This is a genomic window from Sphaerotilus uruguayifluvii, assembly GCF_013294065.1.
Taxonomy (GTDB): domain Bacteria; phylum Pseudomonadota; class Gammaproteobacteria; order Burkholderiales; family Burkholderiaceae_C; genus Sphaerotilus; species Sphaerotilus uruguayifluvii.
Genome location: NZ_JABSNM010000014.1, coordinates 56,141 through 110,963, shown reverse-complemented (window position 1 = coordinate 110,963; position 54,823 = coordinate 56,141). Strand labels below are relative to the sequence as shown.

55 protein-coding genes (1 of these 55 only partly in view) are annotated in these 54,823 nt (G+C 68.6%); 8 read left to right on the top strand and 47 right to left on the bottom strand.

The genetic code is table 11. The features are described from left to right. Positions 1 to 741, top strand: the 3' portion of a protein-coding gene (locus tag HNQ01_RS15495) for a S1C family serine protease (protein WP_173806312.1). Its footprint begins 411 nt before the window's first position; 741 of the gene's 1,152 nt are visible here — the last part of the coding sequence; its start codon lies beyond the left edge, outside the window; its stop codon occupies positions 739 to 741. A gap of 18 nt (positions 742 to 759) precedes the next feature. Here HNQ01_RS15495 and HNQ01_RS15490 read toward each other — a convergent pair whose 3' ends face one another. From HNQ01_RS15490 to traN, 6 genes are all read right to left on the bottom strand, one after another. Further along, the gene (locus HNQ01_RS15490; RefSeq protein WP_240189582.1) at positions 760 to 1,164 is read right to left on the bottom strand and encodes a lysozyme; all 405 of its coding nucleotides are present in this window, start codon (positions 1,162 to 1,164) and stop codon (positions 760 to 762) included. Positions 1,165 to 1,180: 16 nt separating this feature from the next. Continuing rightward, the gene (locus HNQ01_RS15485; protein ID WP_240668587.1) at positions 1,181 to 1,561 is read right to left on the bottom strand and encodes a conjugal transfer protein TraG N-terminal domain-containing protein; all 381 of its coding nucleotides are present in this window, start codon (positions 1,559 to 1,561) and stop codon (positions 1,181 to 1,183) included. A gap of 76 nt (positions 1,562 to 1,637) precedes the next feature. Beyond that, a complete protein-coding gene (locus HNQ01_RS15480; protein WP_173806311.1) occupies positions 1,638 to 3,092 on the bottom strand; it encodes a conjugal transfer protein TraH in 1,455 nt (484 codons plus the stop codon). 47 nt (positions 3,093 to 3,139) lie between these two features. Beyond that, positions 3,140 to 4,051, bottom strand: coding sequence for a conjugal transfer protein TraF (gene traF, locus HNQ01_RS15475; RefSeq protein ID WP_217427565.1), 912 nt, complete (start codon positions 4,049 to 4,051; stop codon positions 3,140 to 3,142). Positions 4,052 to 4,061: 10 nt separating this feature from the next. Next, positions 4,062 to 4,451: a hypothetical protein gene (locus HNQ01_RS15470; RefSeq protein WP_173806310.1), complete on the bottom strand. Its 390-nt coding sequence runs from the start codon at positions 4,449 to 4,451 to the stop codon at positions 4,062 to 4,064. Further along, a complete protein-coding gene (traN, locus tag HNQ01_RS15465) occupies positions 4,448 to 6,919 on the bottom strand; it encodes a type-F conjugative transfer system mating-pair stabilization protein TraN (protein ID WP_173806309.1) in 2,472 nt (823 codons plus the stop codon). Before traN ends, HNQ01_RS15470 begins: the two co-directional genes overlap by 4 nt. 414 nt (positions 6,920 to 7,333) lie before the next feature. Here traN and HNQ01_RS15460 point away from each other — a divergent pair, with 414 nt between their 5' ends. Together HNQ01_RS15460 and HNQ01_RS15455 are read left to right on the top strand one after the other, a co-directional pair. Beyond that, positions 7,334 to 9,106 carry an SIR2 family protein gene (locus tag HNQ01_RS15460; RefSeq protein ID WP_286180859.1) on the top strand — a complete coding sequence of 591 codons (1,773 nt, stop codon included), beginning with the start codon at positions 7,334 to 7,336 and terminating at the stop codon, positions 9,104 to 9,106. Next, a complete protein-coding gene (locus HNQ01_RS15455) occupies positions 9,103 to 10,530 on the top strand; it encodes an argonaute/piwi family protein (RefSeq protein ID WP_173806308.1) in 1,428 nt (475 codons plus the stop codon). Before HNQ01_RS15460 ends, HNQ01_RS15455 begins: the two co-directional genes overlap by 4 nt. A gap of 97 nt (positions 10,531 to 10,627) precedes the next feature. On the opposite strand, the gene trbC is transcribed toward HNQ01_RS15455, so the two are convergent. From trbC to mobH, 21 genes are all read right to left on the bottom strand, one after another. After that, a complete protein-coding gene (trbC, locus tag HNQ01_RS22610; RefSeq protein WP_173806307.1) occupies positions 10,628 to 11,329 on the bottom strand; it encodes a type-F conjugative transfer system pilin assembly protein TrbC in 702 nt (233 codons plus the stop codon). Continuing rightward, positions 11,316 to 12,350, bottom strand: a complete 1,035-nt coding sequence (locus HNQ01_RS15445; protein ID WP_173806336.1) for a TraU family protein — start codon at positions 12,348 to 12,350, stop codon at positions 11,316 to 11,318. The genes trbC and HNQ01_RS15445 overlap by 14 nt, the downstream gene beginning before the upstream one ends. Positions 12,351 to 12,391: 41 nt before the next feature. Then, complete coding sequence (gene traW, locus HNQ01_RS15440) at positions 12,392 to 13,066, bottom strand: type-F conjugative transfer system protein TraW (protein WP_353621715.1); 675 nt, start codon at positions 13,064 to 13,066, stop codon at positions 12,392 to 12,394. Further along, positions 13,063 to 13,473 carry a hypothetical protein gene (locus HNQ01_RS15435; protein ID WP_286180857.1) on the bottom strand — a complete coding sequence of 137 codons (411 nt, stop codon included), beginning with the start codon at positions 13,471 to 13,473 and terminating at the stop codon, positions 13,063 to 13,065. The genes traW and HNQ01_RS15435 overlap by 4 nt, the downstream gene beginning before the upstream one ends. A 9-nt stretch (positions 13,474 to 13,482) precedes the next feature. Continuing rightward, entirely contained in the window at positions 13,483 to 14,025 is a 543-nt protein-coding gene (gene traF / locus HNQ01_RS15430; RefSeq protein WP_173806306.1) for a conjugative transfer signal peptidase TraF, read from the bottom strand. Next, positions 14,022 to 14,468 (bottom strand): hypothetical protein, encoded by a 447-nt coding sequence (locus tag HNQ01_RS15425; protein WP_286180856.1) that lies wholly within the window; start codon positions 14,466 to 14,468, stop codon positions 14,022 to 14,024. Before HNQ01_RS15425 ends, traF (HNQ01_RS15430) begins: the two co-directional genes overlap by 4 nt. Positions 14,469 to 14,484: 16 nt before the next feature. Then, positions 14,485 to 17,085 (bottom strand): type IV secretion system protein TraC, encoded by a 2,601-nt coding sequence (gene traC / locus HNQ01_RS15420; protein WP_173806305.1) that lies wholly within the window; start codon positions 17,083 to 17,085, stop codon positions 14,485 to 14,487. 39 nt (positions 17,086 to 17,124) lie between these two features. Then, positions 17,125 to 17,847, bottom strand: a complete 723-nt coding sequence (gene traV / locus HNQ01_RS15415; protein WP_217427563.1) for a type IV conjugative transfer system lipoprotein TraV — start codon at positions 17,845 to 17,847, stop codon at positions 17,125 to 17,127. After that, entirely contained in the window at positions 17,844 to 18,764 is a 921-nt protein-coding gene (locus HNQ01_RS15410; protein ID WP_173806304.1) for a DsbC family protein, read from the bottom strand. The genes traV and HNQ01_RS15410 overlap by 4 nt, the downstream gene beginning before the upstream one ends. Further along, complete coding sequence (locus HNQ01_RS15405) at positions 18,751 to 20,196, bottom strand: TraB/TrbI/VirB10 family type IV secretion system protein (RefSeq protein ID WP_173806303.1); 1,446 nt, start codon at positions 20,194 to 20,196, stop codon at positions 18,751 to 18,753. Before HNQ01_RS15405 ends, HNQ01_RS15410 begins: the two co-directional genes overlap by 14 nt. Then, entirely contained in the window at positions 20,196 to 21,131 is a 936-nt protein-coding gene (locus HNQ01_RS15400) for a type-F conjugative transfer system secretin TraK (RefSeq protein ID WP_173806302.1), read from the bottom strand. The genes HNQ01_RS15405 and HNQ01_RS15400 overlap by 1 nt, the downstream gene beginning before the upstream one ends. Further along, complete coding sequence (traE, locus tag HNQ01_RS15395) at positions 21,118 to 21,684, bottom strand: type IV conjugative transfer system protein TraE (protein WP_173806301.1); 567 nt, start codon at positions 21,682 to 21,684, stop codon at positions 21,118 to 21,120. Before traE ends, HNQ01_RS15400 begins: the two co-directional genes overlap by 14 nt. A gap of 16 nt (positions 21,685 to 21,700) precedes the next feature. Next, positions 21,701 to 22,000 carry a type IV conjugative transfer system protein TraL gene (traL, locus tag HNQ01_RS15390; protein ID WP_173806300.1) on the bottom strand — a complete coding sequence of 100 codons (300 nt, stop codon included), beginning with the start codon at positions 21,998 to 22,000 and terminating at the stop codon, positions 21,701 to 21,703. A gap of 31 nt (positions 22,001 to 22,031) precedes the next feature. Then, entirely contained in the window at positions 22,032 to 22,448 is a 417-nt protein-coding gene (locus HNQ01_RS15385) for a hypothetical protein (protein WP_286180855.1), read from the bottom strand. Positions 22,449 to 22,599: 151 nt separating this feature from the next. Then, positions 22,600 to 23,370, bottom strand: coding sequence for an OmpA family protein (locus tag HNQ01_RS15380; protein ID WP_173806299.1), 771 nt, complete (start codon positions 23,368 to 23,370; stop codon positions 22,600 to 22,602). Then, positions 23,367 to 23,960 carry a lytic transglycosylase domain-containing protein gene (locus HNQ01_RS15375; protein ID WP_286180854.1) on the bottom strand — a complete coding sequence of 198 codons (594 nt, stop codon included), beginning with the start codon at positions 23,958 to 23,960 and terminating at the stop codon, positions 23,367 to 23,369. Before HNQ01_RS15375 ends, HNQ01_RS15380 begins: the two co-directional genes overlap by 4 nt. Positions 23,961 to 24,184: 224 nt before the next feature. Further along, positions 24,185 to 25,354, bottom strand: coding sequence for a DGQHR domain-containing protein (locus HNQ01_RS22465; protein ID WP_286180853.1), 1,170 nt, complete (start codon positions 25,352 to 25,354; stop codon positions 24,185 to 24,187). Between the two features lie 2 nt (positions 25,355 to 25,356). Beyond that, the gene (locus HNQ01_RS15360; protein ID WP_173806298.1) at positions 25,357 to 26,121 is read right to left on the bottom strand and encodes a hypothetical protein; all 765 of its coding nucleotides are present in this window, start codon (positions 26,119 to 26,121) and stop codon (positions 25,357 to 25,359) included. Positions 26,122 to 26,506: 385 nt separating this feature from the next. Further along, on the bottom strand, positions 26,507 to 27,130 hold the full coding sequence (locus HNQ01_RS15355) for an IncC plasmid conjugative DNA transfer DtrJ family protein (RefSeq protein WP_173806297.1): 624 nt from the start codon (positions 27,128 to 27,130) through the stop codon (positions 26,507 to 26,509). Then, positions 27,127 to 29,076 carry a conjugative transfer system coupling protein TraD gene (traD, locus tag HNQ01_RS15350; protein ID WP_173806296.1) on the bottom strand — a complete coding sequence of 650 codons (1,950 nt, stop codon included), beginning with the start codon at positions 29,074 to 29,076 and terminating at the stop codon, positions 27,127 to 27,129. Before traD ends, HNQ01_RS15355 begins: the two co-directional genes overlap by 4 nt. Before the next feature lies 1 nt (position 29,077). Continuing rightward, a complete protein-coding gene (gene mobH / locus HNQ01_RS15345) occupies positions 29,078 to 30,793 on the bottom strand; it encodes a MobH family relaxase (RefSeq protein WP_173806328.1) in 1,716 nt (571 codons plus the stop codon). Between the two features lie 248 nt (positions 30,794 to 31,041). On the opposite strand from mobH, the gene HNQ01_RS15340 reads away from it, so the two are divergent. Continuing rightward, positions 31,042 to 31,752 (top strand): helix-turn-helix domain-containing protein, encoded by a 711-nt coding sequence (locus HNQ01_RS15340; RefSeq protein WP_173806295.1) that lies wholly within the window; start codon positions 31,042 to 31,044, stop codon positions 31,750 to 31,752. A gap of 100 nt (positions 31,753 to 31,852) precedes the next feature. On the opposite strand, the gene HNQ01_RS15335 is transcribed toward HNQ01_RS15340, so the two are convergent. The 8 genes from HNQ01_RS15335 to HNQ01_RS22460 form a co-directional block, all read right to left on the bottom strand. Then, entirely contained in the window at positions 31,853 to 32,512 is a 660-nt protein-coding gene (locus HNQ01_RS15335) for a FlhC family transcriptional regulator (protein ID WP_173806294.1), read from the bottom strand. 24 nt (positions 32,513 to 32,536) lie between these two features. Next, complete coding sequence (locus HNQ01_RS15330; RefSeq protein WP_173806293.1) at positions 32,537 to 32,842, bottom strand: hypothetical protein; 306 nt, start codon at positions 32,840 to 32,842, stop codon at positions 32,537 to 32,539. Between the two features lie 352 nt (positions 32,843 to 33,194). Continuing rightward, complete coding sequence (locus HNQ01_RS15325) at positions 33,195 to 34,259, bottom strand: DUF932 domain-containing protein (protein ID WP_173806292.1); 1,065 nt, start codon at positions 34,257 to 34,259, stop codon at positions 33,195 to 33,197. A 415-nt stretch (positions 34,260 to 34,674) separates the two neighbouring features. Further along, positions 34,675 to 35,751 carry a DUF7146 domain-containing protein gene (locus tag HNQ01_RS15320; RefSeq protein WP_173806291.1) on the bottom strand — a complete coding sequence of 359 codons (1,077 nt, stop codon included), beginning with the start codon at positions 35,749 to 35,751 and terminating at the stop codon, positions 34,675 to 34,677. Continuing rightward, positions 35,738 to 37,372 carry an ATP-binding protein gene (locus HNQ01_RS15315; RefSeq protein ID WP_173806290.1) on the bottom strand — a complete coding sequence of 545 codons (1,635 nt, stop codon included), beginning with the start codon at positions 37,370 to 37,372 and terminating at the stop codon, positions 35,738 to 35,740. Before HNQ01_RS15315 ends, HNQ01_RS15320 begins: the two co-directional genes overlap by 14 nt. A 108-nt stretch (positions 37,373 to 37,480) precedes the next feature. Further along, positions 37,481 to 37,822 (bottom strand): hypothetical protein, encoded by a 342-nt coding sequence (locus HNQ01_RS15310; protein WP_173806289.1) that lies wholly within the window; start codon positions 37,820 to 37,822, stop codon positions 37,481 to 37,483. Positions 37,823 to 37,833: 11 nt separating this feature from the next. After that, positions 37,834 to 38,109 carry a hypothetical protein gene (locus HNQ01_RS15305; protein WP_173806288.1) on the bottom strand — a complete coding sequence of 92 codons (276 nt, stop codon included), beginning with the start codon at positions 38,107 to 38,109 and terminating at the stop codon, positions 37,834 to 37,836. 92 nt (positions 38,110 to 38,201) lie between these two features. Then, complete coding sequence (locus HNQ01_RS22460; protein ID WP_286180850.1) at positions 38,202 to 38,840, bottom strand: hypothetical protein; 639 nt, start codon at positions 38,838 to 38,840, stop codon at positions 38,202 to 38,204. Positions 38,841 to 39,408: 568 nt separating this feature from the next. Here HNQ01_RS22460 and HNQ01_RS15295 point away from each other — a divergent pair. The 4 genes from HNQ01_RS15295 to HNQ01_RS15280 all read left to right on the top strand — a co-directional run bounded on the left by HNQ01_RS15295 (position 39,409) and on the right by HNQ01_RS15280 (position 43,702). Then, positions 39,409 to 40,302, top strand: a complete 894-nt coding sequence (locus HNQ01_RS15295; protein WP_286180848.1) for a DUF1845 domain-containing protein — start codon at positions 39,409 to 39,411, stop codon at positions 40,300 to 40,302. 595 nt (positions 40,303 to 40,897) lie between these two features. After that, positions 40,898 to 41,149: a helix-turn-helix transcriptional regulator gene (locus HNQ01_RS15290; protein WP_211286872.1), complete on the top strand. Its 252-nt coding sequence runs from the start codon at positions 40,898 to 40,900 to the stop codon at positions 41,147 to 41,149. A gap of 334 nt (positions 41,150 to 41,483) precedes the next feature. Next, on the top strand, positions 41,484 to 42,425 hold the full coding sequence (locus HNQ01_RS15285) for a site-specific integrase (protein ID WP_104301945.1): 942 nt from the start codon (positions 41,484 to 41,486) through the stop codon (positions 42,423 to 42,425). Positions 42,426 to 42,481: 56 nt separating this feature from the next. Continuing rightward, on the top strand, positions 42,482 to 43,702 hold the full coding sequence (locus HNQ01_RS15280; RefSeq protein ID WP_104302015.1) for a DUF1173 family protein: 1,221 nt from the start codon (positions 42,482 to 42,484) through the stop codon (positions 43,700 to 43,702). Positions 43,703 to 43,838: 136 nt separating this feature from the next. On the opposite strand, the gene HNQ01_RS15275 is transcribed toward HNQ01_RS15280, so the two are convergent. The 12 genes from HNQ01_RS15275 to cadR form a co-directional block, all read right to left on the bottom strand. Further along, positions 43,839 to 44,156 (bottom strand): YnfA family protein, encoded by a 318-nt coding sequence (locus HNQ01_RS15275; protein WP_104301946.1) that lies wholly within the window; start codon positions 44,154 to 44,156, stop codon positions 43,839 to 43,841. A 22-nt stretch (positions 44,157 to 44,178) separates the two neighbouring features. After that, complete coding sequence (locus HNQ01_RS15270) at positions 44,179 to 45,195, bottom strand: DMT family transporter (RefSeq protein ID WP_353621714.1); 1,017 nt, start codon at positions 45,193 to 45,195, stop codon at positions 44,179 to 44,181. A 73-nt stretch (positions 45,196 to 45,268) separates the two neighbouring features. Then, positions 45,269 to 45,805, bottom strand: a complete 537-nt coding sequence (locus tag HNQ01_RS15265; protein ID WP_104301948.1) for a hypothetical protein — start codon at positions 45,803 to 45,805, stop codon at positions 45,269 to 45,271. A 5-nt stretch (positions 45,806 to 45,810) separates the two neighbouring features. Then, complete coding sequence (locus HNQ01_RS15260; protein ID WP_104301949.1) at positions 45,811 to 46,197, bottom strand: hypothetical protein; 387 nt, start codon at positions 46,195 to 46,197, stop codon at positions 45,811 to 45,813. Between the two features lie 46 nt (positions 46,198 to 46,243). Further along, entirely contained in the window at positions 46,244 to 49,363 is a 3,120-nt protein-coding gene (locus HNQ01_RS15255) for an efflux RND transporter permease subunit (RefSeq protein WP_104301950.1), read from the bottom strand. Positions 49,364 to 49,374: 11 nt separating this feature from the next. After that, positions 49,375 to 50,502: an efflux RND transporter periplasmic adaptor subunit gene (locus tag HNQ01_RS15250; protein WP_104301951.1), complete on the bottom strand. Its 1,128-nt coding sequence runs from the start codon at positions 50,500 to 50,502 to the stop codon at positions 49,375 to 49,377. Then, complete coding sequence (locus HNQ01_RS15245) at positions 50,499 to 51,092, bottom strand: hypothetical protein (protein WP_434801515.1); 594 nt, start codon at positions 51,090 to 51,092, stop codon at positions 50,499 to 50,501. Before HNQ01_RS15245 ends, HNQ01_RS15250 begins: the two co-directional genes overlap by 4 nt. Then, on the bottom strand, positions 51,089 to 52,312 hold the full coding sequence (locus tag HNQ01_RS15240) for a TolC family protein (RefSeq protein WP_245876405.1): 1,224 nt from the start codon (positions 52,310 to 52,312) through the stop codon (positions 51,089 to 51,091). The genes HNQ01_RS15245 and HNQ01_RS15240 overlap by 4 nt, the downstream gene beginning before the upstream one ends. A 208-nt stretch (positions 52,313 to 52,520) precedes the next feature. Beyond that, on the bottom strand, positions 52,521 to 52,883 hold the full coding sequence (locus HNQ01_RS15235; protein ID WP_104301953.1) for a DUF2946 family protein: 363 nt from the start codon (positions 52,881 to 52,883) through the stop codon (positions 52,521 to 52,523). A gap of 68 nt (positions 52,884 to 52,951) precedes the next feature. Next, positions 52,952 to 53,665, bottom strand: coding sequence for a transglutaminase-like domain-containing protein (locus HNQ01_RS15230; RefSeq protein WP_104301954.1), 714 nt, complete (start codon positions 53,663 to 53,665; stop codon positions 52,952 to 52,954). A gap of 121 nt (positions 53,666 to 53,786) precedes the next feature. Continuing rightward, on the bottom strand, positions 53,787 to 54,131 hold the full coding sequence (locus HNQ01_RS15225; RefSeq protein ID WP_104301955.1) for a CzcE family metal-binding protein: 345 nt from the start codon (positions 54,129 to 54,131) through the stop codon (positions 53,787 to 53,789). 139 nt (positions 54,132 to 54,270) lie between these two features. Continuing rightward, positions 54,271 to 54,714 carry a Cd(II)/Pb(II)-responsive transcriptional regulator gene (gene cadR, locus HNQ01_RS15220; RefSeq protein ID WP_104301956.1) on the bottom strand — a complete coding sequence of 148 codons (444 nt, stop codon included), beginning with the start codon at positions 54,712 to 54,714 and terminating at the stop codon, positions 54,271 to 54,273. Between the last annotated feature and the right edge of the window lie 109 nt (positions 54,715 to 54,823).

Here is a 54,823-nt window from a genome sequence, read left to right as displayed (position 1 = left end):
GCCGCGCTGGTGGGGGCCAGCCCAGCACACGACATCGCCGTACTCAAGATCGGCGTCGGCTTCAAACGCCCGCCTGCCGTGCCGGTCGGCACCAGCGCCGACCTCAAGGTGGGACAGAAGGTGTTTGCTATCGGCAACCCCTTTGGCCTGGACTGGACGCTCACCACCGGCATCGTCTCCGCGCTCGACCGCTCGTTACCGGGAGAAGCGGGCGGCCCGGCCATTGATCACCTGGTTCAGACCGACGCCGCCATTAACCCCGGCAACTCGGGCGGCCCCCTGCTCGATTCGGCCGGTCGGCTTATCGGCATCAACACGGCGATCTACAGCCCCTCCGGCGCCTCGGCCGGGATCGGTTTTGCCGTGCCGGTGGACACCGTCATGCGGGTAGTGCCGCAACTCATCAAGACCGGCAAATACATCCGCCCGGCGCTTGGCATCGAGGTGGACGAACAGCTCAATCAGCGCCTGCTTGCGCTGACGGGAAGCAAGGGCGTGTTCGTGCTGCGTGTCACCCCCGGCTCGGCAGCGCACAAAGCCGGGCTCGCTGGGGTCGAGATTACCCCACAAGGCATCGTGCCCGGCGACCGCATCGTTCGCATCGACGGCACGGCGATCGACGATGTGGCCAAGCTGCTCGCCCGGCTCGACGACAGGAAGGTCGGCGATGTCGTAGTCTTGTCCGTGGAGCGGGCCGGCAAATCGCGAGAGGTGCAGGTGGAGTTGCAGCCCGGGATTTGATTCAGTTGAATCTCTGGTTCATGCGGCGTTGAGCAGCCAAGCGGCTTCAGCCTCACGCCGTGTGACCAGTCCCGGCAGTACTTTTCCACCGCTATAGACCCATCGCCGCAGTTCCTGCCCAGCAGAAGACCAGTCCCGCTGGTTAATGCGCCGTCGCAGCGTCGACGTCTGCAACCGCCCCGCGCCAAGGTTGAACGTGAAGTCAACGATGGCCGCGAGCCGCGCCTCCGGCTCAGTGGCCAGTACCGGGCAGTAGCGCAGCGTCGCCGTCAGTGCCGTCTGCAGATCGCGCGCCAGATAGACCTCGGCTTCTGCCTCCGTGATCGGCGGATGCTTGGGGTCGCAGAGATGGCCGTACCCAATCGTCCAGAACCCTGCCGGGCAGATGTAGGGGACGGCAGTGATCTCGATTCCGCGTTTCACCTTACGCTCGAATCCCTCAAAGCGCTTGGCCAGCTCGATAGCTCTCGAACAGGCCCGTGAGCGTGTGCCCGACCGTGCTGGTGACGCTGCCGAGGAAGGCCACGCCGAACGGGACGTTGGCCACCACCTTCACGGCGGATCCGCCCGTCTTGTCGACGACGCCCACGGTCACCCGCGGCACGATGAGGACGGAGAACACCAGCAGCACGGTGGCCAGCCACTTCCAGCCCTGCAGCTTCTCGGGCGCGAAGGCGTAGGCCACCAGCGCCGCGATGAACCCGCAGAAGGCCACGGCGGCGACCGCCGCCATGTAGTCGCCAGAGCCGTGGATGGCTGCCGCAGCGTTGAAGATGCCGAACAGGCTGTCGGCGTTCTGGTAGGCGTAGATCTCCCACATGCGTCGCTCCTGGGGATTGGCCCGCCTCCGGGTTGCTGGCGTGGTGCCCGCGGAATCGGTCCTGCCGACCGATGTGTCAGCGAGCCTGGAAGGCCGCCTGCTGCCCCAGCATGTCCATCACGTGCTGGGGCATGCTCGACCGCAGCTGCCGCTCGAGCTGCTCCAGGTGGCTGGACACGGCCCGGAACGAGCCGACCTTCTGGTACAGCAGGTTCTTCTCCTGCGACAACTGCAGCAGCATGGCCTGGGCCCGCTGCCTCACCAGGTTGGCGCGATCCCGCTGGGTCTGCTGCAGCGTGTAGTCCTTGTCGAGGGCTGCCATGCCCACGCGCAGGTTGCGCTCCAGGAAGACGTAGGCGTAGTCGGCCGCGATCACGTCGCGGTACTGCGCGATCAGGCTGTCGGACAGCCCCGAGCCGGGAATCGTCGCGCCGATCGAGAGCATCTTGTAGACCGGCTCGGTGGTCTGGTTGACGAAGCCGACCTCGGCCGAGTTGTTAGGGATCGCCGTGCGCGTGGCGATCTTGTCTGCGATCGAGCGCATCATGGTCTCGACACGGGCGGTGAAGGGCGTGTGGGTGTAGCTGGTGTTCAGCGTCACCACGTCGCAGTCGGTGTAGTTGTTGCACCGGAGCAGGTGCTGCGTGACGTTGGTGCCGGTGCCCGCCGCCTGGCCGTACAGCAGCTGGCTGATCGAGGTGATCGTCGGCGCCACAGGTTCGGGATCGCGCGCCGCATCCTCGGGATAGAAGATCACCGTGCCGACGATGCTCATGATGAGCTCACGCTCCTGGTCGTCGAGGTAGGTGCCGGTGCGCTGCAGCGCCTTCCAGGTCAGGTTGCCGACGAACGGTGCCTTGTTGCGGATGTTGGCGTCGCCCGAGGATCGGGCCGAGGCCAGGATGCCGGGGCGGTCGGTTGCGCAGCGGCGGCGCGCGGCATCCCGATCGGTCTCCAGGCCCATCTCGATGGCCAGATCGGAGCAGGCCTCCTGCGAGCTGAAGCCCGCCGCCTCGGCGGCCGTGCTGACGATGGCCTTTGCGGTCTCGCAGGAGTTGATGCGCGCGTTGTTGATCCAGGTCTCCAGGCCCTTGGCCCACTTGGTCAGCCCGCCCAGCAGCGGCGAGACCGACTCCAGCGCCAGCTGGAAGGCGATGCCCGGCAGCGCGGCCGTGATGTTGCGCAGCATGTTCTTGAACTCGGCCGCCGAGATGTGCGAGAAGGAGCCGCCGAACACGTCGATGCCGCCGCAGCCGGCGCGGGCGCTCGGAAACTGGATCGCCGCGAGCTGGTAGACCTTGTTCGGCGCCCGCATGAACAGGCTGCCCCCGGTGTAGGTGTTGAAGGTCTGCCCCCGGAACGCTCCCGGTGCGGTGTAGTTGCCGATGGCGCCCAGGCTGTTGAACATGTTGTTCACCTCGGCGTTCAGGTCACCGGCCCGCAGTGGCGCGGGGCCCACGGCGAGCGCGGCGCAACACAGGGCGACCACCACAGCGCGGTGCGGGGACCGGTTGGCGCAGGTACGCTTCATCGGAGGCTCCTTTAGATTTCTGTCTGCGCAGGTGCGGGCTCGCGGCCTCAGCGCGGATGCGTCAAGCGGGCCTGGGCCTGCAGGCCGCCAGTCGCGCCCAGGAAAGGTGTTGCGGCGCTGTCAGGTGAGGCCGCGACCATCGAGATGCGCTCCACCAGTTGCGCCTCGGACAACACGCCGAAGCCGATCGGGGTGATCTTTCCGGTGAAGGGTTGGGCGAGGTAGATGGCGGGAACCTGGCTCACCCGCAGCGTGGTAGCGATGCCGTTGTCCCGCCGGGCGTCTGCGAAGCCGGGGATCGGGCCACCGTCGACGCTGATCGCGACCACCTTGATGCCGTGCCGGGCCTGGAAGGCCTCGAGCGTCGGCGCGAAGGCATGGCAGTAGGGGCAGTCGCTGCGGAAGAAGAAGAACAGCACGTGGTCGCGTCCCAGGGCGCTGATGGACTGGCTGCGCTGGGCCGTCTGAAGCTGGTCGAACACCTCCAGCGCCTTCGCGTTCACCGGGCGTCCCTGGAGCGTGGGGTCGAGCTCGGGGCTGGCCCAAGCGATGCGCTGCGCCACGTCAGCGAAGGTGGATGCGCGCGACACCACCTGGGCCTCAAGCTCCATGTAGCGGCGTACGTTGGCTTCGGTCGGCCGCATGATGGCGATGTGCCGGCGCTCCTCGAGGGCCTTCTGCAGGCGCTCGAACTCGACGATCTCGGGGGGCTTGGGGGGCGAACGCCGGGGTCCAGTGGCGGCGCTCGATGCCGTTGCGGCCTGCCGCGGTGCGGAAGCCGGTGGGTCGGGCGGAGGGATCTCCGGCTCCTCGTAGAAGTGCCAGCCGCGCCAGTTGTCGGACCAGTACGGCCGTCCGGGGTCCTGCGGCTGCGCAAGGACGATCGTCCCGCTGCCGACCATGACAACGAGGCAGACTGCGAGCCGAGCTTGGCGCGGGGCAGGGCGGCGCAGCATCATGGGAGCTACCTCACGACAGCGACCGCGGCGGCTGGCCGTCGCGGCAGTAGTTGATGCCGAAGTCGATGGTCTGCCGCCGCGGTGCCTGCACGCCGCCAGCGCCGTAGTTCGGCAGCTGCACGCCGTCTTGCCAGAAACGCACGTTCAGGCGACTGCAGCCGGGCTGGGCGTAGCGCTTCTCGGTGCTCACGTCGATGTAGATCGGCGTCGTGGCGTTGAAGCGTTTCGAGATCGCGTCGGCGACCTCGCCGACCAGGACCCCGTGGGCCTTGCCGTCGGGTGCGTCCAGGGCCGACAGCATCAGCTGCTTGGCATCGCGGACCGGCAGTCGTTCCTGAGCCATGGCAGCGCTGACGAACAAGGCGCATGCGGCGCCGACCAGAACGGTGATGGCCCTCATTGGCACTTCCCCTGGCCGTAGTAGCAGGTGGGTACGCGGCTGGCGCTGCCGGCCTGCAGCGCGTTGACGTTCGGCAGGGTCGGTACCAGCGACGCGTAGAACTCCGACAGGTCCATCGCCGCGAAGTTGAGCGTCTGAAGCTGCGCGACGGTGAAGCCGGAGCAGTCGGCGTTCTGCGCGCCGCCCCAGCCCTTGCCGATCTGCGCGCGGCCCTGTTCATTGACGATGCGCGCCAGCATCGAGTTGAAGCAGCACTTCGAGGTGGTGTGCTCGACACACGACACACACACGCCCAGGACCCGGAAGCAGGATGAGCACCAGGTGCCGATCGTGTGGCACAGCCTGGCGCCTTCCTTCATCGCCAGCTTCCCCTCGTCCTCGTTGCAGGACATCATCGAGAGGACGATGTAGATGATTACCGCGATGGCCAGCGTCCACGGGTCGAAGGCCACGACCAGGCTGTCGCCGGCATACACGGCCACCGATCCGGCGGGCAGGGCGGCGCCGTTGACCGCCACCGTCACGCCATAGGTCGTGAACGTGCCGCTGAAGCCGCCACCCATCAGCAGCGCCGAGATGCCCTGGTAGATGAACTGCTGATTCTGCGAATTCATCAGCACGTCGAAGACAAGACGCGAGCCACCACCGAAGATGCTCTGGTTCGTCATGCCGGCGCCGGCGCCGTCGGCGTAGCAGCAGTTCTTCAGCAGGCGGTCGCGGCAGCGGTTCTCCTCGCCCTTGAAGACCTGCATGCGGTCGGCGTCCAGGTAGATGCCCGCCTCGCGCCCGGCCTCGAGCATCGACATGCTGCGAGCAAAGTCGGGGTCGTTCGGCGCGCCGATGTCGAAGCAGTTGCCGCTCAGGCAGAAGACGTTCGTCGGGCAGTTGCTGGTGGTGGTGACGGTCTCGGCCGGCACCGGGCAGCTGTAGCCGTCCTCGAACACCTCGCACACGCCGGTGACGGCGTTGGTCTGCCGACAGGTCGACGACTGCGGCGTGCAGCCTGCTGCCACCAGCGGTGCGCACTGGTCGGCTGACGCGCCGCCGCTGCACGACATGGTGCTCCGGTACTCCCAGCAGTCGCGGGTGACGGCCACGCCGTCGACGACCTTGGTCGCCGGGCCATCGGTGCAGACGGCGGGCGTGGTCGTGGTGCAGCGACCACCGGCGTCCAGGGTCGGGCAGTGGTCGTCCCAGCGGTCGGTCTCGGTGACGGTGGTGGCTGGCCGCGTGTAGGACAGCCGCATCGTCGGAATCGGGCCAAAGGCGGGGTTGGGCGCCCAGCCGATCACGGCCCGGTCCGCGTCGATGTTCCAGTAGGTACCGGCCACGGTGCCCGTAACGTCGATGCCGGCGTAGGGCGTCCAGCCGGGCGCGGGCGCGTAGCACTTGGTCCCGTCCAGAGCGGTGGTGGTGCAGCCGCTGTCGCCCTGGCAGACGGTGTCCTGGATGTTGTCGCCGCTCTGCGTGCCGGCGCGGCAGGCGGCGTAGGCCTTGAGGAAAGGCTCGACGCTGGTGCAGCTGTAGCCCGAGTCGCCGCCACCGGTACAGACTTCGGCGCGCTCCGGGGCCACCATCGCCGTCAGGCTGCAGGTCGATCCGCTGCAGCTCTTGTCAGCCACCCAGACGGCTGTGCGGATGGGCTGGCCGTCGATCATCGAGTAGGTGGTGTCAAGGACCGACACGATCTGCGGGAAGACGACCGGCGTCGTCATGTCTACGTCAAAGAAGCTGAGCGGATTGCCGTCCTGGGTGACGCGGAAGTGCTGCGCGGTGACGGCGCGGTCAGGCAGGCATTGCACATCCAGACCCGTGCGGCCGGAGGCGGTGTGGGCGAACCAGTCGCCCGGGTTGCAGCTGGTGGTCCGCGTCGTGCTGACGGTCAGGCTTCGGCTGCAGCTGTAGTTGCCGACGCCGAAGTAGCGCAGGCAACTGCGTGGCTGCATGCCGGCGGGCACCGGCGTGACCGTGGTGGTGCAACCGCTGTAGTAGGCGGCCAGGCTGCCCAGCTCGGCCGACGGCGTCCGGCCGATTGCACGCGCAGCAGCCACGGCAGGGTCATCGGCGCCGATCGTCGGGCGCGGCGTGTTTGCCGACGAGAAGGCGCCACGCTGCGCCTGGCAGAGAGGGTCGGTGGGGGTCAGTGCACAGGCAGACAGCCTCGCGCTGCCCTGCGACGACAGGTTGGGCTGGCGGTAGTAGCTGCGCTCCGGTGGCGTGGTCGTGTAGCCCGGGACCACGGCGGTGGCGCCCGGTGTGGTGATGTTGCCGCGTGCCACCGGGTTCGCGGCCTCGCCGGCGGCGACACCTTCCGCGTGCGGGTCGGCGACGGCTGCCGTCTGCGTTGTCAGGAAGCAGGCGGTGGTGATGCAGGCGACGAGGCGGCGCCACGGCGAGGCGTGGCTCGCCGTGGAAGGCGGCGAGGCAGTGAGGTGGCTATCGGGGCCTGGCGGGGTCGGTGGAAGCACGCCCCATGGTCAGGGGCGGTCCGGTCGGTGTCGCGGTGAAACGGCGGCTGAGAGAGAGGGGTTTCGAGGCTGGACACGCGGTTGGCCGGAGAGCTGGTCAGCAGCGGTAGTCAAGACTCGTGACTACTCGCTAGGGTGTTCAGTTCTACTGCACTGGGCATCTTCGAAATCCGAGGGCGAGTAGTCGCCCAAGACTGATCCGAGTCAATCGGGAATCGAAAGGCAACGACCGCCGGTCGCTTAGAAGCTGCAGTAACACATCATCTACCGGCGACCTGGTTCTGAGCGTGAGTTCGCTGCTGGTGGCGATGACGCCGGTGGACATCGAAGCCGAGTGGTCGCGCGAGAATTGGGGCCTAGGCGAGGTGGTGAAGCTCGCGTTGCGTCGCTGAGTCCCCAAGAGGTCCATCAGGCATGGAAGAACAAGACTTCGAATCTGGCCAAAACGAACAGCAGGCCTTCGCGCCTGCTATCGATGCGGATGACTTTGCCAGGCGGCTGTCAATGCGCGCGCCGAACGTCATGTGGCTCCTGGGCGCGGGAGTGTCAGCGGCGGCCGGTATCCCAACTGCTGGCGACATGATCTGGGAGTTCAAGCAGCGCCTGTTTGTCAGTCAACGCAGGATGCCGCCGGACATCGTGGCAGACCTTTCAGCTCCAGGCGTCCGTCAGCGTCTGCAAGAGCACATCGACTCGATGGAGAGCCTGCCAAAAGTCGGTGATCCGACTGAGTACTCGGCCCTCTTCGAGGAGGTCTTCCGTTCGGAGGCCGACCGCCGCACTTACCTGGACTCCAAGATGACGGGTGCCAAGCCCTCGTACGGTCACCTCGTACTGGCCACCCTGATGCGCGGCCAGCAAGCACGCCTGGTCTGGACCACGAACTTCGATCCCTTGGTGGCAGACGCATGCGCCAAGGTGTTCGACGGAACTGGCGCACTTACCACCGTTGCGCTCAACGCTCCAGAGGTGGCTGCCCATGCGATCTCCGAAGGCCGGTGGCCGGTTGAGATCAAACTGCACGGCGACTTCAGGCATCGCAAGCTCAAGAACACAGATGACGAGCTTCGCCACCAAGACGAGCAGCTGAGGCAAGTACTCGTTGACTCGTGCGGGCGCTTTGGAATGGTTGTGGCAGGATACAGCGGCCGCGATGACTCGGTGATGAAGGCCTTGGACTCGGCGTTGGACAAGAAGGGGGCGTTTCCTTCAGGCCTTTTCTGGTTGCACAGAGGGGAGGAGCCTCCGTATGGGCGGGTGATAGAGCTCCTCGTAAAGGCCCAGGCTGGCGGAGTCGAAGCGGCACTCGTGCGCATCGAGAACTTCGACGAGACCATGAGGGACATCGTCAGGTTGATGAAGGGCCTGGACACCAAGTTCCTGGATGAGTTCGGAAAGCAACGTGCACGGTGGAGCGCGGCTCCGATCCTCGGCGGTAAGGGCGGCTGGCCTATCGTAAGGCTAAACGCGCTACGCATCTCACAGATCCCGTCGGTCTGCCGGCGTGTCGTGTGTGATGTAGGCGGATACGCCGACGTACGCGCTGCCGTTGAGAAGGCGGGAGTCAACCTGCTCGTCGCAAGGAGCCGCCGAGGTGTTCTTCTATTTGGAGAGGACTCGGCAGTTCGCGCAGCGTTCGAGGACCACCGTATCTCCGAGTTCGACCTAGCCGCGATCGAGCCTCACAAGCTGCGATATGAGTCTGCGGATCGGGGCCTGTTGAAGGAAGCGGTTAGCCGAGCCATCTCCAGGCATCGGGGCTTGACGCTGCTGCGCAAGCGGAAGATGGATCTGCTGTACCCGGCGACGCCATCCGCGGAGGCCTTTGGCGCCCTGCGTCGCGTAGTCGGTGTACTGACAGGAACACTGCCCGGGTTTCCGGATGTCCGCTGGCACGAAGGGGTAGGCCTGCGTCTGGATTGGGCGGCCGACAAGCTCTGGTTGCTGCTCGAACCGACAACGGTGTTCTCGGGCATGACCGAAGACACAAAGGGTGTTGCCGCGGACTTCGCTCGTGAGCGCACGGTCAAGCGATATAACCCGAAGCTGGATGCGCTAATTGACTTCTGGGCCGGGTTCCTTGTCGGAGACGGTGAGCCACTGCGCGCACTGGACATTTCCAGTGGTGTCGATGCGGTGTTTCAACTTGCCCCTCGCACGGGCTTCTCGAAGAGGGCCAACGCATGAGTGCCAGCGAGCTTGCGCATCACCTCTGCCTGACAGAGCCGAAGCTCTCGTTCCATCCCGACAGGCGCAGCGACAGAGACATTCATCCGCTGAGTGGTCTCTTGCGGTTCGGTCCTTACTCAAAAGGGCTTCTGGTGCCTGACCCGATCCGGGTCGCAACCATCGCTCCGGCTGGAGAGGGCGGCCGACTGTATGCGTTCATGAAAGAGCTGAATTCGTTCTACAAGCCTAGCGAGCGCAAGGACTACCTGCCGGAGTGGCCGGGGTTTCAGCGCGTCTTCAACGTTCGAATGACAGGCGCCGGCGGCGACTGTCACTTCGAACTGGATGCAGGGCTGGAGGCCCGGTTGAAGGAGTCGCCGACACCTCACGTTGTGCTTGCGGACGCCATCACTCGAGCCGCACAACGTCTGCACGCGCGGCGATCTGCTTTCGATGTGCTGTTCATCTATTTGCCGGAACGGTGGAGCATGGGCTTCGTTGGTGGATTGAACGAGGACTTTGATCTGCACGACCACATCAAGGCAGTCTCGGCTTCGCGAGGTGTGCCCGTGCAGATCGTCCGCGAGGACAAGGCGTTGGCTTATGCAGACCGGGCCAGCGTTATGTGGCGCATCGGGCTCGCGTTGTACGCCAAGGCAGGGGGCATTCCGTGGAAACTCGCCGACACGGATCCGGAGACAGCGTTCATCGGCATCTCGTACTCTGTGCGACCGGTCGAATCGGGCGAGCCGAGGTTCGTGACGTGCTGCAGCCAGGTGTTTGATGCGGACGGGTCAGGCTTGGAGTTCATTGCCTACAACACCCACGAGTTCGAGGTACAAAGGGACAACCCATTCCTGTCTCGAACCGAGATGTTTAGGGTGATGACGCGCGCTATGGATCTATATCGCCGGCGCCATGCCGGACGGATTCCTCGGCGCGTCATGGTTCACAAGACGACCGAATTCAAGCCGCAGGAGGTCGACGGCTGCATGGAGGCCTTCAATCTATGCGAGGCGGTCGATCTGGTGCAAGTTGTTGAGGACGTCGGATGGCGCGGAGTCCTCGTGAACGGTCCGTTCAACGACCGTCCGGCGCAGGCAGCAATGTTTCCCGTGCCCAGGGGAACAGTGCTGGGTATAGCGCCCGCCGAAGCGCTGGTTTGGACGCATGGAAGCGTCAAGAAGATCAGCGACAAGGGCTCATACTTTCAGGGCTCGCGAAGCACTCCTCGACCGCTTCGCATTATTCGACATGCCGGCCACGGACCGTGGGATGACACGGCTTGGGCGATCTTGGCGTTAACTAAGATGGACTGGAACAACGATGCGCTATACGACCCACTCCCGGTGACGCTTGCTTATGCGAAGGTGCTGTCGCGCGTCGTCAAGCGCATCAGCCGACTTGGGTCCAGGCCGTATCAGTTCCGGTTCTTCATGTGAAGTCGTCTTGGCTCCATGCCTCGGGCGCCCACTGCCGCCATAAGGGCTTCCGCGGTCAGTTGTGGTCCTTGTGCGCGAGGCGCGGAGACAGCGGTAACTACCGCCTTTTACGAACTGAAGCTCTAGAGTCCTGATTCAGGTACTGCATTGCATGGTCGAGGGTCACGTCTCCAGCGACCTTCGCGAACTGCTGCGACGAGCCACACACGCGGGAGGCGCAAACTTCGGTCCCGGCAACTTCCATGACCAGGACGAATGTCGGAGTCCTCGCGATCCCGTAGCGATCGAACGCTTCCGGATCGATCTGGACTGCAACGCGGCGGCTGCCGATCAGCGCCTGCATGCGAGTAACCGTCTCGCGGATTGAGCCGTTGACCAACCCCCGCAGCACGAGGGTAGCGCCTGCACGCGCTGCCTGGTCGACCAAGCGCTGAAGCGTTGGCTCCGGCATCGCGAAGCTCACGAAGATCAGCACCTTCGGCCCTGCCTTGCCCGGAGCCATCGCCGCTGCCTGAGCTCCGTTCTGCACGTCGAAGCCCTTGGAGATGGCCTCGAGGTCGATGGGCATGCGGGTCACCGTCTGGGGCAGGTTCTCGATGCGAGGCGCGCCAGGAATCGGCACCCGCGCCAGCTCAGCATCGGTCGGCATCCGATTCTGCTGGCGTGCGCGCTCGATGTCGGCCTCGGTCACGGCCGGTGGCGTCGCCGGGGCACCCAGCACGCTGCCGGCAAGAAGGAGCGCGGAGACCCCCGCGCCGAGCGCCGGGCCGATGAGCGTGGCCGTTTCAGTAGCCCACACAGCAGTTCCTCTTCCTGAACAGCATGAACGCGAAGTCCTCGCCGCGCACCGGGTACTCCTTGCCTGCGCCCCAGACGATGGTGCTGCGGCCAAAGGGTTGGCAGCAGCGCCCGCCGTCCTTGGCGGTGTTGGCCACCGGATAGGTCAGCTGGGTCTTGTAGGCGGTCTTGTCCATGGCCGGCAGGAAGTAGGGTCCGCACAGGCCTGGCCGGCCATGCCAGCCCCAGGCCAGCAGTTCACGGTGCATCTTGGCGGTCAGCCGCTGCGCGATGAGGGCCGCCGTTCGCACCCCGCCCATGTGGTACGGGACGTGGCCATCGAAGGGGTAGATGCCGCCCTGGCAGCCGGCGCACCAGAACATCTCGGCGATGCCGAAGCCCGCGGTCGCGGCCACGCAATCGGCCGCGCAGGCCGCCACCGCCACCGGGTTGGCGAACAGCACGGCCTCGGGGTTGAGGATGAGGGTCAGCTCGTCGTCGTTCCACAGCGGGTCCACCTCAGTCAGGTAGGCCAGGTCGAACGAGCCCCGCTCCAGGCACGGGAAGTCGGTCACCACCTCCAGCCAGTACAGAACTGGGTTCACGTAGAAGTGCGCCTGGTAAAAGCTGCCGCCGTCGCCATCGCCTTCGGGGCGTGTGAACCTTGCCGCCGCCGGCGCCGGGATGCCGGGGTCGAGGTCGATGCCGCCCAGCGACGCCAGGCAGAACGGCTTGCGCACGGCCTCCACGTGCCGGGCCGGCTCCCAGAACCCGATCGACAGGCCGATGGTGGGATTCACGCCGCAGCTGCAGACCGGGTTGGACGGGTTTGGGATGTCCTCCTGCCCATCGAAATTGGCGATCGTGGCGCTGCCGATGCTGATCGGCAGGATGCAGCTCCAGCAGATGTCGGTGATCGGGTTGGGGAAGCGGCCGGTACAGGTCAGGCTGTCGGCGGCCTGCGCGGGCGCCACCCAGGGCAGGGCGGCGAGCAGCACCGAGCGGGCAAGCACCTGGCCGGCCCATCGGCGAAGCGCGGGCATCCTCGGTGCGGCAAGCCAGCGGATCAGGGAGGGCAGAGTGGTCATTGCACGAGCACCTCGTCGACGCGCAGGCGCATGCCTTCCTGCGAGACCAGGGCGGGCACCTGCCTGATGCCGAAACGGCGGGTCAGCGTCCCCTGCTGGTCGTAGTACACCGGCACGCGCCAGGCCTTCATCAGGTCCAGGTACGAGCCACCGGTCAGGATGGGCTTCACCTTGCCGTCGTAGCGCGCGATCAGCTCGCGGGCCCGAGCGACCTGTCGTCCGTCGCGGGCATCGAAGAACAGCAGCCGCTTGGACAGCGACACCACCTCCAGCGGGTTCTTGCGCGTCCCGGCCGGGAACAGCAGCCGGCCCTGCGCATCGACGATGTTGCGGTCGAGCGTGAAGGTCGGATCGATGGTCCAGGACCGTGCAGTCTCGGTGCCTCGTACGCCCTCGACCGGAGCCGGCTGGCGCACTGCGGCCACACCACGGTTGCGCGCCTCGTCGATCAGACGCTGCAGTTCACCCGTGCGTTCCTTGTCGCGCAGGCGCTGCTGGATGAACTCCAGCAGGTGGGGCTCGGCAATGCCGTAGATCGGGCCGATGGTCCCCAGGTCCACGGCGTGGGCGGCCGTGCTCAGGATCGTTGCGACGACCGCCAGCAGGCACTGAATGACGCGCGCCGCCGGGCTGGTGCAACGTGCCCGAGGCATTGGCAGGTCGAACTTCACCTTGCCGCCTTCCGGGTGCATGAGACCTGCTCACCCAGCCGGGTCAGGCCCGGCCCGTCCTGGAGGTGGCTGGCCCGGATCATCGCCATCAGCAGCGGATTGCCGTCTCCTTCCGCCATCGCCTGTCGCAGCTCGCGGCTCGAAAGACTCCGGCGGCACCGGCGCTCGTGGGCCTGCAGATAGGCCTGCGCCCCTTGGTGTGCCGCAGGGGAGATTTGCTGGAGCAGCGCAAGGTAGTCGGGCATCGGCACGTCGCCCGTGACAGCCAGCTCGGACGGTGTCTGCGCCGGCGCCGGTAAGGCTGTGGCAAGCGCGGTCATAGCGACAAGGGAAGCCAGCGAGGCCAGGGAGATCGACTGGGCCACGTGACGGGAAGCCGGCCAACGCAGCATCGAATGCGGATCCATGGCAGCCCCTCAGAACAGCGGCACCACGGTGCCCAGCACCTGCTCGGCCCGCACGAGCCCGCTGCTGCGGTAGCGCGAGTCGAACGAGTCCGGGCCGGTGCCCTGCACGTAGTAGTGGCCCGGCGGGATCACCGTCGGCGCGATCGGCTCCAGGGGGCGCCGGTCGAAGGCCTGGGCCTTGGCCGTGCCGACGACGACTCCGTTGACCGACACCGTGCGGCCGGACACCGTCACCACGTCGCCCGGCAGGCCGCGCACGACCTTGAAGAATGGCTGACCGTCCAGTCCGGGGTACGCGGTTCGCGCCTCGCCCGCAAACGAGAAGATGACGAACTCCCCGCGCTGCAGCGGATGTTCGCCGTGCTGCAGCCAGGCCACCCGGTACGGCAGGCTGCCCGTCCAGTTGAAGAGGACCGGCACCCGCGGCGTCGGGTCGATGAAGAGCCGCGTGTAGGCGAAGGCCCAGATCGCGAACACGGGCAGGTAGAGGTACCAGCGTCGCCGCATGTGCGCCGCAAAGTCGATGGCCTGGGTGCGAAGGCTGCGCTTCATCGGGCCTCCTCGGGGTCGTTCCTGTGGGGTGTCTGGGGATGGCCCAGCTTCTGCTGCAGCAGTGCCGTCAGATCGACGGTCCGCGGTGTCCGGCCGGCCACGGCGCTCTTCAGCACCACCAGGCAGGCGCAGTCGCGCGGCAGTTCCTCCAGAGCGGCCGGCAGCCGCTGCGAGAAGCTCCGGGCCAGCGCAAATGCCTTCTCGCGGTCGGCATCGGTGGTGGCACGGGTCAGGATCTGGGTGAACTCGGCCTCCTTCTGCCGGTACACCTCGCCGACATCGACGACGCCCACCCGCTGGGCCGGGCGCACCACCACGCGGTCGTAGGCGACAAGCGTGCCCAGCACGATCAGCAGCGCGAAGGCCGCGTGCAGGAGGATGGGCACCATGCCCACGGGCCCGGCAACGGGTTGGCGAGGGCTGGCGCTGGCGTCGACGTCCATGGGAGCCTCGCCAAAGTCACACCGCGTGCCCGCGCCGCCGCAGCAGCTCGGTGATCGCGTCGTCGATGCTCAGGCCCTGCGTCCGCAGCTCGTCGATCGGGGCGTTGTCCTCCAGCTTGTTGGAGAACAGCAAATGGGTCGCCGGATCGAGGATGTTGCGAGCCACGCCTTCGCCCACCGGCGAGGAGATGTAGACCTCCGAGAACACGCCCGGCTCCGTGCGCAGCGAGTTGAGCAGCCGCTTCTTGGGCTCGTCCATCGACAGCCGCCCCTTGCGGTCGAGCATCTCGATGGACTCGGGCTTCTGCCGCAGCAGGAACACCCAGTCCGAGCAGTTGAAGGCCGCCTCCATCTGGGCCGAGCCGTAGTAGTCGTCGGCGCTCTGCGTGGCCGTGCCGAGCGATCCGCCGTACTTGCGGGCGCGACGTGCGGCTTCCTCGACCACGGCCGCCTTCACGGGGTCGTCGGCGCCGATGTCGCCCAACTGCTGCTTGAGCTCGTCGATGAAGAGCACCTTGCGCCGGTTGCGCGTCAGGTACATCTCGCCGGTGATCTGGTGCAGCAGCAGGATGTTGACGACCGCATGCAGGTCGGGCCGGCGCTTCAGCTCCTCGTTCTCGATGACGACGAAGTCGTTGCCGAAGTCGATGTTGTTGCGCCCCTCGAAGAAGCGCTCGTACTGGCCGCCGCGGGCGTAGGGGTTCAGCATCACGGCCAGGTCGCGGATGCGCGGGTCCTCGCGCACGCCCAGCTCCTCGATGGTGCCGGCCTTGAAGGCGTCGCGCAGCGCGGTCACCGTGAGCGCGTTGCCGTGCTCGCGGAACAGCTTGATGACCATCGCCGAGATGGCCTTGTACTGGACCTCGTCCAGCGGCCGGGACATCGAGGCCATCTTGGAGATGGCCGGCACCAGCATGTCGATGTCCTCGTTGATGTCGACGATGTGCGTGAAGGGGTTGAGGCAGATGTCGACGTCGGGCCGGAACTCGATGTACGTGCCCTTGGCCTTGCGGCACAGCTTCTCGAACGACCGGCCGAGGTCGAGCATCCACACCTTGGCATCGATGGCCCGATAGGACCAGGCCATCTCGTTCATCAGCACCGACTTGCCGGAGCCGGGCGCGCCGATGATCGCGAAGTTGTAGTTGCCCAGGTCGTTGTCGAAGATGTCCAGGGTCATCAGCTGGCCGCGCCGGCCACCGAAGACCAGGGCCGGCGTGCGCGTGCCGCGCCACTCGGCGATCAGCGGTGCCAGGTGGATGGCATTGGCCATCGTCTTGCGCGAGACGCGGCGCATCTTGGCCAGGTCCTTGTGGAAGGCCTCCGAGAGCGTCATCGGCAGGCTGGCCAGCAGCGCCTGCCGGTGCATGTAGACATCTGCGTTGAGCTGGAAGCCCCGTCCGCGCCAGATCGCGTTGGCGGTCTCCTGGGCGGACACGGCCTTCTCGGGCGGCGAGAAGATCGCCAGCTGGTGGTACAGGCTCACCAGGCTGCTGCCCACGTCGATGGCGTTGGCCGCTGCCGTCCAGTCCTGCAGCTTCTTGCCCACATCGGGCATCACCTCGGCCATCTTGCTGCGCGCGTTCTGGGTCGCGCGCACGTGGTTGGCGGTGACCACGGACTTCATGACGTTGGGGTCGAGCACGTGCACGCCCATGGTCAGCAGGAAGGGCGCGCTGTACTGCAGCGCCGGCTGCATCAGGTCGCCGATCAGCGAGCCCATCTGCCACAGCGCAAAGCGCTCGGGGAACGACTTGATCGAGTAGAAGCGTGCTTCCAGCGATCCCTCGTGGCCCTCCTTCCAGAGGGTCAGGCCGGCAGGATGTGGGTCCTGGATGGTGTCGAAATCGACGATCTGGTCGCGGATCTCGCGGCCGTCGTCGTAGTGGAGGTTGGGGGCGTCGGTCTGGGAGACCCGGTCCGGGTTGGTGAACAGCGCACACCAGTTGATCAGGTCGGCGGCGTCGCAGACACGGCTGGGCAGCGACGCCGAGCGCAGCGTGGACGCCATGGACTCGCGCAGCGCGACCAGTTCGTCGCGCCGGGTCAGGTCGCCGGCCTGTTCCACGCTGCCGGGCACCGACACGCTCATCATCAGCCGGAAGTCGCGGATCGTGTAGTGGAAGCCGGTGGTCAGCGACTGCTGCGCGCCGTGCAGCAGGTGCCCGACACGCTGCCGCGCAAGGCGGTGGAACAGGTTGTCGTTGCGAGCCGGGCGACCCCAGTGCTTGGCCTTGTCGGCCTGGTCGGCATCCTCGACGCGCAAGTTGGCATAGCGACGCAGCTGCTCGCGGATGTGCGGCGAGGCAAAGAGGTGGAACTGGATCCCGGTGGCTGGCGGGCAGGTCGAGTACAGCGAGATCAGCACCTCGGCCATGCGGTCGTCGGCACCCGACTGCGGCATCAGCTCAAGCATGAAGCCCAGGCTGTCGCGGTTGACGAAGAGCTTCTCGTCGGCGAGGTAGGCCGAGTACGGCAGCCAGGACGCGAACTGTTCGGCCGGCGTGTCGGGAGGCGAGCCCAGGCCCAGCCAGCCCAGGCTGCCGTGGCCGGGGCGGCTGCCGCCAGGAGAGGCGGCGGATCGGGTCGAAGCGGTCGGGGCGAACGGAGTGGGCATGGCGCGTGCCTCGCAGGGGTGGCCGGAAAGGGTGTCAGGTCAGTCGTTGGGTTCGTTGCCACGCGGATCGACGGGCATCTGCGGCCGGCCCGCCGGAGGTGTCAGGCCGGGCAGGGACAGCGAACCACTCGGTTGATCTGTCCGACCGGACTGGTTCGATGACCTGGGGTCGCGCGACTCGGTGGCGCCGCCTGCAGGACGTCCGGATGCGGGCGGCGGAGGCCGCAGGGGCGCGTAGGCATCGCGGATCTGCCGCTGCGCGTGCTCGACGAGCCACTGGCCGTCGTCGACCCGGACGTAGACGTAGCCCTGGTCGTGGAGGTCGCGATCGGCGTCTTCCCAGGGTTTGAACCACAGCCGCAGGATGCGGGCTGAAGACCGGAGCGGCATGGCCGTGGGCGAGGGCGGCGTCGATGGCGAGACGGCGATGCGGGAGGCCGCGGCGCCTGCAGCGCCCGCTGCGGCTGCGCCGGTGATGCCCTCCGTCGCGCGCGGAGCTTGCGGCGTGCCTGGGCTGGCACCGGCCGTTCGCCGCTGACTCGGCAGGTTGTTCTGAACGGCATTGGCGTAGGTGCCGGAGACGGAGTCGCAGGTCACGCCGTCCGGGGCCTTGCAGGCATAGCTGGAGCTGCCGCTGAGACCGCTTATGCTCATGCAGCCGCTCAGCATCCAGGCCAGCAGCACCGACGCCCCGGCCAGTCCGGTGGCTCGGGCAGCACGCGCTGTCGGAGCTGCGTGGAACACGACGGCGGGCCTCTTCATGGCTTGCCCCCCGCCACCTTCGACACCTGCTGGAGGCGGGCGAGCAGCACGGTCCGGTCGACGTAACCGTCGGTTCGAGTGCCATCCGCCCAGACCAGGGTGGGCGTGCCCTGGACGGCGAGGCGCTGCGCGAGCGCGAGGTTGCGGTCGAGCGGGTTGTCGCACTCCGTGGCACGCGGGGCTGCCGGGTCGCCCGCCGGTCTGAGCAGCGAGGTGTCGCCCTGCAGCATGAACTGGTGCCAGGCCTTCTCGCGGTCCGCCGCGCACCAGATCGAGACCGGGCGCGCGCGGCCCTGGAAGGGCACGAGGAAGGTGTAGATCGTCACGTCGTCCAGGCCAGCCAGCTCGGGCTCGAGCCGGCGGCAGAATGAGCAACCCGGGTCGCTGAAGACGGCGATGCGACGGTGCTCGTTGCCGCCGCTGCCTCGCACGGTCTTGATCGCGTCCGCCAGCGGCAGCTGGTCGAAGGCGATGAGGGAGTCGGGAGCCGGCATCCTGTCGGCCTGCGCCGAAGGAACGCCCGCGCCGGGGGCCTGGCCGGCCTGCGCAGCGATGGTGGCCGCGCGAGCCAGCCTGGGGCCGGTGAGGTCCTGCATGGTCTGTGTGTCGAAGACCCGGCCGAAGATGAAGTAGCGCGGATTCCGCGGCGACACGTAGGCCACGTTGCTGTTCATCCAGACTTCGTACAGGCCCGCCACGGGGGAGCGCTGCACCTGCGTGAACTGCGTGCCGGGGTGTGCCTTGCGCAGCGCGGCCAGCAGCCGAGCCTCATCCGAGGCGGCGGCGCCGGCGTGGCCTGCGGCAAGGGCCGTCAGACCGGCCACGACCCAGGCCGCGGGCCGGCGGCACCGGACGGGAGCACGCGGGGCGGGAGAGGGATAGGCGAAGCCTGGCGAGGGCTTGTCAGTCGTTGGCATCGTCGGAGACCTCCGGGTTGCTCGGGCGGACTGCAAGGGGCGCGGCGGCAGAGGCGCTCATCGGCACGTCGATGCGGACGCCCTTGGTGATGACGACATCGATCTCGCGGCCGGCGTCGACCTCGATCACGGGGAAGGTGTTCTCGGCCAGCTTGATGTAGTACTGGGCGAGCCGGTCGAGGGCGCGGCCGACACCCGTGCCGAGCCCGGCCCGGTAGGCGTCGGCACCCGAGGCGCTGGTGATCGTTCCCAGCGGCGAGGTGCTGACGTTGGTGGACGAGGTGGCCAGGCCCTGGCCGATGCCGCTGACCACGCCGGCCAGCAGGGCGTTGGCCAGCATCTGGCCCTGCTTGGTGACCAGCCGGCCGCGCATGCCGACCTTGCCGTCCTCGCCGTAGACGCTGCCCTGGATCTTCACTTCCAGGGTCGCGCCGTCGGCGCGGACACACGACAGGTTCTCGGTGCGGAGGTAGGCCCGTTCGGAGCTGATGTCGCCGTAGCCAGCCGCGATGACGAAGCACTCGCGGTACTCGCCACGGAAGCGGTTGGGCAGCACCGCGTTGTCCGACAGGCGGATCAGCACCGGGTGGGGGTTGGACTGCGCCTGCCCGCCGGTGGGTGCGTCCAGTCCGCCAAGCAGCGTGCCGCGCGTGAAGCTCACCGGCAGCCAGGTCGACAGCGTCCGAGGCTCGGCTGCCGGTGTGCCGGCACGCTCCGAAGCGCTGCCGCTTGTGCCGGGGACGCCTTGCATGCTGCGATCGACCAGCGTGACGCGGCTGATGGCTGGCGCCGCCGGTGCGGGGTCGGCCGTCGGCAGCCCCGGCATACCCGCCGGCAACTGTCGGCCGGCCGTGTCCGGGCCGTAGGTCGAAGGGAGCGGCAGGCTGGCCGCCGGCGGCAGCCTGGTCGGCGTCGTGCCGGCCGAGACCGACGGCAAGGCGGGTGGGAGTGGCGCAGGCACGGGCGGAACCGGGGCTGCAGCGGGCGCCGGAGCGGCGGCGCCCTGGGCCGCCTGCGTCGCCGAGGTCAGTCGCTGTTCCAGTTCCGCGAATCGCTGCATCGTGCGGGCCTCGAAGGCCTGGCGGTCGCGGTTGAGCCGGGTCTGCTCCTCGCGCTCGCTCTCGTACTGGGCGAGCTTGCTGCCTGCGGTGCCGACCCACTGGTCCACCGGGTTGACCTGCTGGCCGGGCGGCATGACGCCGATGTTGGTGACCGGCCCCGGCGCGCCGGCGGCGGGCTTGCGCGCACCGGATGACGAGCCGGTGTCCGTGGACGCGAAGATCAGCCACAGCAGGCCCACGCCGGCGGCCACGATCACGCCCAGCAGCGCGAACTGACGCTGGCGCGGCGTCATCCGCTCGGCCAGTTGCGCGCCGAGGCGGGTGGCCGACTGACGAAGGGCAGCCGCGGAGGGAGGCAGGGGCGACACCATCACTGGCCTCCGCGGCGGATGACGAAGACGTTGGTGGTCTCGCCCGGACGCAGGTTGTGGTGCTCGACAGCCACGGCCAGCACCTGCCCACCCGACGGGCTGTCGGGTCGGTCGAACTCCTGCTCCGCCAGCACCATCACGGCCTGGCTCACGTTCTGCAGCAGGTACTTCTCACCCACCAGACCCCGGCCCTCGTAGCGCCGCATCAGCGAGAACCTGGCTTCCGCCCAGAGCTGGATGGGCTGGTTGAGCTCGTTCACACGGATGTCGGGCGGCACGCGGTCGGACGCCATCGCCAGGAGCAGCGTCTTCATCCCCCGGATTTGGTTGGGGGCGGTGCCCAGCGGTGCCTGCGAGCCCGCAGCGCCGGTCGGGGACTGCATCGCCTGCAGCGCCCATTGGCCGGGGTCGCGGATGACGATGGTGTCCGCCGGGGTGTCTGCCTTGCGCAGCACCAGCGTGTAGGTGGCGTGCGCCGACGAGATGAACAGGTTGACCGGCTTGGGCGAGTCGCCGACCGGGCGGATGTAGATCTCGCCCTTGTCGCGGTCGCACTCCAGCACGATCTCCCCCGCGGGGTTCACGGCCGGCAAGGCGGCAGCGGGTGGGGCACCGTTGCTGCCGCTGGAAGACGGCGCAGCACCACCGCAATTGCTGGAATGGATGTTGCCGAACACGTCCGTGATCGGCGCACCGTCGATGCGGATGCGCGTGGGCTCCTTGATCGACAGCACGGCCTCCACGGCCACGCCGTCGCGGGCGTCCAGCACCTGCAGCGCGGTTGCCGGCGCTGCAGCTGCGAGGAGGCATGTCACGGCCGCCCATGCGGCGACCGAGCGGAACCAGCGGGGTGTCTGGGAACCTGGCGCCATCGCCACCGTCGCTGCCGGTGCAGCGAGGCGACGGCGCAGCGGCCGGGAGTCACGGCGCGGCATGGGTCACCTCCTTGAAGGTCTTCAGGTGCATCCGGCCGCCGCTGTACGCGAAGCCCACCTCGTAGGCCTTGGCGTCGTTGGCCGTTTCCAGGCCGTTGACCAGGGTGCGCAGCCGGCCGCGGACGACGACGGTCTGTGTGTCCTCGCTGGGCACCAACTGCTGCGGCATGAAGAAGGTGCTGGCGTTGATGCGCTTCAGCCGCGCCGCCTCCAGCTCCTGGCGGGTCTTGAGCTCGCCGTGCTGGTCGGGCTCGACATAGCCGAGCAGGATGTCCTTCTTCCAGTCGATGGAGGCCGGCGTCACGTCCAGCACCAGCCAGGCGATGAAGGCGCCCATCTGCTCGAGGTACTCGCCGCTTGCCTTGTCGCGCGAGACCCAGAAGGACTTGTTGATGGACGGCGGCACGACGACGGTGCGCACCGTGCCCAGCAGGTTGAGGATCACCACCAGGGCCAGCACATGCGCGCCGGCCAGCAGGCCCACGGTGAGCGCCAGGCCGCGGTTGCGGCGGCGCATCTCCTTGATGTCCCCGTTCAGGCGTTCGAAGTCCATGGCGATGACCGTCGAGTCAGCCGACCATGCGCCGGATGTGCGACGGCGGCGTGGCGCGCATCGCCGTCAGCGGGCTGGTGGGCAGGTGCCAGTACAGCCAGTGCACCGCGAAGGCCGGGTGCTTGTCGGCCTTGATGCGGGCGATGGCGCGCGAGGTGAAGGCGCCGGCAGCCAGGCACAGCGCGAAGGAGAACTTCGAGCCGGACATGTAGCCCATGAACAGGCCGAAGAGCAGGGGCGCGGCGACGTCGACGTCCCAGAAGCCGATCTTCCACTGGTCGTCCAGGCGGCGCGGGATGTAGGTGTCGGCGTGCATGCGGGCCTCCTGCTCGTCGGCTGCGCGCGCGTCAGATCACCGCACCCATGATCGCGCCCGCGATCACGAGGCCGACCGCGGCGAAGATGGCCAGCCCGACATAGAACAGCACCGGGCCGAAGTTGCGCAGTGCGGCCAGCGAGATGAGCGCGACCACGAAGCCGACGAAGCCGACCAGGGCCTTGATGCCCGGCCCCAGGCTCGCGATCTGCGTCAGCGCCGAGGTGAGCGGGCCGGTGATGCCGGTGAAGGCGACCAGGTCGAGGGCGTAGCCGGGAAAGGCGACGCACAGGCCGAGCGCCATCAGCACGAAGAGCGAGACCGGCGACAGCAGGCGATTCGAGCGGCGGCTGCCGGCGAAGTGGGCCGTACCGGGGTCGTCGGCGCCGTCGGTTGCCAGGGAGCCCGTGGCACGGGCGGGATGCACAGAGGCGAGAGCGGTGTTCATGGGAGTCCTCCGAGGGTTCAGGGCTGGGAGACGAAGGTGGATGGCGGTGGCGGTCGGGTCGGGTGCGGGTGATCAGCGGGTCGGTGGCAGGGTTCAGGCCAGTGCCGGTAGGGCCGGGTGTGCAGATGAGGGTCGGGCGACTGCAGGCGCACTACAGGTCGGAGGAAACACGCCAGAAGGCGATCTCGACCCGCCGGTTGCGCGCACGGCCTTCCGGGGTGTCGTTCTCCGTGGCGTAGCAGCAGACGCCGCGTCCATCGACCTTCACCTCCGCGCCAGCCAGGTGCGGGTGACGCGCCCGCAGGTACTGCGCGACCGCAGCAGCGCGCTGGCGGGCCAACAGGTCGTTGGCAGCCGCAGGTCCGACGTTGTCGGTGCGGCCCCGGATGTCGATGCGCCCGATACCGTCGCCCTTTGCCGCGGCGTCGATCGAGGCGCGGGCGGCGGCCGTGAGCACCGCGCTCCCGAACGGAAAGCCCACGGCGATCTCGGACACCAGCGGTTCGGCCGCGTCCTCGGGCCCGATCGCGGTTCGCTGCGCAGCGGGCAGCGGTGCCTGCGGTCCGGCGATCACCAAGGTCTCACCGGGGCTCAGCGACTGCGCAATGACCGCATCCGAGGCCGGGGTGGAATCGGCTCGCGCTTCAGCCGTTGCTGCGCGCGCTGGATCGACGGCCAGCGTCTTCGGCGTGACGACCGGGCAGGCGGGCGGCGCGCACGTGGCGAACCGAGCCTCGTGGCCGTGGTCCAGTTGGGCGATCGACAGCCCAGCTGCGGCGCGAGTCGAAGTGGCGGGCGGTTGAGCGGCCTCTGAATGTGAAGCGAGGGCGCCAGTTCGGGGTGTGCTGCACGACGACGCGGCGCCAACGGCCGTCACCGCGAGCACAGGCACGGTCAGAAGCCGAAGCGCACGTCGCGTCATGGCGCCACCCTCGCAGCCAGGAGGATGGGTGCCGGTCGCGCCGCCTGCACAGGCGGCTGCGAAGTCGCCGCAACGGGACGTGCAGCCGCGCCGCTGGCGGAAGGCAGCCGGCGGTAGACCTTCCAGGCGTAGCTGGCACGCGCCGCCGTGCAGGCCTCGCCCTTGAGCTGGCTGCAGGCGGCGTTGTAGGCGCCGACGGCGTTCCAGGATGCACCGTGCCGCGCGAATGCGTCGGCCAGCAGCCACGCGCCGACGAGGATGTTCGTGCACGGGTCGTAGAGCTGCGCCTCGCTGATGCCATGCCGCGCCAGCGTGGGAAGGTGGGAGCTGTTGATCTGCATGAGCCCGATGTCGTAGGAGCCCGTGCGCTGCAGATGCGATCGGTTCACCGCACGTGGGTCGAGGTTGGACTCCACACGCGCCACCGCGACCAGCAGGTGGGGCGACAGCCCGTAGCGCTGAGCCGCCTGATCCCAGCAGGCCTGGGCCTGCAAGGGCGCCCAGCCGGCGGCGAGCGCTGCCAGCAGCCAGGGTCCTGGCATCGGCCTGGCCAACGACCTTCGCGCGGGGAACAACAGCGGCACCTGCATGGATCGACCCGTGACGTCTTGGTGGACAGGGCGACGCCGTTCCTGTCGGCCAGGCGTGGCCGAGTGCGGGGCGTCGAGCGACGGGTGCGGACCGGCGAAGCGGTCAGGGTCGGAAGCGGGTGTGGAGCGGGTGTGGAGCGGGTATTGAGAGCGGGTCTACGGGGAGGCGACCTGCGGCGCGTGTGGTGCGAAACCCCAGCACCACCGCGCCGTCACCTTTCGCCTCATCCGGGGCGGAATGGGCGCCCGCGCGCGGCTCGGTCGGCCATGTTCAGCCGGGCCTGGCGCAGCACCAGCGTGTCGCCGCCCTCGTGCTGGCGGCACAGGGCCACGCAGGCCGTGGTCAGCTGGTCGAGCTGGAACTTGGGGTTGGGGTGGCGGTTGGCCGGCGAGCGCTGCACGGCCAGCAGCAGTTCGTACTGCGGTCGCCACATCGACTCGCGGCGCCTGGGCGTCATCGGCGGGCGCAGCACCAACTGCGTGCCCAGGAAATCGAAGATCCGCGCTGGCGCGTCATCGTGCAGGAAGACCAGCGACACGCAGGCGCTGATGAGGTCCGGGAAGCGGAAGGTCGGAGAGACGTTGCCCTCGCTGCGCAGCACCGTGAACAGCCAGTCGTGCTCCTCGAGCCAGAGCCGGGTCTCGATGGTCTCCGGGTGTTCGCCGTCGTGGGCGCCGGAGCCGGTCTGGCCAGCCTGGGTGGCGACGTCGCAGCGGGCAGCGGGCAATGCAGAGTACATGGCGCGGTCCTCGTTCGGTGGCTTCAGGATCTGAAGGCCGTGCTCTGTCGAGCGCGTGACCGAAAGGGTAGGAGCCGGCCGCTGCCGCGGCGCTGCGGAATGGCGCGTTTGCGAGGGGGGTTTCGGGGTTGGTCGGAGAGTTGTGCGGCGTCGCCGGGAGCGCTGCAAGAACCGTCTAGACTCTGTCAGATACATTTCCCGCAGCGATGTAGGGGGAGGGAGGGACGCCTTGGTCAGCGCAATCGATCGCTGCTGACCATCGACGATCCAGGCAACGCGCTGGCCCTCTGCATAGATCGGCAAGGTCAAGGTGCCACTCTCAGACACCCTGGTATCGCCCGCAGGCTTGCTGCCACGCGAAGCAGCGAACTTCACGTCCGGCGCAAGTGCCAGGATGATGGCGTTAGGAAAGAGGACGTCGCCCTGATTTAGGTAGTCCACGATGCCTTTGACGTGCTGGCGAATCTCTGGACGTTGAAATCCCTTGAGTTCATCAGCCGCGTCACGCTCGATGCGCGAAATGTCTGCCACTCGGACAAAGTCACCGCCCTTGATGAAGAACGCGTAGACGTCCAGTCCTTCGCCCTGCGTGGTGTGAAGCGCGCGCACAACCAACTCTTGTCGACCGGTGGTCGTCTTCTTGGTGGCCTTCATCTTCACGCTCGCAGTTGTGCGGACAAGCCCTGCCAAAGTCGGCTGAACCGCTTCTGTTCGCAGGAGATCCGAGCTTCATCTCGCAGATAGCGCAGCAGTTTTGTGCTGCTGCCCGAGTGCCGGGTCCACTGTGCTTCTAGGACTTTCAGAATCTCGTCATCGGTCATGCGCTGACCCGTCGCACGATGTCGCCGCCGACGGTGGGCGAGGCTCGCTGCCACAGTCTCATGAGACTCCTCGAGCGGCATCTCCGTCGCCTGGAGAACTTCCACGAAGTGACGTAAGGCGCGCTGAGCAAAGTCCGATCGCGTGCCTGCATAGCCGCGCACCGACTCAAGACGGTCGTCATAGGGCATCACACAGCCCTGCAGGTGGCGCGGCAAGCACTGGACACCAGCAGCGGATGTGAAGATCCGCAGGGATCTGGCCCTGGCCGGTGTGACCTGTGCCAGGTCGTCTTGCACCAACCGCAAGTAGCCGCTGGGCAGCGCCAACAGCGTCGGCGCCTTGGCGATCAACCTGGACAGAGGAGCCGGCGAAGTTTCGGTCAACGCGTTCCACCACTGCGGCACATGGCATCCCACCGCTCTCAACCGGCGATCCAGATCCGTTCCCGCCGCCACGGTGCACTCATAGGCTGGGACGGGTTGGTCGTGGCGGATCAGCCCCAGGCCTGCAGACACCACATACCAAGGAGCGCCCAGGGCTGCTGCTGCGGCCGCCGTGTCCACGATCGATCTACCCTGGTAGAGGCTTTCAGCTGCCATGTCGGCACTGGCCGTCCCGATAGCTCGACGCCAGGCCTGTGCCAAACGAGGCAGCGAGGCGCACTCAGGCAGCACTGCCACGTCTACGCGATGGCGGCCAACCTTGCGTTGGGTACAGCTGGTGACGATGGCGACAGTTACAGTCACGGCGAGTGAGGACGAGATGCAGTTTTTTGGGGCCCTAGGTAGTGTACCGGATGCAGTTATTTTTGCTTCCGGGTGACCTGGAGCGAGCACTTATCCAGGCCCGCCAGCGGGCGCGACCCGATGGTTCGAGGCCTGCAGCCCCAGAGGCCTGCGACTCAATGCATGCCCGGTGCTGAACTTACCTCCGGGAGGGGCGCCCGAAAGTGAGTTGGCAGGTACTGCTGAAGGACCGTCGAACCTACCCACGCCGATGAAAGTGCGCAACGCTGCGTCCCCAGAGGACAGCGAGAGTTGCCACGACGGCGGGGCTGACCAGCGGATGCACCCCGACCGGCAGCACCAACGCAACGACGGCGGCGCAGGCCAGCAGGATCGACACGGATGCGTACAGCGCGAAGCGCTCTGGATCGTGGTGAAGGAACTCCTTGGACTTGATCACTCTGCTGATCGCGCCGTCCGCGACCGCCGCGGCAAGGAACGCTGCCATCCAAGGCAGCCACTCCAGCATCGCCGACAGCCTGAAGGCGGCCAGCAGCACGAGTGCATCGATCGCACGAAAGTAGCTGTTCCCGAACAGCCGCTGGTTGACGGAAGCCATCTCCCGCGCCACGGCGCCGTCCACGCCGCTGGCCGCCGACTCGCCGGCGGTCGGGGGAATGGGTGTTGACTCGCGTGCCGCGCCCTGTAGGCCCAGCGCTCGGTCGAGGATACGCAGCGCGGGCGTCTCGCCCCAAATCTCTTCCATCGCCTGGTGCTCGCTTCGAATCTGCGCCAGGAACCGCTCTGGCGGATGCGCCGATGGCAGGTAGAGCACCAGCACCAGCAGGCAGAGCAGGGCGGCGATGCTGACGATGCGGATCACGACGGATGTCCCGCTATTGCAGCTGGAGTCCGGTTCGGCTTGGGCGGTGCCGCACGCGTTGCTCTGGGTTCGTCCGCATCCGGGTCGAGGATCGGAAACCGCCCCTTGATGATCCGCCCGCCCGACACCGAGGCGAAGTACTGCAGGTTGGGCAGCTTGCCCAGCACGTCGGCCGGCACCATCTCCTCGAAGCTTTCGGTGAGCTGCGTCGAGTAGCTCGACGAGAAGTCGCCCAGGTGCGCGTCGGCGCCGCTGCTCAGGCCCACGCGCACCGAGTGGATCGCGGTCTTGCCGAAGGTCTCGACCACGAAGTCCTGCGTCGGCCGGTCCTTGGAGCGCAGCGCGATCAGGTTGTTCAGGTTGCCCAGCGCCATGCGCGCCGCGTCTTCGCTGCCCAGCCGCTTGGCCAGGTCGGCCAGCGTCTGCATGGCGCAGGTGGTGAAGATGCCACCCTCTGCGCCCTTGTTCAGGATCTCGATCAGCGGCTGGTTGATGACGTTCGACACCTCGTCCACGAAGAGCGAGATGCGCCGGTAGCCGCCCAGGTTGTAGCGCATGCCCGCGCGCGCGGCCAGGTCGGCCAGGGCCAGTGCGCCGATGGCGGTGGCCACCGACGGGTCGGGCAGCGAGTCGAGGCAGATGTACAGCACATGGCCGGCGCGCTCGATCTTCTCGAAGTTCATGATCGGTCTGGCATCGACAGCGTCGAAGGGGTCGGGCGACAGGCTGCGGCCCAGGTCGCCCGAGGTCAGCATCGAGAGCACCGGCAGCAGGTTGGCCGTGATCTTCTGGTAGTGCTCGCGGTTGTGGCGGAAGGTGCGCACCTGGGCGTCGAGCACCTTGTTGCGCTGCGACTGCGGGACGTGGTGCTCGTAGAAGGCGACCAGGGCCAGCAGGTCTGCACTGGCGGCCTCCGACGGACGCTTCATGTTGCCGCGGTGCGCATCGTGCAGCAGCTTCTTCATCTCCGGCTGGTCGCGCCAGCCGGTGCCGAGAAGTCGCTCGTAGAAGCGACGCAGCGTCGCTTCCAGCACGGGCTCGATGCCGCCCTCGATGTACTTGGTGAGCTTGACCAGGTTCGGCCGCTCCTCCAGCTCCACCAGACCCTGCACGACCACGTTCACGGCGTCCCAGCCGAAGGCGGAGAAGGCGCCGGCCGTGTCCGGCGGCATGATCGACTGGATGCGCGAGGCGATCTCGGTGGGCTTCTGCCAGTTGAAGGTGAAGTCCAGGCGCACGCCGGCTTCAGGGAAGGCGGGGTGGAACTCGAGGAAGGTGTCGGGGTCGCGCCAGTCCTCGCAGGCGCGCTGGGTGACACGCTTCAGGCGGCGGCTGTTCTTGGGGTCGATGACGATGACCACGTCGCCGCGACGCACGGCCTGCGTCACCAGGTTGGCCAGGGCCACGCCCTTGCCGGACTGGGTGGTGCCCACCAGCAAGGTGCCGCCTTCGAAGTTCTGCAGCGGCCGGTGCAGGGCCACCTCGCGTGGCTCGACGCCATGGATGTAGGGCAGGCCGATCTCTGCATCGGGTTGCGGGCGTGCGTCGTAGCCCAGCACCTGAAGCAGGCGGGGCGACACGGTGAACTCGCGGTAGTCGACCTTGGCCAGTTCGTAGAGACGCTGCGAGTGGACGGGCCGCCACTCGAAGCCGAAGCCCAGGAACACCGCGTCAGGCTTCTCCGTCCAGCGGGCGACGGCCCGTGTGCTCAGCACCTGGATGCCGCGGCCGGAGAGCGAGGCGCGCAGCACCAGGGTGTGAACGCCCTGCGCCAGCCGCAGGACGCCCATCGCCAGGCAGAAAGCGGCGAGCGGGAGTGCGAGCTGTCGCGGGAGGAGGCCCAGTCCGCCGGTGACTGCGAAGAACAGCAGGGCGGATGCCCAGACGGCGGCGGCGTACACCTCGTAGGCGCGCCGCCAGGGCATCTCGTAGCGGCGCATCAGCATGTCAGGGCTCCTCGTGCGCGGCCGGCTCGAAGGCGGCAGGGTCGAAACCATCGATGCAGGCTGGGGCAACGACCAGCCCGATGGTCGGCTCGCCGCGGAAGTCGGCCGTGACGGTGGCCGGGCCATCCCGTCCGGCATGTACCAGCAGGCCGACATCGGCCAGCGCCCGACCCGCCAGCGCGGGCTGCACGCCACGCCGTTCCAGTTCAGCCAGCGGCACGAACAGGCCGGCCGCGACAGGTGCGGCGGCCGCAGCGCTGCCGGGCCCATTGAGGGTGCTGACGATGGCCGCGAGGGCATCGCGCACGGCCGGGTTCAGGCGCATGGGCGCGTTCAGCTTGAAGGTGGGCGCCGCGGCCTGCGACGGGGAGGGCGGAGGGGGCGGCGACTGGACTGCGAGGTCGGCGACGACAGCGGAGGGCGGTGCCGGGGTCTGCGAGGCTGGCGGCGGGGACGTGCGAGCTGCCGGTGAAGTGGCCACATCGGTGGCGTCGAGCAATGAGAACTGGGTGCCGGGCGGCGGTACGGGGGCTGGCGCCGGTGCAGTCGCTGGCGTCTTCTGTGCGGTCCGCATGGCGCCAGGTGGGCAAACCAACGAGATGGTCAGTGGCTCGGCCGGCGGCGTGACACCGTTCAGCAGGATCGCCGGCGATGCCAGCTTCACAGCCTCCGCGGCGGTCTTCAACTCCGGCGGCAGGACGAACCAGGTCGAGGCGCCGTCCGGCTGCCGCACGAAGACCCCGGCCTCCAGAAGCAGATCGAGCATCGTCTCAGGCGCCTTCGGGATGCCGGCCAACTGATCGGCTTCGAGGAGTGCCTGAACATCGTGGGCCGCCTGCGGCCACAGCAGGAACAGCCCGTCGGGCCCCAGCCAGGCGCGCGACTTCTCCCGGTTCGGGAACCAGCTGGGACTGCCGGATGCCAGTCGGCGCATGGCGTCGACCAGGTACCGCTCGAAGTGCGAGCCGAACTGAGGCGCGCCGTAGCGATCGGCGTTGGCCTGCAGGTTCCGGTCGATCACCAGCGCAAAAGAACGACGCACCAGCGCGTCGAGGACGTTGTGGTCACGGTAGACCGGCTGCCCGCTGATGCTGGAAAGGAGGTGCGGGACGATGACGCTGTTGTCCTGCGCCAGGTACTGGAGCGTGGCTCCCGGCACGACCAGGGGCAGTGCGAACACGCCCAGGCCGCGCGACTCGGTGGCGTTCGGCCGCCAGCGAACGAAGTAGCGAGTGGCACTGCGCGATGCCAGCCAGTCACCCAGGGGGATGAGGAACTGCGGCCACTCGCCGCCCGCCTCGTCGGTCACGATCAGGTGGCTGAGCACCCGGTGCAGTTCGCAACACAGGCCACCGATGAAGGTGGCCAGGCGCCAGCGCGGTTCAAGCTGGCGGCGCGCCGAGATCGTCGATCGTCCGGAGAAGATGTGCGCGTCGGTGCCTTGCAGGCTGTAGAACGCGACCTCCAGCCCGAGGTTCAGCAGGCCGGTAGGTGAGCTGAAGTAATTGTCGGCGGTGGCGGGGAGAAGGTGGACATAGCCGGCATAGCGCTGCAGCAGCGGTTGCACCTCCGCGTCGAAGGTGTCGCGGGACAGGCCGAAGCACAGGCGGATGCGGCTGACGAGGCCGTCGGCCGCTGCTAGCACGTCAGGGACGGGCAGGGCGGCGAAGCCCGGGTCGGACGCTGGAAAGGCTCCGTGGGAAGCTGACGAAAGCATGGCGATTGCAGGCGTGCACCCGCGGCCATGTTGATGGACACGGTTGAACGCCGTCACCTGAAAGGATCACTATCGGGCACGGCTTTCGACACCAGGCGTCGGCGGCAGGCCTGATCCGACATCGCTGGCGGTCGACATCGGGCGTGCGTCGTCCGCGTTCATGCACCGCCATGGCGGGCTGCTGTCGGGCTGCTGTCGTGGTCAGCGCCTTCGGTGCTTTCGATACTGCATGCCATCGATGTCCTACCATGGAGAACCTTGTGATTGACACCGCCGAAAGAGTGACGACCGCTCGCCTGCTGACCCCGGCCGAACTCGGCCTGTGCGTGCGGCTCTTCCGGGAGATGCGCCAGTGGTCTCAGGAGCAGTTGGCTGAAATCTCCGGGCTCAACGTCCGCACGATCCAGCGGGTCGAACAGGGCCTGGCGGCCAGCCTGGACACGCGACGGGCTCTGGCCGGTGCGTTCGAGTTCGAGGATCTGGATGTACTGAACAAGCCTTTCGCGATCCCGACGGAAGAGGAGCTCAAGGCACAGAAGGCAAAGTTCGATCGCGAACACGTCACCTTGACTGCACTCCCGCTGACGACGGGGAAGCAGTTGGCCAAGCTCACCGAAGCTCACATGATGGATCTGTCGGAGCCTGGGTGCGAACTCGAGCGGGAGGCGGACGAGGCGTTCGCCGGATTGGTGGACTACTTCAGGGAGTACCGTGACTGCGCGGACCTCTACACCGAGTCGACCAAGTTCGAGGTGTACGACGAACTGCAGTCCCGCATCGATGGCCTGAAGGCGCTCGGCGTGTCATTGCGCTATGCCGAACGCAAGATGCAGGTGAAGTGGGGAACCGACCCCGATGCCAAGCCGATGCCGGTAAGCGTTCTGTACGTTGTCGCTTTCCCGCTGGGCAAGGAGCCGGACCAGTTTGCGACACCGAAGTCCGGCGGCATCCGCTTCTGATGCAAGTAGGACGCTGTGCCGTCCACGCCAGATCGGAATTGCTTCCTCTGTATCTCGCATCGCCATCCGACAGGGAAGGTCCTGCTGCGAACCGATTGGCTCACGGCTGGCTTTCGCTCGCCGAGGACGTGCCAGCCTGTCCCGTCGACGAGCCAAAGGAACGCTGCAGCAGGACGAGCATCCCCAACTGCTCCGCGCTCGGCGTAGCCAACGGCTGCACCGGAAACGCCCCCTGCACCCGCGGGTCCGTGCCGTACCGCTGCACCAGCTTGCAGAACGGGCAGTGGTCGTTCGACCGCGCCACGGAGCCGAAGGCCGCCAGGAACTCGCTGTGGCAGGTCGGGCAGGTGACGAGCGAGAAGCTCCTCGTGTCGGTGAGCCACAGGCCATCCGTGTGCGCGGCCAGATCGAAGGCGCGGTCGAAGCTGATGCGGTGCGGCGGCTGGCAGATGCCGACGTAGTGGCGGTAGGCGCCGACGAGAGCTTCGCCCGCAGGGAAGTCGGCGTCGCGCAGACGGCGGTACAGGGCCACGACGATCGAGGCCTCGGCGCGGTGGAGCAGGTTGGCGCCGTGGTACCACTCCGGGGAGTCCGGCGAGCGCCCTCGAGGCACGGCGAGGCGATCGGGGAAGAGCAGGCGCAGCGCCTCGCGGGGCGGCAGGCCCGTCAGATGACCGATGGTGCGCACGCGTGCACCGCAGGCCGCACAGGCCTTGGCCAGCGCCAGAGCGCGCAACTGGCGATCGACCCGCGACTGCATGGCCAATGACCCGGCAGCTGGGCGTCAGGCTGCCGAACTGGCCGTGACATGGCGGGGAGCGTGGACCGCGGCCAGCGGTCGAACCAGCGGCAGCGGTGTGTCGAGCAGGCTGACCAGGTCGCGGCGCGGCGGGAAGAGCGTGGCGTCACCCAGGTTGGCCACGATGGCCATCAACTGCTGGACGCTCATCGTGCCGAGCCGCTCGGCCTGGACGGCGTCGAGCGAGAAGCGGCAGCACGCCGCCGTTCGGTCGTGGAGGATGCCGTCGCGGATGGTGAGCAGCAGGGTCAGGTTGGCGATCTGCACATCGGAGAGCTGGACCTGGTTCATGGTGCGTCCTCGCGTGGGGACCACGAGCCCTTGCAGGGCAGGGTGGAGGGGTTGGTCGGTGGATGCGGGTCGTGTTGCGGTGGCTGAAGGAAGGGATCCGGCGCTGTGCGGCCAGCATAGGGTGGGCGACAGGTCGACTTCAATGGGCGGCGCGGGCCTGTGCATCTGCTTACCGAATTGCCACTCGCAAGCCCTGGCGAATTCCGGCGAATGCGTGAGCGCGACCGCATGACTCGATGTGCGGCGTGAACGACGCCCTTGTCGGGGCGCCGTGCAACGTCGGCGCCGGCACGGTCGGCGAACGGGGTTGCCCCCGCTCGCCGTCGTGCCGGACTGCCTGCTCAGGCCGTGCTCAGATCGCTTCGGCCAGGCCCTTCCACTCGGCGGTGCCGAGCTCGATCAGCTTGCCACCCAGCGCCTCGAACTCCGTGGCGCGGTCGTAGTCGTCGATCTCCTGGCTGTAGTGCGTCACCGCATTGACCAGCCCGTAGCCCGAGAGCTCGCCCTCGGTGATCAGATGCCGCAGCACGCCCGAGCGCTCGACATCGTTGAGCGTGTAGCGCTGGGCCAGAACCTCGACCGTCCTCACCGGGTCGCCGACGAGGGGGATCCTCAGCGTCTTCTGCAGCTTCTGCGCCGTCTGCCGGAAGCTCGCCTCCGACACCGCCGCCTGCACCACGTCGCGCACCTTCAGGAAGAAGGCCTTGTCGTCGGCACGCAGGGTGTCGTCCTGGTAGACCTGCAGGCCCTCGTCCTCGGTGCCGAGCGAACGGCCCACGTGCGTCTTGCGCAGCGACCGGTCGGCCGCGATCAGGCCGTTGCGGCAGACCAGCCGGTACAGCAGCGGCTGCACCGACAGCGTGCCCTGGCCGACCTCCGAGTTCGAGATCACCACGCCGGCCTGCACCACGTCGCCCGGCGCCATCTCGTAGGTCAGGCGCGAGGTGATGCACTTCAGGTACATGCGCGTCTCGGTCAGCTCGACCGACTCGAACCGCACGTCGGGCAGCTGCTGCAGGATGGGCAGCACGCTCTCGGCGAGGTCGAAGTTGTCGAGCCGGCGGTAGCGGTCCGAAAGCACGGCGCGCACCTGGCCGTCCAGGGTGCGCAGCATGCGCCGGTCGTCCTCGCTCTGCAGCCAGGTGTTGACGTTGCGGTCCAGCAGCACCGGTTGTTCCTCGCGCATGCGCTCGAAGTACGCGTGCGGGATCTTCAGCTTGTCGGCCAGCTGGCGGCGCGCCAGCGGCGTGACGCCGTAGCGCACCGGGTTGCCGGCTTCGTTGACGATGATGTGCGTCTGGCCGTCGTCCCCGGTGCTGTGATGCACCAGCTGCGACGGCACGATCAGGTCCTTCTTCGAGTGCAGCTGGCGCTCCAGTTCCTGGGCCAGGCTCACGAGGGTACGTCCGCTCTTCATGACTTTCTCCAATCGGGTTGGGGTGGGTGAGAAGCGGGGACGGCACGGCCCACGTCGGGGCACGGGTCCCCGCAGTGGGTTGACGACAACAACTCGCCGCACGCAGCGCGTCCTGGGTGGGATTGGCGATGCATCGGCGAGGCAGGGGCGCGACGTCGGTGACACGGGTGTCGCCATCGGTCGAGCGGGATCTCCAGGGCTGCCTTCGTGGCGCCGGGAGGCGTCACCTGGTCTGGCAGCTACCAGTCGGGAAACGACGAGGGGAGCGCGTCGGCCGCATGGCCGACGGCGCCTGACCTTTTCGCCGGCACCGGAAGGTCGTGGCGCAGGGCATGCGCCGACCCGTCCAGTGCCGCTGAAAAAGCGGGTGCGGCCCGCCGTGGCTCGCCGCACCCCAAGCTTCATGACCTCTGCCTCAGCCACCGAGGGCCACCCGGTTGCCCGAGGCCCGGTCGGCCGACGACGATGCGGTCGCCTGTCCCCGGCCCTGGTCGGGGCCGGTGGCACGCTGGCACCACACATCGGCCCAGTCCGTGCCCGCATGGCGCGGCACGAACACCCGCACCTGGCGCGGGCCGGTGGTCTTCTCCTCCCGCTTCAGCCGCCGCGCGAGCGCGTAGGCGAAGCACTGGCCGGCGAAGTCGCCGCCGGCGTCGTTGTCGGCATAGATGCAGACCTCGCGCACGGTGCTCGGCACCCAGAGCTTCTCCAGGTTGCCGGCGCTGATGCCGGCCCACACGGGCTTGCCGGTAGCCAGGTGCACCGCCAAGGCGGTCTCGATGCCTTCGCACAGCGCGAGCTGTGCGCCGGCATCGAACAGACGCACGGCGGCGCCGTGGATGCCCGCGGAGAGCACCTTCTTCGCGTCGGCTGCGTCGAGCTTTCGGCCGTCGCGCAGGTAGGTCCGGTGCAGCGTCACGGCCTGACCATCCGGCGCCTGGATCATCGCCAGCATGGCCGGGTAGGCCGCGATCTGCCGCGACTTGCCGTCCGCACCCTTCTCGAAGTAGCCGAGCGACGGGTGGAACCGCAGCACCGGCGGATGCCGATTCAGGGTCAGCCCGCGCCCGCGCAGGTAGCGGTCGACTTCGTCGCCGGCCACCACCGGCCGCGCCTCGTCCCAGATGCGCTGCACCAGCCGGCGCATGCGCTCCCCCGGTGCCGCCGGGGCACCGGCTTCGCAGGCAGCCGCCGCCGGCAGGATGCCCAGGCAACGTTCAACCTCGCACAGGGCGGCATGGAAGTCCACGCCCCGCACGGCCTGCAGCAGCTTGAAGCCGCCACCCGGGCCGCATTGCCGGCAGTGGTAGTTGCCCTCGCCGAACTTGTCGGTGTACTGGAAGCGGTCGGTCCCGCCGCAGGACGGGCAGGGCCCGTTGCGGTGCCGGAGGATGCGCTCCTCGATGCCGGCCGCAGCCAGCACCTCGCTCCAGCGGCCGTGCGCGCGCTGCTTCACAGCGTCGATGCGGGCCGCGTAGTCAGCGTCCTGCATGGGCTCCTCCGCCTGCGGCTGCGTGGTCGACCAGATCGACGGTGTGCCCGGGGGCGAGACCCACACCCACCGTCAGCTGGAAGGTCTTGCCGTGCAGCAGCGGGTACTTGCCCAGCCGCAGGGACTGCAGCAGCGAGTCCAGCGTCTGCACCGGGTCCACCGCCCGCAGCAGGCGCAGCAGATCGGCCAGCGCGTCACGGTCGGCGTCGCGGTCGGCATCCAGGAACTGGTCGTGCTCGTCGGTGAACGAGGACAGCTGTTCCACTGGCGCGCCCGACGTCTCGCCGTCGGGGATGTACAGGTTGCCGTCGTGGCAGACCCCGGCGTCGCTGACCAGCGTCTCGTCGTCGCCGACGCGCAGGCGAACCTTCTCGCAGAGGATGACCGTGGGCCAGACCCAGCGGCCCTCCAGCGCCGTGCGCAGCTTTTCGCCCACCGGCGTCACGCGCTGACCCTCTTCCTCGAGGAAGCGGACGTGGCGCATCACCCAGTGGTCGGCATGCACGCCGATCCAGTCGAACACCAGCCACCCGCGGGCGCGCGCCATCATCCAGCGCGGCGCGTTGTCGTCGCCCACGTCGTCCAGGGCCACCAGCTGCACGGCCCCCGACTCGATGGCCTCGCGCGAGGGCGCGGTCGGTACCGGCGTCAGATGGCGGCGCTCGCCATGCTCCACCTGCACCGGGTAGCCCGACACCAGGCTGCACAGCTCGGCCGGCAGGGTGCCGAGGTCGTTCAGCAGGTCGAGGTGCCCCCAGCCGCGCATGACGCCGTAGTAGGTGTCGATGAAGTGGCGCGGCGGCAGTTCGGCCTTGGCGATCTCCAGCGTGCGCCGCCAGCAGGCCTTCAGCTCGGTGTCGATGCGCTGGCGCTGCACGTCCTCGTCGATCAGGCGGTCGCGGTCCGGCAGGCGCGCCATGAACTGGCGCGAGTCCAGGTGCACGACATTCACGTCCTCGCGTGTGGACCAGGCCGGCCGCAGCACGCAGAAACCCTGCAGGAACACCCAGGTGTCGTGGGTGTACCGGCCGTCGCGCGTGCCCGCGAGGTGCACGGCGCCGATGGCGCTGGCCTGGGTGGCCAGGTGGGCCTCGGCCATGGCGCGCTTGAGCGGCTCGCCGTTGAACCACACCGGCACCGGAAACCCGGCGCACAGTTCTTCGACGCGCTGCGCAAGGTCCGGCAGGTCGACGCCGTGCAGCTCGACCCGGGTGCCTGTCACCGCGTCATCCAGGGGGCGCTCCTCGACCTCGACGAGTGCCTTGGCCAGTGCAGCCGCGGTGTCGATGTCGACGCGGCGCCGGCCCGAGGCCACCACGCAGCGCGAGGCGGCGTACAGGCACTTCGAGAACCCGACGCCGAAGGGGCGCTCCTGCGTGCAGGTGTCGGCGTCCCAGCCCGACTCGTGGAAGCTGAGCAGCTTCTGGAAGTCGTCCAGGCCGTGGCCGTCGTCCTGCACGGTCAGGATCTGTGCCTGCGGATCGTGGTCGATCCGGATCAGGCGGGCGCCGGCACGGCGCGCGTTCTGCAGCAGCTCGGACACCAGGGTGAACCGGTTGCTGAAGGCATGGCGCTGGTTGCGCAGCGCGCCTTCTTCGTTGATGCGGACTTGGATCTTCATCGTTGACTCCTTCGGGGGCATCCCGATCGCGGGAAGAACCGGCGGAGGCACCCCTGGCGGGATGCACCCGCCGGGGTGTGTGGGCCGGTCAGCGCGTATCGGTGCCCATCAGGGCGTCGTGCGGACCGGAGGGGTGAACAACTGGCCGGCGGCCTGCGCCTCGACGAGGCTGTGCTCCAGGAACTCCCAGAGCTGCAGGTGCTGGCGACTCAGGACCTCGCCGTGGTGGCCGAGGCGCTCGACCACCGGCCCGGCGGCATGACCACCGGATTCGGTGAGCGGCTGCCAGTGGACGCGGTAGACGAGCCGGTCGGCACCGGCGATGACGAAGGTGCGGCCGGACCGACCGGTCAGCACTTCGCTCTCCTTGACGAGGTACTCGATGTCCTCGGGCGCCTGCACGGACAGCAGGCGCACGCGGCCGGGAACCAGGCGTGCATCGGTGTGCATGGCGGCTCCCCTCAGTGCCGGGTCAGCCGCATGGGTTGGTCCGACGCAGCGTCCGGGACGCAGGGCGCCTCCGGACGGGCGCCCTCGATGGGGCGGGCCACCGGCGGGTGCCCGGTGGGTCCCACTTCCGGGAGGGTGTTGTCGCCTGCGAGCGGCAGGATGCAGTCGGCGCCGACCTGCGGCCGGACTTGCTCGATCAGCAGGGCGTCTTCGTAGTCCATGCGCCCGGTGATGCCGTAGGCGACGACGATCGCCAGCAGGCAGAGGGCTTCCTTGAACGTGAGCATGGTGAGTTCCTTCGAACGGATGGGCGCGTGCCGCCGCGGCCTGACCGGATCGGTCGGCGCGGCCCGAGGCACGGCGCCCGGGGTGGGCGTGATCACGCGAACAGGTCGCCCTGCACGGACATCTGCTTGAGCTGCTCGTTGATCCACTGGGGATTGCGGGTCAGCCGGGCCTCGACCCATTCGGGGTGGGTCGCCACGGCCTCGCGCACCCAGTCGGGGTAGCGGGCCAGCGTCGCGTGCAACCAGGGCCGCAGGCCATGGCGGATGCGCTCGCGAACCACCTCGGCGTCCACGAGTCCGCAGTACGGGATCGGCGACAGCGGGCTGCAGCCGACCACGCGCAGGCAGTTCACGAACGAGAACGGCAGGCCGTCCTTCTCGCGTTCGGTGAACACCCAGCGCAGGGTGTCCAGCTTCTCCTCCAGCGGCGTGGCCGGATCGGCCAGGTGCCGGATCTCCTGCAGCAGGCGCCAGTGCAGCAGGACGATGTCGTCCTCGCTCCACTCCTCCACCCACTCTTCGCGGGTGCTGCCCGGTGCGCCGATGGCGCTGTCGGCGATGTCTGCGCCGGCATCGTCCTGGAGATCCAGGCCGGCCGGGATGTCGAACGAGGCGTCGATGACGAACGGGGTCGTCGTCGAGCCGAGTCGGGCTCGGTCTGCGTCGACGCTTGCCGTGCGTGGCGGGCCGACGGGGGCGCCGGCCTGACGGCAGGCATTGGTGCTGTGCATCGTGGACTCCTTGGATGGGAAGGGAGACCACGTGCACCCCGTGGCGGGGGCGTGGGCCCCCATGCGGGTGACGGTTGGGTGATGTGGCCCCGGCCGCCTTGCGGGCGGGGCCTGGAACTCCAGGGCTGACAGGGTTCAGTGGCGCGCGCGAGCGCGGTGATCGGTGTCAGCGTCCGATCGGGGGGACATCAGCGAGAACGGGACGAGCCCGGGAGGCAAGGGCGCGGTCGGTGCGGCGCTCGAGTGGATGCGCTCGGCACCGGGTCGCAGCCCTTGCCTCGAAGGCCCGGCCTGAGGCGAATGCCCCGGCGTGCCTGATCGCTTGCGCGGTCCTCGGCACGGCGATGCACAGGGGCACCCGACGGAGCGACACCGCAACGGGTGTCCCCCATCGGTGGGGCGTGCATCACCGCGATTCGATCGTCCCCACGGGTGCCTGTGCGACCTGCACGGGCACCCACGCGGGGGATCAGTTCAGGAAGTCTCCAAGGCTTGCCGAGTCTGGATGCAGGGCCAGCTGCTGCATGGCGCAAAGGTAGGTCGCCGGTTCCGCCCGGTCAATGGGCCGATGCCCGTCGCCACGCAACTGATCGCGAAAGCGCCCCGAGGTGCCGGGGCTTTCGCGTGGCAAAGGGCCGTGCACGTTCGGAAGATGCCATCGACCCCGTTGTCAGCACAAGGAGCCGCGGGCATGGCCAATGTCGAGATCGTGAAGGTGGACCAGGGCGGCGCCAACGCCCGCATCCTGGCCCGCGAAGCCAAGGTCGACTTCCGTCGCGTCGAGGCGGCCAGCCTCAAGATCGCCACGCGGTTCAGCAGTGCCGAGGGCAAGCGCATGTTCGTGCGCATGTTCAACACCCTGCAGCTGAACATGCATTTCATCTCGGTCATCGCCCGCACCCGGCTCGACCACGAGGACATCGGCAGGATCGAGACGGCGCTGCGCGGCAGGATCGATGCCGCCACCGCCAGCCTGAACGAGGCCATCGATGGCGCCGAGGCGCTGTTCAAGGCCCACGGCATCACCAGCCTGGCGTCCTACGACACGGTGCCGCTGGACGTGGACGTGCGCGTGCTGTCGTCGATCAGCCGCCGATTCCTGGAGGTGCTGGTCAAGCTCGACCAGCTGATGCCGCTGCTGCAGACGCTGGAGATCCACGAGGTGGTGTCGGCGCAGGCGGTGGACACGCAGCGTGCGGGGCTCAAGCGCCAGGTGCGCGACATCGCCAACGGTGCGCGCAGCTTTGCGACGGGCCTGCGGCGGCGCATGAACGCGCTCGATGCGCGTGCCGTTTCGCCCGACGATGCCGAAGGTCCTGACGATGCGCACGGTGCCGCCATCGGCGAAGTCGTCGATTCGACGACCAGGGCACCGGACGGACCCGCAGATCCCTCACCGTCAGCGGGCCGCGACGTGGAGCTGCTGCCTGCGCCGGCGGCAGTCGCTGCGGTGGCAGAGTAGGCGGTGGAGTTGCAGGCAGTCCGATGTCTCTCCCAAGCGGCGGCGCCCACCGACGCTTGCGCGGGCAATCGGCGCGGGCGTGTTGCCCGTGAGCGGTGCGGACGCTACCGTGTGTCCAGGCCGTGGGCTGCCCGAAGAGGCATATCGGCGCCACCGTAGCGCCGATCACCCGTTCAACGGGCGAATCGCCCCGGGCCTCCACCCGCATCGGGTGGCGTCGCAGTCGATACCTGCCTCGTCCAACGTCGGCACGCTGCCTCCGGCGTGCCGGCCAGTTCCGGCGGACCCGCCGCGCCCGGCTCGGCGACCGAACGCACCCGGTGCCGGACTCGGCCCTCCGCGGCATCGAACGCGCGGACCCGCACCGCATGGCGGCCGGCATGCACCCCCAAGGGGGTGGCGATCGAATCACACCGAAGGGGGCCCTCGGCAGGGGCCCTCTTCGGAAGGCATCTTCATCCACCGCGCGAACGGAACGCCCGCGGTGGTCCAGGAGTCGAGCGTTCCCGGGCGGCTGGCGCGTTTCCTGACCGAGCGCCGTCGTCGCAGAGCAGGTCATGACCTTTGCCGGCTGCATGCCGATGAGAGGCCGATCATGCCCCGCGTTCCTGTTCCCGCCGCCCCGTCGGCGGATTCCCCGGCCGCGCCGCCCAGCGCCGCGCTGCCGGACACCGGCTTCCTGCGCCAGCCGCAGGTGCTGTCCTTCGTCCCCATCTCCAAGTCCACCCTGTGGCGGCGCGTGCATGCGCGAACGTTTCCGGAGCCCGTGAAGCTCTCCGAGCGCGTGACCGTCTGGCGCGCCGAGGACATCCGCCGCTGGATCGAGCAGCAGGGGGTTGCGTCATGACGCACCTGGAAAGGCGACGGACGCATCGCGCTGCACGCGGTAACGCCTCGGCAACACGCCGGCACGCATGCCCGGGCACATTGAAGCCGCAACGCGGTCAGGCGAGGTCTCGCCGCGGCCGCGAACGCGACAGCGCCTGGCGTGTATCGGCCGCGAAACGACTGGTCACACGGGAGTCGCAGGTTCGCGCGTTAGACGTGGGGATGCCATGCATGTGCTCGGGCCGTGCGTGGTCCATTCCGTCGACATCGAGGAAGCGATTGGCGCGAAGCGACCACACCGCCGCGCCCGGCCAGCGTCCTTCGGTGATTCCGTCGTCCAGGGAGTAACAACAATGGAAGACGATCCGGAAGCCGCCGGCGATCGCCGGCAGACCTTGCAGACGATCCAGATGCTGCGCGAGGTGATCGACGGCGATCCCTACGCGACCGTGGCGCAGCGATGGGGGCTGTCGCGTTCGGCCGTCGACCGGCGCATCAAGGGGCTCGCGGTGCAGCTCACGCAGGCAGTGGGCGTCGATGGCCTGCAGGAGAGCGGCGCCGCCTTCGTGAAGCGCCTTCGCATGCACCGGGACGCGATCCTCCAGGCACTGGAGCACTTCGACCCGACGCAGGTGAGCTCCCAGCGCGAAGCCCGTGTGCTCAATCCCGATGAGGTCGATCTCGGGGCGCGCCGCGTGCGCAGCCGATCCACGCGGCCGCTGCACGACCTGGCGCTCTACTACCTGCCCTTCGCGACCGGTCTGCGCCCGCTGGAGGTCGCGCGCCTGACGGTGGGCGACTACCTGCTGGAGGACGGCAGCGTGCGGCGAGAGTCGAGGGTGCGCGCCGATGTCGCGATCAACGGCAGGGACCGACCGCTGTTCTTCAACCACCGCCGTCTCGACGAGGCGCTCGGCGCCTATCTCGACGAGCGGGTCCGTGCCGGCCATGGTCTCGGCGCCGCCGAGCAGTGGCGCGGCCTGGATCGGCACGGCCCGCTGTTCCTGGGCGCTGAGGGCGAGGTCTATCCGATCACGCCGAACGGCGGCGAGGGCCAGAACCGCTACGTCTGCCGTCCCCTGCTGGAGATCTACCGCAAGATCTTCCGCCAGGCCGACATACCCGGTCTGTGCACGCAGTCGGCGCGGCTGACCCTGATGTCGCGGATGTACGAACGCGGCGCCGACGAGGACCAGGTCGGGCTGGTGCTGGGCATCGCCGATCGAAGTGCCGTGCGCGAGCAGCTGCCGAGGCCGCGACCCGAGCTGGCCAAGGTGCTCGAGGAGCTGGCATGACACGGCGCGCCCGCTGAAGGGCTGCAACGGCGATGGAGTCGGGGAAGGAGTCGGGGGTGGACGGGCAGCGCTTTGCGATCGGTGGGCGCGTGGTCGACGCCGACGACCCGCAGCTGCAGGACCTGCTGGCTCAGGCCTACGAGGCGCCGGGCCGGCCGCGCTGCCTGTGCGTGGCAGGCGGCGTCGAGATGTACGTCGCCTTCCATCGCCACTTCCAGATCAAGCGCATGCCCGAGACCGGGGACCGGCACCACCCCGCCTGCCCGAGCTACGAGCCGGGGCCTGCGATGTCGGGCCTGGGCGAACTGGTCGGCGATGCCGTTGTCCAGCTGGATCCGGCACGGGTGGAACTGCACGTGGACTTCCCGTGGGCGCGTGTACCCGGGCGGCCTGGGGTGAGCCGCGAGCCTGCCGAGCCGTCGGAGGTCGGCCGCACCCGTCGCCGGATGAGCCTGCGGGCGCTGATGCACTTCCTGTTCGAGCGGGCCGGCTTCAACCGCTGGTCACCGGGCATGGCCGGGAAGCGCAACCAGGCGGTGCTTCACAAGTACCTGATGCACGCCGCCGAGGCGGTCCAGGTGAAGGGCGAGCCGCTGTCGAACCGGCTGTACGTGCCGGAAGCCTTCAGCGAGTCTGCGAAGGCCGAGCAGGCCGACCGGCGCCGTGCCCGGCTGTCGGTGCTGCAGCCGCATGACGGGCGTCAGCCGCTGGCGGTGGTTCTGGGCGAGTTCAAGGGCTGGGAGTCGACGCCCGCAGGCGCGCGCATCTGGATCCGCCACATGCCGGACGCACCCTTGCTGGCAGACGCGCGGACCTGGGCGCGGGTGCAGCGCGGTTTCGCGCCGCTCTTCGAGGCGCTCGACTCGGACGGAGGGCGAGGGCTGCGTCTGATGCTGGCGGCGCTGATCCGGGCACGCCGAGAGCACACCTACGAGATCGACCTCGCCAGCCTGATGCTGACCAGCGAGGAGTGGATTCCGCTGGAGGGTGTGCACGAGGCGCCGCTAGTTCGAGCGCTGGTGGCGCAGGGACGGCGGTTCGTGAAGCCCATGCGATACGACGCTCGGACGGCCGCCGGGTTCGCGAACGCCATCCTGCTGGATGTGGGAGCAGAACCGGTGCCTTTGCACGTGCTGAGTGCGTTCATGACGCCGATCGCGGCACAGGAAAAGCGCAGGGCTGTCGCACAGGCGGGCGGTCGCTCATGGGTGTGGTCAACTGAAGTCCCGATGCCTCGCCTGCCTGAAGCCACTGCGCGAGTGGAGTCCGAGATCTGATCCGACGCTCCGCAGGCCTGGATCGAAGACTTCACGAGGACCGTACGCCCTCACGGCCAGGATCCGTTGGTCATCGCCGATCCTGGCAGCGGACCTTCGCTGCACGCAGGCCGGCTCGCCTGGCGAGGGCCAGCCGTCAGCGCGGCTGGAACATGATGATGCCCATGCCTGTCAGCGCGACCGCCACGCCGGCGACGTCCCAAAGGGTCGGACGGATCCCGTCCACGGCCCACAACCACGCCAGCGCTACCGCGATGTAGACGCCACCGTAGGCGGCATAGACGCGGCCGGCGGCGGTCTCGTGCAGCGTCAGCAGCCACGCGAACAACGCCAGGCTGGCGCCCGCCGGCAGCAGCAGCCAGATGCTGCGTCCCTGCTTGAGCCACAGGTAAGTCAGGTAGCAGCCGACGATCTCGGCCAGCGCGGTGGCCAGGAACAGGGCAAGGGTCTTCATGGCGCTGGAGTGAGGCCGGCAATCAGTGGGAGTGCCGGTGGTGCTCGTCCGGGAAATGCGAGTGCAGGTGTGTCAGCGGGTCGTGCCGGTGGCGATGCGTGTGGCGCGCGGGCACCGGCTCGTCGGGCGCGTGGTGCTGGTGATGCACGTCATGCTCATGCTCGTGGTCATGCTCCATCGCCTCGTGCGTGTGCGGGTGGGCGTGCCGCTCGCTGAGGTGCAGCCACACGCCCAGCGCCATCAGCGCGCCCGCGACCAGCAGGGCCGGCGTCACGGGCTCGCCGAGCCAGACCACGGCGAGCAACGCCCCGAAGAACGGCGCCACCGAGAAGTACGCGCCTGTGCGCGCCGTGCCCAGGTGACGCAGCGCGACGACGAACAGGGTCAGGCTGATGCCGTAGGCGAAGAAGCCCAGCACCGCCGAGCCCAGCAAAGCGCCTGGCGCGGGCAGGCTCGCCCCCAGCGTCAAGGCGATGACGAGGTTCACGCTGCCCGCAGCCAGGCCCTTGACCATCGCCACCCAGGTGGCATCGGCCAGCGACACCTTGCGCGTCAGGTTGTTGTCCAGGCCCCAGGCCAGGCAGGCGCCGAGGACCGCAAGCGCCGGCCAGACACTGCCGATGCGCGCCTCGCCGGGCCAACTCAGCACGACCGCGCCGGCCACGATCGCCACCATGCCGAGTGCGATGCGCCGGTCGAAGTTCTCCTTGAACGCGAACCACGCCAGCAGCGCGGTGAACACGCCTTCGGCATTGAGCAGCAGCGAGGCGCCCGAGGCCGGCATGCCCGACAGCCCGAACATCAGCAGCACCGGCCCGACGACGCCGCCGGCCAGCACGGCGCCCGCCAGCCAGGGCCATTCACCCCGCTCCAGGCGCGCCGATGGCGAGCGCCGCACGAACCGCAGCAGCATCAATCCCAGCCCGGAACCCAGATAGAGCAGGCCGGCGAGCATCCACGGCCCCACACCCGTCAGCAGTGCCTTGGCCAGCGGCGCGCTCGCGCCGAAGAGCGCTGCGGCCAGCAGCGCAGCGCCCACGCCGGCCGGCAGCGGGCGAGCGGCGGGATCTGGATCGGTCTCGGGCGAAGTCACACGAACAGTATGGCGCCCATCAGCGAACCGACACGTCGGCCACCAGGCGTGACTTGAATGCCCGTTCGCGCGTGGCAGTCTCGGGCTCGGTTACCCAGCCGTAGCTGCTCTTCCACGACCAGACCACCCCTTCGATCCTGACGAATCGCACCTCGCCGGCCCGTCCCTCGACGGTGGTCGTCTGGCGCTGGCCGTCGAACTCGAAGGCGATGGGGTGTCGGCCCGGCTTGAACCGGAACCGCACCATCGTGTTCGGAAGCGTCTCGACAGCCGCGGCGCTGCCGCCCTGAACGATGACGAAGTTGGACCCGTCCGCCCAGTTGCGCCGCACCACGTACACGGTCAGCGCGTCGGAATCCGGCGTGAAGCGTTTGGCTGCCGCGTCGGCGTCGAGGCTCGGAACTGGCGCCTTGGTGCAGGCGATGATCCGTCCCTTGTTGGTCTTGTGGCAGTACGGCACTTCGGCCGTCGGGTTGGGTGGCGGTGGCGTCGCGCAGCCGGCCAGCAGGCCGGCCGCGACGAGCGCGGAAACCACCAGGAGTCGGTGGGTGCTCATGGCTGTCACTTCAAGGTGAACCGCGCGGTGGCCGGCTTGCCGTTGACCGTCACCACGGCGACCGCCTTGGTGCCCGGGCCGACCTTGAAGCTGCCGGTGGCCTCCAGCTTGTCGCCGGCCGGCTTCAGTTCGACCTCCTGCTTCTCGGTGCCGGTCAACAGCGTCACCTTCGCGCTGGCCTTGGAGACGTCGGCCGCCTTGCCGTGGTCGCGCAGGTACAGCTGGATCGCCGTGGGCTTGGCGACGAGTTCGTAGTCCATGTCCTTGACCTCGACGACCACGCCGCCGTGCATCGGCTTGTGCTCGTGGGCATGGTCGTGCTTCTCGCCGGCCGCATGGACGGTGCCGGCAGCAGCCAGGGCGACGGAGGCGATGAGGGTGTGCATCTTCATGGGAGTCCTTTCAGGTTGGGTGCGGGGTTGGGTGGGGGAACGGGTGTCAGAGCGCTTCGGCGTCCTTGTCGTCCATCAGCGCTTCGGCGCTCTTGCGGCCGAAGAGCCAGAACATCGCGGGCGTGAGGAAGGTGTCGAGCAGCGTCGAGCTGATCAGGCCGGAGAAGATCACCACGGCCACCGGGTGCAGCACCTCGGTGCCGGGGCGCTCGGCCTCGAAGAGCAGCGGTGCCAGCGCGAAGGCTGTCACCAGGGCTGTCATCAGCACGGGGCTCAGCCGCTCGAGCGAGCCGCGCACGATCATCTTCGTGTCGAAGGTCTCGCCCTCGAAGCGCATCAGGTTGATGTAGTGGCTGACCTTGAGGATGCCGTTGCGCACCGAGATGCCGGCCAGCGTGATGAAGCCCACCAGTGCGGCCACGCTCAGCGGCTGGCCCGACAGCCACAGCCCGATCACCGCGCCGACCAGCGCGAGCGGGATGTTCACCATGATCAGCGCCGACAGCGTCGTGGACTTGTAGCGGCTGTACAGCACCACGAACATCAGCACCAGCGACACGATGGACAGCAGCCCGACCAGGCGGGACGCCTCCTCCTGCGCCTGGAACTGGCCGCCCAGGGTGATGAAGTAGCCCTCGGGCAGCTTCGTCTCCGCCACGACCTTGCGGATGTCGGTGACGATCTCCGACAGCGCGCGCCCCGACGCATTGGCCGATAGCACGATGCGCCGCTTGCCGTCGTCGCGGCTGATCTGGTTGGGGCCGTCGCCGTCCTCGATGGTCGCCACCTTGGACAGCGGGATGCGCCCTGTCGGCGTCTCGATCAGGATCTGGCTGAGGCCCTCGATCGAACGCGCCGACTCCGGCAGCTTGACCACCAGCGCGAAGCGCCGACCGCCCTCGACGATCTGCGTGACCTTCTCGCCCTCGACCAGCGCCTGCAGCGTGGCCAGCACCTGAGGTGCCGGCAGGCCGTACTGCGCCGCGGCGGCGTAGTCCACCCGCACCTTGATCTGCGGCGCCAGCACCTGCTTCTCGATCTGCAGGTCGGCGATGCCGGGAATCGACGCCAGCTTCGCTCGCAGCGCGTCGGCCTGGCCGCGCAGGGCGTCGAGGTCCTCGCCATAGATCTTGATCGCGATCTGCGAGCGCACGCCCGAGAGCATGTGGTCGATGCGGTGCGAGATGGGCTGGCCGATCTCGATGGCCGCGGGCAGGTTGGCCAGCTTCGCGCGGATGTCGGCCTTCACCGCGTCCATCGATCGGGTCAGCTCGGCAGTGGGCACGATGCCGACATCCAGTTCGCTGACGTGCACGCCCTCGGCGTGCTCGTCGAGCTCGGCCCGGCCGCTGCGCCGTCCGACGTGCGTGACCTCCGGCACCTGGCTCACCAGGATCTCCGCCTGCCTCGCCAGTGCCGAGCTCTCCGTCAGCGTCACGCCCGGGTTCAGGCGCAGGCCGATGAGCAGCGTGCCTTCGTTGAACGGCGGCAGGAAGGTGGTCGGGAAGAACGGCACCGCCACGGCGGCCGCAACCACGGCCACGCCCGCCGCGGCCAGGGCCGCCTTCGGCCGGTTCAGCACGCCCTCCAGGCTGTTTCGGTAACGGGCCTTGAGCCAGGCCAGCACCTTGGTGTCGCCATGGTCGAGGTTCTTCATCCGCGGCAGCAGGTAAAAGCTGAGCACCGGCGTGACCGTCACCGACACCACCAGCGAGGCCAGCGTCGAGACGATGAAGGCGATGCCCAGCGGCACGAACAGCTTGCCCTCCAGCCCCGGCAGCGCGAACAGCGGGATGAAGACGAGCACGATGATCACGGTCGCGTACAGGATCGCCGAGCGCACCTCCATCGTGGCGTGCGACACCACCTCGATCGGGTGCAGGCGGCTGTTGGGGTGCTTGGCGCGGTCCTCCTTCAGGCGGCGCAGCACGTTCTCGACGCCGACGACCGCGTCGTCGACCAGGCCGCCGATGGCAATTGCAAGTCCGCCCAGCGTCATCGTGTTGATCGACAGCCCGAAGTAGCGGAAGACCAGTGCGGTGATGAAGATCGACACCGGGATGGCCGTCAGCGCGATGATGGTCGGCCGCAGCGTGCCGAGGAAGAAGAACAGGATCACCGCGACGAACACCGACGCGCCGATCAGCTTGCCCTGCAGGGTGGTGATCGAGGTCTCGATGAAGCTGGCCTGCCGGAAGGTGACCCGTGGTGCCTCCATGCCCGCGGGCAGCGACGCCTTCAGGCCCGTCAGCGCTTCCTCGATCGACCTGGTGAGCGCGATCGTGTCCGCGGTCGGCTGCTTCTGGATGCCCAGGATCACCGCCGGCTTGCCCTCGTAGCCGGCATCGCCACGCTTGATCGCTGCCGCGAACGTGACCTCGGCGATCTGCCGCAGCAGGATCGGCTGGCCGTTGTTGGCGCCGAGCGCGAGGTTGCTCAGGTCGTCCAGGCGCGAGGTTCGGCCGAGGTTGCGGATCAGGTACTCGCGTCCGTTCAGTTCCAGGAAGCCGCCGGACGTGTTGGCGGAGAAGCCCTTGAGCGCGGCCTCGAGCTGGTCGTGCGTGATGCCGAGCTCGGCCATGCGGGCCGTGTTCGGCTGCACCTGGAACTGGCGCACCTCTCCGCCGATGGGGATGACCTGCGCGACGCCCGGCACCGACAGCAGCCGCGGCCGCAGCACCCAGTCCGCGTACTCGCGCACCGCCATCGGGCTGATCTTCTGCGGATCGACGGGAATCGCGATCTGCATGATCTCGCCCATGATCGAGCTGATCGGGCCCATGCGCGGCACCACGCCTTCGGCGATGCCTTCCTCCATCGACGCGAGGCGCTCGGCCACGAGCTGCCGGGCGCGGAAGATGTCGGTGTTCCAGTCGAAGGTGACGTAGAGGAAGGAGAGTCCTGCCGACGAGGTGGAGCGGACGCTCTCCACGCCGGGCAGCCCGTTCATCGTCGTCTCGAGCGGGAAGGTGATGAGCTGTTCCACCTCCTCGGCGGCCATGCCGCCGGCCTCGGTCATGATCGTGACCGTGGGCTTGTTGAGATCGGGGAAGACGTCCACCGGTGTTCGCGACAGGGTGAACGCGCCATAGGCCATCAGCACGACGCTGGCGATGATCACCAGCAGCCGGTTCGTCAGGCTGTTGTCGAGGAGCCACTTGAACATTGCGGCTCCTGTCAGCGGACCTGGTTGATCAGCGTCGCGCCCTGCGTGGCCACGCGATCACCGGCCTTCAGGCCCGAGGTCACGGCGACGTTGACGCCGTCCAGCGGCTCGACCGTCACGGTGCGCGGCTCGAATCGCTCGGGCGCCGTCTTCACCCACACGATGGTCTGGTTGGCCGGGTTCTTCATCAGCGACGACACCGGCACCGCGATGCCCTGCACCTTGTCCTTGCCCTGCACGAACACGCGCACCGGCTGGCCGACGGCCAGCGACGACAGCACCTTGCCCTCGGCACGGAAGCCCAGCGGCAGCGCCTGCTCGCGCAGGCTGCGCGCGGCGCCGATGAAGGCGAGCGGCACGCGCTGGTTGCCCACCGCGAGGCTGGCACTGCCGACGTTGCCGGCCAGCGCCGCATCGAACGCCAGCGCCTCGACGCGCAGCCGCGCCGGGTCGACAATCTCGAACACCAGCTCGCGCGCATCGACCACCTGGCCGGCGACGACATGCGCCGACGCGATCACGCCCGAGACCGGCGCCACCAGCGCCTCGCGCGACGCGAGGCCGGTGCCGACAGCGGCGATGCGCTCGGCCAGGCTCTGCGCCTCGCTCTCGGCGGCCTCGATGTCCTTGCGGGGCACGGTGTCGGCCAGTTCCTTCAGGCGCGCGACGCGCTTGTCGGCCAGCGACTTCGCAGCGCGCAGTTCGGCCAGCTGCGCGGCCTGGTTCGAGCGTTCGATCGGGGCGGCGGACGGCACGACGTAGGCCAGCACCTCGCCCTTGCGCACGGCCTGACCGGCGTTGGGCAGGCCGCGCGGTCCGGGTTCGATGCGGCCGGCGTTCAGCGGCTGCACCTTGCCGCCTGCGTTGGGGTCGATGACCACCTTGCCGTTCAGCTCGAACGAGCGCGGCAGCTCGGTGGCCTCGGTGAGCAGCGTGCGCACGCCAAGCTGGCGCTGCGCCGGCTTGGGCAGGAAGACGCTGCCGTCGGGTTGGCGTTGCGGCCCGTTGGCGTTCGGTGCGGCCGGTGCATCGCCGTGGTCATGGCCTTCTCCGGACATGGCCGGCGCCGAAAGGCCCAGTGCGAGCGCGAAGACAGCCGGGAGCGCCCAGCGGCGCGTGCAGAGGATGTTCGAAGTCATGCGACGGCTCCGGTGGTGCGCTGGCGGCCCGCGGCGATGCGGCGACCGATGAGGATCAGGGCGATCAGGGCGGCCAGGGCGCCGGCGCCCCAGCCGGCGTACTCCTTCCACGAGTGCACATGCGCGGCCTCGTCGGCGTGCGCCTCCTCGTGCAGGTCGAGTTCGCCAGCCAGGAGGTCGACCTCCTGTCCGGCGGTGACGGTGGCCGTGATCGGCAGTACGCCGGGCTTGGGTTCGGCAGCGAGCACGATCTCGAAGGCGTCCTCGTGCTTTTCAGCCTTCAGCTTCGCGCCGGCGATCTCCAGCTCGATCTGCGCGTCGGTGACGGGTGCGTTGTCGGCCGCGCGGTCGAGGTACAGCGTGATCTGCTTGCCGTTCAGCACGCCGACCAGTTCGAAGGTCTCGGAGACCGCCGTGAAGCGGGGCAACGCGGGGCCGGTGGACGTCGGCGCAGCGTCGCCGTGGTCGTGGCCTTCGCCGGCGTGAACCAGCGGGGGCATCAGAAGGGCCGCGATTGCAGCGAACGCGGCCAGGAGAGATGAAGTTTTCATGGGTGGACTCTGGTGATGGGCGAGGTCGGTGGCGATCACTGCGGCAGCAGCCCCAGCGCCTGGCGCCAGGCGGAGATCGCGGCGGCCAGTTCGATGCGGCTGCGCGCAGCCTGGCGCTCGGCCTCGGTGGCCTCGGCGTCGATGCGCAGGCGGGTCGGCAGGTCGGTCTCGCCGAGGCGGAACGACTTCTCGAAGAAGCCGCGGGTCTCGCGCGCCAGGGTGGCGCGGCGCTCCGCGGCGGCCAGCTGGCTGCGCGCCGCCTGCACACGCGCGACAGCGGACTCGCGTTCGGACTGAAGCCGCGCGCGGTCCAGGGCCAGCTGCGCCTGCGCTTCGGCCGCATCGGCACGGGCGCTGGCCACGCGGGCGTCGTGCCGCGGCCCGGCGCCGAAGGGGATGCGCACCGCCAGCGTGACCGTCTGGCCGTAGCGTTCCCCGCTCGCGCCGCGGTCGCGTGTCGTCGCGAGCGTCAGCTCCGGGTTGGCGCGCGATTGTGTCGAGGCCAATGCCGCGGCGCGCTCGGCGACGGTCGCACGGTCCCTCAGTTCGGCCAGCGCAGGATGCTGCGGTGGCTCGGCGGCGGCCGGGGGCTCGGGCTCGGCCACGGCGCTCGCGGTGGCCATGGGCGCCCAGGTGCCACCCGCCAGCGACTTGAGCTGCTGCAGGGCCACCGTCGTCCCCGCCTCGGCCTGCGCCACGGCGGCTTCGGCCGCGGCCACGGCGCCGTCGGCCTGGTGCTGGTCGGCCCGTGCCAGTTCACCGGCCTTCGCGCGGCGCGCCACGTCAGCCGCCAGGCGGCGGGCGCTGTCGAGTTGCGCGCGGGCGATCTCGGCTTCGACGCCGGCGCGCTGCCAGTTCCACCAGGCCTCGCGCACCGAGGCGGCCAGGCGCAGACGCGCGGCCTCGGCCCGGCTGCCGAGGGCGGCGGCCTCGGCATCGGCGAGTGCGCTGGTGTTGCGTCGCTCGCCGGGCAGCCACAGCGGCACGGCGACGCCGACCTCGAGCTCCCGCGCGCCGTCGTTGCGTGTGAGGCGGTCGGTCTTGTGGCTGGCCTCGAGCGCCGGTGGCTCCGGCGTCCAGGCCTCGGCGGCCCGCCGTTGGGCTTGCACCGCATCGCGGCGTGCCTGCAGGGAGAGCGATTCGGGCTGGCGCGCCCAGGCCGTTTCGAAGAGTTCCTTGAGGCTCGGCGCAGCAGCCGTCTGGGCCGTCGCGACGCCAGGCGCCAGGTTCACCAATGCGGCCAGGAGTGCCGCCGCCATGCCGCCACGGCCGGAGGCCCGGCGGGTCTGTCGTTGTGTTCGTGTTCTCGGATGCATCCGATGCTCCAGTGCTGTGGGAAAGACACGGGAGACCGGCGAGCGGCGACCAGGCGGTCGCGCCGACCCGAGCCAGGCTGCGCCCGATGCGTCGGGGCAGCGCGCTCAGGCGCGGACGGGGTTCAGTATGGGAAGAAGCCCGCCTCGCCGATCAGGCGAGGCGCGCCCACTGGGGGCGTTCGGGCTGGGCCGGCAGATGCTCGGAGCTGGGTGCCTCGGCCAGCCCGGGCGGCGCACTGCCCAAGGCGTTCGTCTTCAGGCCGACGGGAACGTCCAGCATGCCGGCGCAATGGCCATGGCAATGGCCGCAGTCGAAGTCGGCCGCGGTCGACGCCGAGCCGTCGGACTTGGCCTTGTCGCCGGCGCTGGCCCCATGCCGGTGATCGGCATGGTCGTGATGGCCGACATGGTCTGCTGCGGCGCCCGACTCGTGCATGCAGTAGTCGGCCACCGCCGCCCAGGAGAACTGGAGCGGCAGCAGGACCAGCAACAGGATCGCGAGCCAACGGCGCATGGAGGTGGAGTGTAGCGGCTACAGGGTTGACCGGAACGAGACAGGGCCGTGGGCTGTCGTGACGCAGGTCACCAGCGGCCAGCGCGCACGCGCGCCACGTTGTCGTTCATCCAGTGCCGTACGACATGCGCGAACAGCCAGCGCTTCAGGCCGCCGAGGTTGGAGCCGTGTCGCGCGTAGAAGGCGTCGGGATCGTCGAAGGTGCCGAAGTCGTCGACGATGCCATCCTTCTGGATGAAGGTGTCCTGCCCGCGCCACTCCACGGGCGGGGCCGAGAGGTCCGGCGTGGCGGCCCCGTAGCCGCAGAAGCGCTTGGCGCCGGGGAAGCGGCGCTGCAGGCTGCCCAGGTAGTCGGCATCGAGGATGAAGCCTTCGAGGTTCACCCACCGGCCCTCGTACCACACCTCGACCCAGCTGTGGATGATGCGTCGGGGCGCCAGGCGATACGCCAGCCCCGAGATCGCGCCGCGCTGCAGTGCCTTGTCGATCGTGAAACCGTGGAAGCGGCACGGCACTCCGGCCGCACGGAGCAGCGCCATCAGCAGCGTGCTCTTGGTGTTGCACTGGCCGATGCCGTCGGCCAGCACGCGCGAGGCGGGCAACTCGTCGCCCTCGTTGTAGCCGAAGGCGATCTCGTTGCGCACGAAGTCGTAGGCAGCCCCGATTCTTTCGCGCTCCGGCAACGCTCGCCAGTTCCGATCGGTGACCAGGCGCTCGATGTAGGGATTGCCGAAATTGAGAAGCGGCGTCGGGCGAAGGAGGAGAGACGACGTATTGGGCATTGCTCTGTCGGGATGGATTCAGGTTGACGAGTCCCGCATTCCAGACCCTGAAGCCACTACGGAGTCAAGCGCGTGCACCCGTCCGGGCCAAGCCCGGACGCATTGCCGGCACGGACGGTGCTCAGTTGCGATTGGCTGGATCGCGCGCGACGTAGGCGACCGCGCCTTTCGTGGCAAAGCCCGCCGGGGCGATCTTTGCCAGATCGACCCCGCGCCGATCCAATCCATTGAAGGTCCAGGCAAACTGCTGGCCCGCGTCACCGAGGAAGATGACCGTTTCGCCGTAGGCGATGTTCGGTCGTGCTACCTGGGCCAGGTCCACGACACGGGCGGCGCTCGAAGCGGCGGCCGGCTGGCCGTAGATCGACTGGCCGTTGAGGAAGGTCTCGCTCGCAGCGAAGCCGATGGCGGGAACCGCCGTTGCGAGTAGCACGGCGGCGCTGCGCAAGAAGGATGAGGAGTGCATGAGAGTCCCTTTCTGGATGTGATCGGCTGCCGAGCAGCCGCATGCCCGATGGCATGGCTGAGGACTCTAGAGACCGGCGCGGAACAGCTTCTGAACCGGAAGATGACAGTTCGGTCACTCAGACCGAGGCAGGCCGCGCTCAGTGCGCACCGTGAACGTGCCGGCGCCTTGTCGGCGCCAACGGGGCTGCGGCCGCGCGGTCGATGCCGGTGAGGATCCCGCACTCGGAAAGCGAATGGGGAGTCGCACAGCGCGCGCGCAGCGACTTGAGTTCCTTCTCCAGCGCCCGCAGTTCGCGGATCCGCTGTGCGACGTGGCCGATGTGTTCGTCGAGCAGCGCGTTGACCTCGCCGCAATCCTGCGCAGGCGACTCGCGCAGCGCGATCAATGCCCGGATCTCGTCGAGTGTCATGTCCAGGTTGCGGCACTGGCGGATGAAGGCGAGCCGTTCCAGATGGGCCGGCAGGTACATGCGGTAGTTGTTGTCTGCGCGCAGGGGTGGAGGCAGCAGGCCTTCGCGCTCGTAGAAACGGATGGTCTCGACCGGCGTTCCGGTCGCTTCGGCCAGGGCGCCGATCTTCATGGGTTCACCTCTTGCCCGGACTGGAGGGAAGGAAGCGCTTGACTCTACACCTGCTACAGGCTTTGCAATGGCGGGAAGGTCAACGAGGATCCCCTGCCATGAATCGCCT

What these genes read in the sequence shown, in the direction of transcription:
- HNQ01_RS15485 (WP_240668587.1), bottom strand. Translation starts at nt 1,561, where the DNA reads ATGTGGGAGATCTACGCCTACCAGAACGCCGACAGCCTGTTCGGCATC.
- HNQ01_RS15480 (WP_173806311.1), bottom strand. Translation starts at nt 3,092, where the DNA reads ATGAAGCGTACCTGCGCCAACCGGTCCCCGCACCGCGCTGTGGTGGTC.
- traF (WP_217427565.1), bottom strand. Translation starts at nt 4,051, where the DNA reads ATGATGCTGCGCCGCCCTGCCCCGCGCCAAGCTCGGCTCGCAGTCTGC.
- HNQ01_RS15470 (WP_173806310.1), bottom strand. Translation starts at nt 4,451, where the DNA reads ATGAGGGCCATCACCGTTCTGGTCGGCGCCGCATGCGCCTTGTTCGTC.
- HNQ01_RS15460 (WP_286180859.1), top strand. Translation starts at nt 7,334, where the DNA reads ATGGAAGAACAAGACTTCGAATCTGGCCAAAACGAACAGCAGGCCTTC.
- HNQ01_RS15455 (WP_173806308.1), top strand. Translation starts at nt 9,103, where the DNA reads ATGAGTGCCAGCGAGCTTGCGCATCACCTCTGCCTGACAGAGCCGAAG.
- HNQ01_RS15445 (WP_173806336.1), bottom strand. Translation starts at nt 12,350, where the DNA reads ATGCCCGCGCTTCGCCGATGGGCCGGCCAGGTGCTTGCCCGCTCGGTG.
- HNQ01_RS15435 (WP_286180857.1), bottom strand. Translation starts at nt 13,473, where the DNA reads ATGGATCCGCATTCGATGCTGCGTTGGCCGGCTTCCCGTCACGTGGCC.
- traF (WP_173806306.1), bottom strand. Translation starts at nt 14,025, where the DNA reads ATGAAGCGCAGCCTTCGCACCCAGGCCATCGACTTTGCGGCGCACATG.
- HNQ01_RS15425 (WP_286180856.1), bottom strand. Translation starts at nt 14,468, where the DNA reads ATGGACGTCGACGCCAGCGCCAGCCCTCGCCAACCCGTTGCCGGGCCC.
- traC (WP_173806305.1), bottom strand. Translation starts at nt 17,085, where the DNA reads ATGCCCACTCCGTTCGCCCCGACCGCTTCGACCCGATCCGCCGCCTCT.
- traV (WP_217427563.1), bottom strand. Translation starts at nt 17,847, where the DNA reads ATGAAGAGGCCCGCCGTCGTGTTCCACGCAGCTCCGACAGCGCGTGCT.
- HNQ01_RS15410 (WP_173806304.1), bottom strand. Translation starts at nt 18,764, where the DNA reads ATGCCAACGACTGACAAGCCCTCGCCAGGCTTCGCCTATCCCTCTCCC.
- HNQ01_RS15405 (WP_173806303.1), bottom strand. Translation starts at nt 20,196, where the DNA reads ATGGTGTCGCCCCTGCCTCCCTCCGCGGCTGCCCTTCGTCAGTCGGCC.
- HNQ01_RS15400 (WP_173806302.1), bottom strand. Translation starts at nt 21,131, where the DNA reads ATGCCGCGCCGTGACTCCCGGCCGCTGCGCCGTCGCCTCGCTGCACCG.
- traE (WP_173806301.1), bottom strand. Translation starts at nt 21,684, where the DNA reads ATGGACTTCGAACGCCTGAACGGGGACATCAAGGAGATGCGCCGCCGC.
- traL (WP_173806300.1), bottom strand. Translation starts at nt 22,000, where the DNA reads ATGCACGCCGACACCTACATCCCGCGCCGCCTGGACGACCAGTGGAAG.
- HNQ01_RS15385 (WP_286180855.1), bottom strand. Translation starts at nt 22,448, where the DNA reads ATGAACACCGCTCTCGCCTCTGTGCATCCCGCCCGTGCCACGGGCTCC.
- HNQ01_RS15380 (WP_173806299.1), bottom strand. Translation starts at nt 23,370, where the DNA reads ATGACGCGACGTGCGCTTCGGCTTCTGACCGTGCCTGTGCTCGCGGTG.
- HNQ01_RS15375 (WP_286180854.1), bottom strand. Translation starts at nt 23,960, where the DNA reads ATGCAGGTGCCGCTGTTGTTCCCCGCGCGAAGGTCGTTGGCCAGGCCG.
- HNQ01_RS22465 (WP_286180853.1), bottom strand. Translation starts at nt 25,354, where the DNA reads ATGAAGGCCACCAAGAAGACGACCACCGGTCGACAAGAGTTGGTTGTG.
- HNQ01_RS15360 (WP_173806298.1), bottom strand. Translation starts at nt 26,121, where the DNA reads ATGGCAGCTGAAAGCCTCTACCAGGGTAGATCGATCGTGGACACGGCG.
- traD (WP_173806296.1), bottom strand. Translation starts at nt 29,076, where the DNA reads ATGCTGATGCGCCGCTACGAGATGCCCTGGCGGCGCGCCTACGAGGTG.
- mobH (WP_173806328.1), bottom strand. Translation starts at nt 30,793, where the DNA reads ATGCTTTCGTCAGCTTCCCACGGAGCCTTTCCAGCGTCCGACCCGGGC.
- HNQ01_RS15340 (WP_173806295.1), top strand. Translation starts at nt 31,042, where the DNA reads ATGGAGAACCTTGTGATTGACACCGCCGAAAGAGTGACGACCGCTCGC.
- HNQ01_RS15335 (WP_173806294.1), bottom strand. Translation starts at nt 32,512, where the DNA reads ATGCAGTCGCGGGTCGATCGCCAGTTGCGCGCTCTGGCGCTGGCCAAG.
- HNQ01_RS15330 (WP_173806293.1), bottom strand. Translation starts at nt 32,842, where the DNA reads ATGAACCAGGTCCAGCTCTCCGATGTGCAGATCGCCAACCTGACCCTG.
- HNQ01_RS15325 (WP_173806292.1), bottom strand. Translation starts at nt 34,259, where the DNA reads ATGAAGAGCGGACGTACCCTCGTGAGCCTGGCCCAGGAACTGGAGCGC.
- HNQ01_RS15320 (WP_173806291.1), bottom strand. Translation starts at nt 35,751, where the DNA reads ATGCAGGACGCTGACTACGCGGCCCGCATCGACGCTGTGAAGCAGCGC.
- HNQ01_RS15315 (WP_173806290.1), bottom strand. Translation starts at nt 37,372, where the DNA reads ATGAAGATCCAAGTCCGCATCAACGAAGAAGGCGCGCTGCGCAACCAG.
- HNQ01_RS15310 (WP_173806289.1), bottom strand. Translation starts at nt 37,822, where the DNA reads ATGCACACCGATGCACGCCTGGTTCCCGGCCGCGTGCGCCTGCTGTCC.
- HNQ01_RS15305 (WP_173806288.1), bottom strand. Translation starts at nt 38,109, where the DNA reads ATGCTCACGTTCAAGGAAGCCCTCTGCCTGCTGGCGATCGTCGTCGCC.
- HNQ01_RS22460 (WP_286180850.1), bottom strand. Translation starts at nt 38,840, where the DNA reads ATGCACAGCACCAATGCCTGCCGTCAGGCCGGCGCCCCCGTCGGCCCG.
- HNQ01_RS15295 (WP_286180848.1), top strand. Translation starts at nt 39,409, where the DNA reads ATGCCCGTCGCCACGCAACTGATCGCGAAAGCGCCCCGAGGTGCCGGG.
- HNQ01_RS15290 (WP_211286872.1), top strand. Translation starts at nt 40,898, where the DNA reads ATGCCCCGCGTTCCTGTTCCCGCCGCCCCGTCGGCGGATTCCCCGGCC.
- HNQ01_RS15285 (WP_104301945.1), top strand. Translation starts at nt 41,484, where the DNA reads ATGGAAGACGATCCGGAAGCCGCCGGCGATCGCCGGCAGACCTTGCAG.
- HNQ01_RS15275 (WP_104301946.1), bottom strand. Translation starts at nt 44,156, where the DNA reads ATGAAGACCCTTGCCCTGTTCCTGGCCACCGCGCTGGCCGAGATCGTC.
- HNQ01_RS15265 (WP_104301948.1), bottom strand. Translation starts at nt 45,805, where the DNA reads ATGAGCACCCACCGACTCCTGGTGGTTTCCGCGCTCGTCGCGGCCGGC.
- HNQ01_RS15260 (WP_104301949.1), bottom strand. Translation starts at nt 46,197, where the DNA reads ATGAAGATGCACACCCTCATCGCCTCCGTCGCCCTGGCTGCTGCCGGC.
- HNQ01_RS15255 (WP_104301950.1), bottom strand. Translation starts at nt 49,363, where the DNA reads ATGTTCAAGTGGCTCCTCGACAACAGCCTGACGAACCGGCTGCTGGTG.
- HNQ01_RS15250 (WP_104301951.1), bottom strand. Translation starts at nt 50,502, where the DNA reads ATGACTTCGAACATCCTCTGCACGCGCCGCTGGGCGCTCCCGGCTGTC.
- HNQ01_RS15240 (WP_245876405.1), bottom strand. Translation starts at nt 52,312, where the DNA reads ATGGCGGCGGCACTCCTGGCCGCATTGGTGAACCTGGCGCCTGGCGTC.
- HNQ01_RS15235 (WP_104301953.1), bottom strand. Translation starts at nt 52,883, where the DNA reads ATGCGCCGTTGGCTCGCGATCCTGTTGCTGGTCCTGCTGCCGCTCCAG.
- HNQ01_RS15230 (WP_104301954.1), bottom strand. Translation starts at nt 53,665, where the DNA reads ATGCCCAATACGTCGTCTCTCCTCCTTCGCCCGACGCCGCTTCTCAAT.
- HNQ01_RS15225 (WP_104301955.1), bottom strand. Translation starts at nt 54,131, where the DNA reads ATGCACTCCTCATCCTTCTTGCGCAGCGCCGCCGTGCTACTCGCAACG.
- cadR (WP_104301956.1), bottom strand. Translation starts at nt 54,714, where the DNA reads ATGAAGATCGGCGCCCTGGCCGAAGCGACCGGAACGCCGGTCGAGACC.